The organism is Tissierella pigra, assembly GCF_009695605.1.
GTDB classification, from domain to species: domain Bacteria; phylum Bacillota; class Clostridia; order Tissierellales; family Tissierellaceae; genus Tissierella; species Tissierella pigra.
On record NZ_VUNQ01000009.1, the window covers coordinates 1 to 57671 of the forward strand.

Below are 57671 nucleotides of genomic sequence, written 5' to 3' on the forward strand. Positions count from 1 at the left end.
GTTGTATATGTTGACTAATTGCTTCTTGAAATTTTCCTCATAATATTTTCTTGACATGATTTTCTCCTCCTAATATTATTATATCATGTTCGGAGAAAACCTGTCCTAACTAGTGTAACCTATCCAAACTCTATGTTAAATGTATCCTTGCTACATATAAAACGTCATGCGTTATCTAACTAATTAACAAATCAACACAGAGCTATGGTTAGACTCTCTATAGAAACAGTCGGCTTCATAAAGACAGCTGCTGTAGGTGATTAAACTAATCCACAGCGTCTGGTTAAGATTATATAGAAAATAATCAAGAAAGGAAAATATATATGAATTCTATATGAGTTCATTATACAAGGTGATTATATGAACTCCGTAAATATCTTAATCGTAGAAGATGAAAAAACATTTCTGATGTTATAGAAGCTTATTTAATTAAAGAGTTCAATGTATTTTTAGCCCATGATGGAGAAAAGGCATTGAAATTATTTAGAACTAATGACATTCATTTAGTTATATTAGACCTTATGATTCCTAAAATATCTGGGGAAGAAGTATGTAAAAAAATAAGGACTACATCTGATGTGCCAATTATAATGCTTACTGCTAAGACCAATGAAGATGATAGAATAGAAGGTTTATCCATAGGAGCTGATGACTATGTATTAAAACCCTTTAGTCCTAGGGAATTAGTCAGCCGAGTTAAAGCACTTCTTAGAAGAGCATATCCTAACTCTAGACCAGTGGCGGAAAAACTTAGTTTCAATAATGGGGATTTAGAAATTGAAGTGGATAAAATGTTAGTTAAGAAAAATAATAAAAATATAACCTTAACAACTAATGAATTTAAAATATTATTAGCCTTTATATCTCACCAAAATCAAGTCTTATCTAGAGAACAATTAATAGAATTTACCTTTGGTGAAGGATATGATGGATTTGATAGAACAATAGATACTCATATTAAAAATATACGATACAAAATTGAGACTAATCCAAAGTCTCCAGAATATATTCACACAATTTATGGACTTGGATATAAGTTTACAGTAGAAAAATAGTAACTCCAATTTTGGGTCCCTTACACCCAAAATTGGAGTTACTTATTTTCTTTTCTTATTTTTTCTTACTTAATTGACAACAGTCCAATGGTTGATCTCCAAAAGATTCCTTATTAGCATTTGCTAATTTATTTAGCATCTTTTTTATCCATTTTAACAAATAATTCACCCTCTTCTATCTTCTGCATCCTCTACCAGTCTTTCTCATACCCATTCTAAAATTATCTTTATCGCAAATACCATGTACAAATCCATTTTCTTCATGATACTTCTCCATTTGATCTAAATGTTCTTCCCAATTGTTTGCTTCTTCTTTTGTAATCTTTCCATCTTTAAGGAGATTTTGAATTTCTTCTCTCCTATATTTCATTCTTTCCTTAAACCATTCTTCTCTGTTTTCTGTACTATAGTTGGTATTTTTATTTGAAGGGATTATATTTGGTATCTTAGGTGAATCTGCATATCCTATTAAAGAACCCATTCCTATGACTGTTACTAAAGTTCCTACTGCTAATAATTTTTTCATCGTTTATCTCTCCTCTCATTCTATAAATTGATTATAACCATAGAATGTGAAGTAAATATGAAGAAATGTATTTCTTCATATTTCTTACAATATTAACTGTTATAATATAATTATACTATAAATTTCATGAAAAAAGTAATCGTTATCTTAACATTTATTGGAGGAATATATATGAAGCTTTCTAAAAAGTTTACTTTATTTTTTATTTCATCAATTTTATTTTCTATTATAATAACCAGCTTTATATCAAATATTATGATAAACAATAAATTTGAAAATTATCTAACTGATGAACATCAAAATAGATTAGATCAAATTAGCAATAATTTAAACCAGTTGTATAACAAAAATGGTTGTGTTTTACATCAAAATGAAATCAACTCTTATGCTTCACTGGAAAACGTATATATTGAAATTAGAGATTTAAATGATAATATATTATATACCTCAACTAATAACAACAAAATGGGAATGGGACATATGCACAAAAGAATGATGATGAGTCATGGTATGTATGAGGGAAACTATGTTGAGAAAGACTTTCCCTTTATTCAGGAAAATGAAGAAGTAGGAAAACTAATTATAGGATATATTGATAATTCCTATTTAACAAAGTCTGCTATTTTATTTAAAAACACCTTATCTAAATCCTTTTTATTATCAACTATTTTTACTACCATTCTTGGATTAATAGTTAGTATTATATTATCTAAGTCTTTGACTACACCTTTAATAAATATTAGAAATACAGCTGTTGAAATCCGTAAAGGCAACTTAAATAAAAGATCTAAAGTAAATACAAATACTCTTGAGATTGTAGAGTTATCAGATTCAATTAACTTTCTAGGACAAACTTTGGCTAAACAAGATAATATTAGAAAGAAATATGCTTCTGATATTTCCCATGAACTTAGAACTCCTTTGGCTACATTAAAGTCTCATTTAGAAGCCATTATAGATGGTGTATGGCAGCCTAATGAAGAACATTTAAATATTCTTATGACTGAAATAGATAGATTGTCACATTTAGTTGATAATCTTAAAGACTCTTTCAATGCTACAGAATTAGATATTATTTTAAATAAAACTAAATTCAACCTATCTAAAGAACTTGAAAGTACTATTATAACTTTTGTTCCTCTATATACAAAACAAGGGTTCACTATTGAAAGACATATAGAAGACCATATTTATATCAATATGGATAAAGACAAGTTTAAACAAATTATCTACAATCTTCTTTCTAATTCCATTAGGTATCTAAATGAATTGGGGAAAGTTAAAATTACTCTAAAAGCAGAAAAAAATAATGCCATTATAAATATTACAGACAATGGCATAGGTATAGAAGAAAAAGATATTCCTCTTATATTCCAAAGATTCTATAGGACAGATATTTCAAGAAACAAAAACACTGGTGGAACAGGTCTTGGTTTATCTATTGTAAACACAATAATTAAAGCCCATGGTGGTACAATAAATGTAAATAGTATTTATGGAAAAGGCACTGAATTTACAATAACTCTGCCATTAGATATCTAATCCAATAATACAGACTCAATTGTTTCAAATATAGAATAGGTCCTAACCATTCTAACATAAAGTGTTGAATTCATATAATACTAGATCACTGGTATTATTAAATATTCTTTTTAATTCTTCCCTATTTTTTTGTAAATTATTTGAAATCATGATTTTCACCCTTAGTTTTACATAATTGTTCTGTACAATTATTACCAACTACAAAAAAGATATAATAGTCATTAGAAATTTCTAATGACTATTAATCTTTTATCTATTAACTAAGTCTTTTGCGTGTTTCTCTGCCATGAATTTTATTTTCTCTACATCCAGGGTTTTAATTTCTCTCTTCTCCATTATTATCTTACCATCTACTATTACTGTATCTACATCTGATGCCTGAACTCCATAAGCCAATGAAGATATTATATTATGATGTGGATAAAGATGAGGCTTATCTGTATCTATAAGAATTAAATCTGCCTTTTTCCCTAATTCAATAGACCCTATTTCCTTTTCTAAGTCTAATGCCTTTGCTCCATTTATAGTCCCCATTTTTAGAGCTTCTATTGCTGGTACTGACACTGCATCTAGGTTTACTGCTTTATTTACTATGGATGCTAGATTAATTTCTTCAAACATATTTAGATTATTATTAGATGAAGAACCATCTGTACCTAAAGCTACTGGTATTCCTTTTTTCAGCATTTTATCTATTGGTGCAAATCCTGATGCTAGTTTTAAATTACTTCCTGGATTGTTCACAGGAATTAGACCTTTCTCTTTTATAATTTCTATATCATCATCATCTACATGGACACAGTGAGCACCTATAGTATGTATATCTAATAATCCTAAATCATATACATGCCTGATTGGAGATTTACCATGTAAATTGAAACTATCTTCCACTTCCTTTCTAGTTTCAGAAAGATGTATATGAATGCCTGTGTTTAACTCCTTTGCAAGTTTAAAACTTTCCTTAAGAAAATCTGGACTACAAGTATAAGGTGCATGAGGTGCTACCATAACTTTAATTCTTCCATTTCCTTTTCCATGGTAGTTTTTGAATAACTCTCTAGTTTCATCTAGTTTCCGTTTTGCTCCTTCATCTTCAATTAGTCCACGAGTCAATACTCCTCTCATACCTGACTCTTCTAGTCCATTACCTACTTCATCCATAAAGAAGTACATATCACAAAAAGCTGTAGTTCCACCTTGAATCATTTCAACCATACTTAAAAGCGAACCCCAATATACATCTCTACTAGTAAGATTTGCTTCTGTAGGCCAAATCTTTTTAGTTAACCAATCATGTAATGGTAAATCATCAGCAAAGTTTCTAAGTAAAGACATTCCTATATGAGTATGGCTGTTTATAAGTCCTGGCATTGCTATTTTATGTTTTCCATCGATTATCCTTTCTACTTCTATATCATCTCTTATTTCACCTATATGGATTATTTCATTATCCTTAATATAGATATTAGTATTTCTTATTACCTCGTCTTTTCCATTTATAGGTACTAAATCAATGTTTTTAATTAACATATCTTCCCTCCTAATTAGTAGTCTAAATCAATTGTAGTATATCTTACTATGCCATATATTAAACTAGGTATTAAAACCAGTTGAATTCCGATACCTGGAAGTCCTGTAATAACTCCACTTATGACAAAGGTCATAGGGGATAATTCTACGGCAAAGAAAGTTGCTAATAAAAACACTACTAACCCTGCCATTAGCCTTCCTCCTATCATGGAAATAATCAATGCTATTATAGGTGGTATTTTCATCTTTCTATATAATATAGATGCTATAAGTCCATAGGCTCCCAATTCAAATACCATTATTACTGCCATAGGAAATAATGGTGGCATACCACTGATTATGGAACTAATTATAGGCATTATCATTCCCAATATCAAAGCTAAATATGGTGGTAATAAAAGTCCTCCTAAAAATACTGGAATATGCATAGGTAGAAATATGGTTCCTGGAATTCCAGTTGCATGAAATATATTGGTTATTATGATTCCCATTGCCAATAATGTACCTGCTATGACCAGTTCTTTTGTACGATTTGTCTTTTCCATTGTATCTCTCCTTTTAGGATAAATTCTATCCTACTTTTCAACTGATTTGAAAAACTCCTTTATTTTATCCAATAATATTTCTGGATTATCTATATCTAAAGAAAGTTTTTCTATTGGGCAATATCCTGTCTTATCTCTATTTTTTATATATGGACAAGATTTTTCCATGATATATGGAATTTTATATTTTTCTAAAGTATTTATACCGCCTTCTGATATTAATTCAGTGTATACTTCTTCAATTCCAATATATCTACATAATAAGGCTGCCCCTTTACCTATTACCCTATCAGCTAATGAGCCACCCTTTGATAGCTCCTTCACTTCTGTAGCCAATATATACATAGGCTTTATACCCTTATCTTTAGATTTAAAAACAATTTCACCATTTTTTACTACTACTAAGGCTAAATCTTCCTGCTTCAATACTTTTCTTGCTAGTTCTATATCGTTCAATAGCCTCTTCCTTCCTTTTTTTATTCAATAACTAATGCCTCTTGTTCAAATATATCCTTCTTTTTAAAATAAAAATAAGAATATACAAGTCTCCAGCACATATCTATTGCTATACCTATCCACAGCCAAACTATATCTGCCTTGAAAACATAAGCCATTATCATTACAAATGGCACCCTAATAAGCCAAAGACCTATTCCTGCATTTATCATAGGTACTTTTGCATATCCCGCTCCCCTTAAAGCGCCATTTAATACACCAGATATATTTTGCGGCAATTGAGTTATTCCCATTATCAATAGATACATAGCACCTATTTGAATTACTTCAGGTTCTTTTACTAAAAGCCCCATAATCTGCTTTGGAAATATAATAAGTATTCCACCTGCAAATATAGTTACAACAATAGTATATTTTATAAGTTGATTAAGATATTTCTTACCTAATTCCTTATTCTTACTTCCTAGAGCATACCCAATAAAAGTAGTAGCTGCCACGCCAAATCCTGTAGCTGGCATATAGGATATAGACTCTGCCTGTAATCCTAGTTGATAAGCAGAATAAGCTAACTCCCCATAAGTAAGAATTGCCCTTGTAAGAAATATAGATGCTGCCTGCCAAAATGATGTTTCAAAAGATGTAGGAAGTCCAAGTTTTAATATCATTTTTGCTTCATCTGACTTAAATCTAAACCCAAATTTCCCTTCCATGTTTTTTATAATCCCATTTTTACCAAATAACATAATTATACCAAATAAAGCTGAAGTAATATAAGCAATGTTATAAGCGTATCCTGCACCCTTTAACCCTAAAGATTTAATACCTGCATTTCCAGTTACCAACACAAATCCCGCAATAATATTGACTATATTTAGTATACCTACAGTTATCATAGGTGTTTTTGCGTTTCCCATGCCTTGAAGTATTCCTGCCACTAAAAGTATAATAGCTGCAAAGGGTAATGACCATGAAATTATCTTCAGATATAATACTCCATTTGCAAGTAGGTCTGGGTTTGGATTAAATACCATCAGCAACGGCTTGGCAAACCAAAATAATAATTGTTGAAATATAATTGCTACTCCTATGGAAATAATAAATGATTGCTCAGATATGGATTTTAGCTTCTCATAATTATTGGCACCATGAGACTGTGCTACTAATACAGAGGTTCCCGTTGCTAGTCCCTTAAATATTCCCCATAGTATTCTATAAAGAACTGTGGCTATACCTATTGCTCCAACAGCGTAGGCATCTATTCTGCCTATCATTGCCATAAGTACAATTCCTGCTGTCATCTGTAAAACATTCTCACCTGTTATGGGTATAATCATAGACAGTATTTTGTTTCTAATTATTCTATCTTCATTTGAATACTCCTTGGCCATTTTACATCTCCTTTTACTATGAATTTTATATATTATAACTTTATCATTATATTATATTTTGATACTCTAAACAAGATAATATAGGGTATAAAAAAACCTTATAAAAATATAAGGTTTTTTAATTTAAATATTATCTTTATTTAGTTTAGCCACAGTTAAACCCGTAAAACTTAGAAGTATTACTATAATAGGTGTTAAATAATTAAAAAATGCCCATTTCCCATATTGTAAGGCAGATACACCTAAAATTCCCTTCATAAAAACACCGCAGGTGTTCCATGGAATTAAAGCTGATGTCAATGTACCAGAAGCTTCTAGAGCATTTGATAATGTCTTTGGATGAAGTCCCCTTTCTTTATAAGCAGATGCGTACATTCTCCCTGGGATTACTATGGATATATACTGCTCTGGCATAGTAGCATTGCTAAATAAACAAGTCAATATAGTTGCAGTTATAAGACCTGTTACAGATTTTATTCTCTTTATTAAAGCTCCAACTATGACCTCTAATTGTCCTGTCTTTTCCATGATGCCACCAAACATCATGGCTATTATTGTAAGAGATATGGAAAACATCATAGCTTGTAGCCCACCAGCAGTTAGAAGTTTGTCTATCATTTCCACACCAGTTTCACTAACAAATCCACTAAAGCTAGCAGTCAAAAGATTACCTAAATTAGCTCCTTGAAATATAATGGCTTCTATAGCTCCTATTATAATTCCAATTGTAATCCCAGGAATAGCTGGAACCTTAAATGCTATAGATACAATAACTGCTATAGGTGGTATAAGTAATAGAGGAGATATTTTAAAGGATGATACAATACCTGTTCTAATGGTTTCAATGGCTGAAAAATCTGTTCCTTCTCCACTAAATTTAAAACCAATAAATAAAAATATTCCTAAGGTTATACCATAAGATATTAATGTACTTGGAAGCATAAACTTAACATGAGTAAAAACATCAGTACCTGCAACTGCTGGTGCTAAATTTGTTGTATCTGATAAGGGAGACATCTTATCTCCAAAATATGCTCCTGAAATAATGGCTCCAGCTGCTATAGGTGCTGGAATTCCTAATCCCTGTGCTATCCCCATAAGGGCAATACCTATGGTACCTGTAGTACCCCAACTAGTACCAGTAGCTAAAGATGTAATAGAACAAATTATTACTGTAGCTACTAAAAATATACTAGGTTTCAATATTCCTAAACCATAATAAATCATACTAGGTACTACTCCTGCCAAAAGCCATACCCCTATTAAAACACCTATAATTGCAAGAATAATAATTGCTTGTAAAGCCTGATAAATTCCATCAAACATTGAAGTTTGAATTTCATCCCAACTATAGCCTATTTTCACTGCTATAAGAGCCGCAAATAATGTTCCTACTAGCATTGGAATATGTGGATCAGCCTCGTATATAGAAATACTGGCTGCCATAATAGCTATAAGAAACCCAAAGGATAAAATTGCCTCATAAAGATATGGTTTTCTTCTTTCATTTTCCACTGGTATGTCACTCCTTAAAGAATCTATTTTTACATAGATATATATATTACTAAATATTTAGAACATTTTCAATCACATTTTTTTCCAATCCTTGATATAATTTTTTCTTTAAATTTCTGCTAAAGGAAATTTATGATATTGTATTATAAATATTTCTTGTTATAATGAAAGAGTATTATCTAAAACAAAGGAGGAGTACAATGGGAATTGTCAAAGTATCTAGGTTAGTTAAGTCAGAAGATTTGAATCATCATGGTACATTATTTGCAGGAAGAGGAGCTGAATGGTTTGTAGAAGCTTGTTTTATTTGCGGAGCTAAAATTACTGGGAAACCCGAAAATATAGTTTGCGTAAATATTCATGGATTGACTTTTAAAACTCCTGGAAATAAAGGAGATATAATAAATTTAGAAACTAGATTGGCAAAGGTTGGAAGAACTAGTTTTATGGTTTATGGTAAAATGACTAGAAACAATAGCCAAGACATATTGTCCGATGGATTTATTACCTTTGTATTTGTTGATGAAAATACAAAGACTATACCTCATGGAATAGTTTTAGATGAACCTATAGATGATGAAGATATTCAAATCAGAAAAAGAGCTGAAAATTTAAATTAAATGATAATTGTTATCATTTACTTCTTTTATTTCTTGTGTTATAATATTATTGGCTCAAAATTATCGCGGCAAATAATTTTGATGGAGTGATATAATTTGGCAAAAATGATGGGACCTAGATTTAAACAATCTAGAAGGTTAGGATTAAACGTATGTGGTCATCCTAAAGCAATGGATAGAGCCACAAAAGGCAGTTCTCGCGGAGATAAGAAGCTGACAGAATATGGAATCCAGCTATTGGAGAAACAAAGACTCCGAGCTTATTATGGTGTAATGGAAAAACAGTTTATGAAATATGTAATTAAGGCTAAAAAATCTGGAGAGCAAACTGGTCATGCTTTAGTTAAGATTTTAGAAACAAGATTAGATAATCTAGTATATAGACTAGGTTTTGCTTCTTCCATTAGACAGGCTAGACAAATGGTAGTTCATGGACATATTCTTGTAAATGGTAATAAAGTAGATATACCTTCCTATATAATTCAAGTAGGAGATACTATTTCATTAAGAGAAAAATCTAAGGATATTGAAATATTTAAGGAAAACTTCAATAACTTCTTCTTAAATAGTTATCCTTATTTATCAAAAGATGAAAACAATATGTCAGGATCCCTAATTAAATATCCTGAAAGAAATGAAATTCCAATAGAAATAGATGATCAACTTGTTGTTGAATATTATTCAAGACTTATATAAAATCAAAAAAATCCCTCTGATAATACAGAGGGATTTTTTTGATTTTATTCCATCACTTCAAATTGTGTTTTTATTAGCTTCTTCAATAATACAAATAATATTATACTGGTTAATCCAAATACTACTGTCAATAATCCATAAATTAAATTTACATCTACTTTATTCATTATATTTATAACTAAATATATTAAACCTCCTAAATATAAGACCCCTAATCCCATACTAATTAATACATTTAGATTTTGTTTCATTGCTTTTTGCGGATTATCCCAATCTAAAAGTGGTCTTAGTATGTCTATTATCATTCCAATTTGGGTCATTGGAATACTACCTAAAAGCCCTAAAAATACAATTAATAGAATACTTAATATATCTAGTTTTATTATAAAACTTAGACTAATAAGTAATGCCCCTACTCCTAATATCTGGACTATTAATGATGATAAAATCCTGCCTATTATTTGATCTTCTACCTTTATTGGTAAAGTTCTTTGGATCCATAAACATTTCCCTTCTCTTGAAAAACTAGTTGCTCCTATACTATTTAATATGCCTAATGCTGCAATAAAAGCTATACCAGCTAAGGTTATTAAATTATTATTACCTCCTAGCATATCTATTATCTGAACCAGTGACTCATCTCCCCCTGTCATACTTGCTACTAGTAATATTATGGGAAGCATAACTACTCCTCCTACTGTATTTAACAGATATACAGGGGTCTTAAATAACATTATAATTTCTTTTTTTGCTAAAGCTATATAAGGCTTTGTTTCCTTAGTCATATCTTTTAGGGCTATTTTTTTTCTGCTTTTTCCTTTAGATGCTGATACTTCTATATTTCCTATTAATCCGTCAAAGAATAAGGATTCAGATAAAAATAGCATAATCATAAAGGATATGATACCTACTACTATAAAAGTCAATAAATTCATTAACCCTGTTAAATTAAAATAATTTGATAGAGCCAATGCACCCCATTGAGAAGGTGGAAATATAATTCCCAACTTTTTTACTAGAAGATTAGAATCTTTCACTAGATTGACAAAAAAATCTCCTTCCATCATTGCCTTTCCAGCTATGGTTTGAATTTTAAGTTGGAAATATACCATGGCAATAATGAAAATTACTGCACCAATAACCCTAATTAAATCCTTTTTCGCTCCAATATTTGTATATTTCATAAATACCATTATTACAATAGATGACAATACTAAAGGTATAATAGGAGCTGTAATCACTAATAACAAGGAATATATCCAATAAAGTAATCCTTCTCCTCCTTTAACTCCATATATAATAATAAAAGGCAATATAATAGGTAAGGAAGTCAAATACTCACTAATCATTAAAGTTACAAATTTTGAACCTATAATATATGATGATTTAATAGGTAGCGGTACTAAAGTTGCTAAATCATTAGAAAAATAGTATTTACTCATTACATAAAGTAGCCCAAAAATAAATACCATAATCTGAGTTACTAAAAATCCTGATAATAAAAACATGGATTTCTGACCTACTTCTGCATATATATCATACATACCATTTAAACTATTTATTATTAAAAAATATGATGGTATTAAAGATAGCATTGCTATGGCTAAAATTATCATTTGCCATCTATTTTTTTTATTTTTAAAACTATAGATAATGGAGGACAAACCAAAAGTAATATTGAAATCGGTTTTAATCAATGAAATAATCTTATTCATCATTCAGTCAACTCCAAGAATATATTTTCTAAGGACTGTTTCTCCTCTGCATGAGCCTTTAACTCCTCCATTGTTCCCAAAGCCACAATTTTTCCTTTATTGATTATGGCAATTCTATCACATAGTTTTTCTGCTACTTCCAACACATGGGTGGAGAAAAACACTGTTTTTCCCTCGTCACACATTTTCCTCATAATTTCCTTTAAATTAAAAGCAGACTTTGGGTCAAGACCTACCATAGGTTCATCAAGAATAAATAAATCTGGATTGCTTAACAATGCCCCTGTTAATACAATTTTTTGTTTCATTCCATGAGAATAACTGGCTATTAAATCTCCTACTGCATCTTTTATGCTAAATAACTCTAAATAATAGTTTAACTTCTTCTCTCTCTCCTCTTTGGGAATTCCATACATATCACCCATAAAGTTTAAATATTCAATACCCTTTAACCTATCATATATTTCAGGATTATCTGGCACATAACTAATCATGGACTTTGCTTCTATAGGCTCTTGCCAAGCGTCTACTGTACCTACTGTTACTTTTCCACTATCTGGTTTTAAAAGTCCTACTATCATTTTTATAGTAGTAGTCTTTCCTGCACCATTTGGGCCTAAAAACCCAAATATTTCTCCTTTTTTAATATCTAAATTAATATTATCTACTGCTTTTATAGCACCCTTATTGTATGATTTAGAAATATTTTCAAGTCTTAACATTTTCCAACCTCCTTTTTTCTGTTATACTAATTATATAACAAACAATCTATAATATCAATATGGTTTGAAAATTTAGTTATTTCTTTATAAATTAAAAGACTAGAGAATTTATCCCTAGCCTTTATTTATTCCAATATTTTTTTCAAAAACTGTCCTGTATAAGACTTCTTAACCTTGGCAACTTCCTCTGGAGTTCCTGTAGTGACTACTGTTCCACCTTTATCTCCACCTTCTGGTCCTAAGTCTATTACATAATCTGCTGTTTTTATTACATCTAAATTATGTTCTATGACTACTACTGTATTTCCACCTTCGACTAATTGATTTAATACTTTAATCAACTTGTGAATATCAGCTACATGAAGTCCTGTAGTCGGTTCATCTAGTATATAAATAGTCTTTCCTGTGGAACGCTTAGATAGTTCTGTAGCTAATTTTACTCTTTGAGCTTCACCACCAGATAGTTCTGTAGAAGATTGACCTATTTTTATATATCCTAGTCCTACATCATATAGTGTTTCTAGTTTTCTGCTTATTTTAGGTATGTTCTTGAAGAACTCTACTCCTTCTTCCACTGTCATATCCAGTACATCAGATATGGTTTTTCCCTTATATTTAACCTGTAAAGTTTCCCTATTATATCTTTTACCTTTGCATACTTCGCAAGGTACATATACATCAGGTAAGAAGTGCATTTCTACCTTTAATATTCCATCTCCACTACAAGCCTCACATCTTCCGCCTTTTACATTGAAACTAAATCTGCCTTTTTGGTATCCTCTCATTTTAGCTTCATTAGTCATGGCAAATACATCTCTTATATGGTCAAATACTCCAGTATAAGTGGCAGGGTTTGACCTAGGAGTTCTACCTATAGGTGATTGGTCTATATCTATTACTTTATCTAAATATTCCAACCCCTTTATATCTTTAAACTTCCCTGGCTTTACTTTTGAGCCATTTAACTTTTGTGCCAAGGCCTTGTGTAATATTTGATTTACTAAGGAGGATTTACCTGAACCAGATACTCCTGTTACACAGGTAAATAAACCTATGGGAATTTTTGCATTTATATTTTTAAGATTATTTTCCTTGGCCCCTTTTATTTCTATCCAGTTTCCATTAGGCTTTCTTCGTTGTTCTGGTATTTCAATTTTTTTCTTTCCCGATAAATATAGCCCAGTAATGGAATTAGGATTGTTTTTTATTTCCTCTATGGTTCCTTCAGCTACTATTTCACCGCCGTGAATACCTGCTCCTGGACCTATATCTACAATATGATCTGCTACATACATAGTATCTTCATCATGCTCTACTACTATTAAGGTATTTCCCAAATCAGTTAAATTTCTTAAAGTTTTTAGTAACTTTTCATTATCTCTTTGATGAAGCCCTATACTTGGTTCATCTAATACATATACTACTCCCACAAGACTAGAACCTATTTGAGTGGCTAATCTAATTCTTTGTGACTCTCCTCCAGATAATGTACCTGCCATACGAGATAAAGTCAAATAATCTAATCCTACATCTTTTAGGAAATTAAGTCTTTCTTTAATTTCTTTTAATACCTGTTCTCCTATTATTTGCTCTTTTTCTGTAAGGGTTAAGTCATTAAAGAATTCTATGGCTTTAAAAATAGATAAATCTGTTAATTGTGCAATATTTAATCCATTTATCTTTACTGATAAAACTTCATCTTTTAATCTATTTCCATGACATTTAGGACAAGGATTTTCTGCCATATATTCATCTATTTTATCCCTCATATAGTCAGAGTTAGTTGCATTATATCTTCTTGTTAAATTTGGAATAATTCCTTCAAATTTTCCATTGTAATCTCTCATTCCATCTTCATCAAAGTGACTTAAAAACTTAAATTTTATTACTCTATCTGTTCCATATAATAATTCATCTATAAACTTTTCTGGTGCATCTTTTAAAGGCTTATCTGTACTAAATCCATTGTCTTCAGCTAAAGTTTTAAATATTTGATAGTAATAGGTAGATTCGTTGGAACTTGAAAAAGGTGCTATTCCTCCTCCATCTATACTTAAATCTAAATTTGGTATAATAAGTCCCTTATCTATTTCCTTATGAAATCCTAATCCATTACAAGTTTCACACATGCCAAAAGGACTATTAAAGGAAAACATTCTAGGAGATAGTTCTTCCATGGCAATATTACAATCAGGACAAGCAAGTTTTTCACTGAACATTATTTTTTCTTTATCTATTATATCTACTACTACAATTCCCTCTGCTAATTTCAATGCAGTCTCTAAAGAGTCCGATAGTCTTCCTTCAATTCCTTCTTTAATTACTATTCTATCTACTACTACTTCTATAGTATGTTTTTTGTTCTTCTCTAGCTTGATTTCATCTCCAATATCATACATTTCATTATCTACTATAACTCTTACATATCCTTCTTTTTTGATACCCTCTAGCACCTTTATATGTTCACCTTTTTTACCTCTTATAATTGGGGCTAAAATCTGAATCTTTGTTCTTTCTTCTATTTCCATTATTTTATCTACCATTTGTTCCACTGTTTGGCTGGTTATTTCCTTTCCACAACTTGGACAATATGGTGTACCTATTCTTGCATACAATAGTCTTAAATAATCATAGATTTCTGTTATTGTACCTACAGTGGAACGAGGGTTTTTTGATGTGGTTTTTTGGTCTATGGATATGGAAGGAGAAAGTCCTTCTATATATTCCACATCTGGCTTATCCATTTGACCTAAAAACTGTCTAGCATAACTAGATAAGCTTTCAACATATCTTCTTTGTCCTTCTGCATATATGGTATCAAAGGCTAAAGATGATTTTCCCGAACCTGAAAGACCTGTAAATACTACAAATTTATTTCTAGGAAGTTCTAATGATACATTTTTTAAATTATTCTCCTTAGCCCCTCTTATTATTATTTCGTCTTTTACCAATTATTTCACCTCATTATAACTTCTTCTTTAGTTCTATCATTTTATCCCTTAACTCTGCTGCTTTTTCAAAGTCTAATTCTTCTGCAGCTTTTAACATGGCAGATTCTAATCCCTCTATAATTCCTTGAACTTCATCTTTTGAGAAAGTCTCTTCATATTTGACTTCATCCTCTGCTACTATTGTAGCTTCTATGATTTGTCGTATATCCTTTTTAATACTTCTAGGTGTTATATTATGCTCTTCATTATGTTGGCTTTGAATTTCTCTTCTTCTATTGGTTTCAGATATGGTCTTTTCCATGGACCTAGTTATGGTATCTCCATACATAATTACTTTTCCATCTATATTTCTTGCAGCTCTTCCTGTAGTTTGGATTAAAGATGTTTCCGACCTTAGAAAACCTTCTTTATCTGCATCTAATATGGCAACTAAGGAAACCTCTGGCAAATCCAAACCTTCTCTTAATAGATTTATACCTATTAGCACATCATATTTTCCTAATCTTAAGTCCCTAATGATTTCCATTCTTTCTATGGTTTCCACATCTGAATGAAGATAAGTAACTTTTATCCCAATATCTTTAAAATAGCTAGTTAAATCTTCTGCCATCTTCTTAGTCAAAGTTGTGACTAATACTCTTTCTTCCCTATCTACTACTTTTCTAATTTCATTTACTAAATCATCTATTTGATGTTCTGTAGGTCTTACTTCTATAACTGGATCCAATAATCCTGTAGGACGTATTATCTGCTCTACTGTGTTTTCAGTATGAAGAAGTTCATATGGACCTGGTGTTGCCGATACATATAAAATCTGATTTACCATAGATTCAAATTCGTTAAATTTAAGTGGTCTATTGTCTAGCGCTGATGGAAGTCTAAAACCATACTCAACTAAATTTGTTTTCCTAGATTTATCCCCTTCGTACATACCCCTTATTTGTGGTACTGTAACATGGGACTCATCTATTATTATTAAAAAGTCCTCTGGAAAATAATCTATTAAAGTAAAGGGTCTGGAACCTGCTGGTCTATTACTTAAATGTCTGGAATAGTTTTCTATTCCTTGGCAAAACCCCATTTCTTCTAACATTTCCAAATCATATCTAGTTCTCTGCTCTAATCTTTGAGCTTCTAATAACTTCTCCTTATCTCTTAATTCTTTTAATCTATGGTCTAATTCTTCTTCTATGGTCTTTATTGCTCCTTTAACTTTCTCTTCAGTTGTAGCATAGTGAGATGCTGGAAATATGGAAATATGAGAACGATACCCAATAACCTCTCCAGTTAAATGATTTACTTCTACGATTCTATCTATTTCATCTCCAAAGAATTCAACTCTAATAGTATTTTCACTAGAGGATGCTGGAAATATTTCTAGTATATCTCCTCTGACTCTAAAAGTTCCCCTTATGAAGTTAATATCATTTCTTATATATTGAATATCTATTAACTTCCTCATTATATCATCTCGGTCTCTAACCATTCCTGGTCTTAAAGATACTACAAGATTTTCATAATCTATAGGGTCCCCTAAACCATATATACATGATACAGATGCCACTATGATTACATCTTTTCTCTCAAATAATGCTGCTGTTGCTGAGTGTCGTAATTTATCTATTTCATCATTTATAGATGCGTCTTTTTCTATATAGGTATCTGATTGTGGAACATAAGCTTCTGGTTGGTAATAATCATAATAACTAACAAAGTATTCTACTGCGTTGTTTGGGAAAAACTCTTTAAATTCTGAAGCTAATTGATAGGCTAATGTTTTATTGTGAGCTATTACTAAAGTTGGTTTTTGAACCTTCTCAATTATATTTGCCATGGTAAAGGTTTTCCCCGAACCTGTAACACCTAATAGAACCTGATGAGTAAGACTATTGTTTATTCCTGCTACTAGCTTATCTATGGCCTTAGGCTGGTCGCCAGTAGGTCTATAATTTGATTCAATTTTAAATTTATTCATATCCACACCTCTTTATTTGAACATTTGTTCAAGATATATAATATTATATAATATTATATAAAATTGTCAAAGCCTAATATAAAAATATAATGTCTTAATATTCCTATAGTCCTAAATATTTGGCAATACTCTAAATAATCTTATCACAAAAAAGTATATTGAAGAAAGAAGATTAATATAGTAAACTATGGATAAGGAGGTAGTTATATGAAGCGAAAGGTATTAATACTATTTATAGTACTTATTGCATTATTCATCTTTGGATGCAGCTCCAAAAAAAAGAGTTTGAGTACCTTAGATAGTAGTGTGATTTTAGAGGAAGAACAAATTCCATATGAAATAAAACAAATTACATTCTCAAAGAGCTTCCAGTCTATGGAACCTGTAGTTGAAATCATAACCAATAATAATAAGTTAAGATTATTAGCTTCTTTGGGATTAGCTGAATATTCAGGTGTCAATGTAAATAAAGTCATTAGGAAAGGTGGAGAAATCAACATTCATGTTAGTGGTATTTCTAATAAAGAAAGTTCGTCTCTGTCAGTTCCTCAAATCAGTTTGGAACTTAAAAAATCTAAACTAAAAGATATTAAGGATTTAAAGTTTAATATAGTATATGATGACTTTGATCCCATAAATGTAAAAATAAGCAGCAATGATGTCTTAAATAAAATTCATTCTTATCTAAAGGTATCAACAAAAGGATCTCCTGATATTAACTTAATTAAATCCAACGATGATATTATATGGGATATATCCTATAATAGTGTATTTGATAAAGAAGATTCTAAAAGTTCTTTAGTAAATCTGTTTGCTCAAGTCGACGCTAATACTGGTGAAATTATAAAATCAGAAAAATCTTTTATAGCATCACCTTTAGATGAAGGACATATTATAGAATTTAAAGAAAATAATTATCTCTTATATAAAAAATCTGTAGTAAACCAAGAAACTGATAATACTAGTGAACAGCTATGGATATACAATGTTGCAAAAGACGAATCTAATATGATATATTCCTCAAACTCTAAAATATTAGCTGCAGAATTTAGCCCTAACTTAGACTTTATCTCACTTATAGAGTTAAACGATACTACTTCAGAACTATATATAATTGCGAAAGATGATAAAAAAGCGTATAAAGTAAGTTTTGAAGAAGACTTTAATCCATCCTTTATGGCTTGGAAGAGCAATAATAATCTATTTATAATTGAGAGTAACAAAGGAAAATCTATAATAAATAATTATAATGTAGCAAATAATGAAATAGAATTAGTAGGTCAATTAAATAAATCTATTAATGGATTTAATATTATAAATAATAAATTTCTAGTACTTGAAAAAAATAAAGATGAATTTAACAATCAAATATCCATCACTACAGATTGGAAAAAGTTTGAGTTTATAGATAATGGTTTTAATGCAAAGTTTATAAATGATAATACCATTGCCTATCTACAAAAGGATGAGAAAAAAGATAAAAATTTATTATCAATTTATGATATAGAAAAAGAGAAAGTCAGTAATAGACTCAATAAAAATATTTTAAGCTATGAAGTATTTCCAAATGAAAAAATAGTATATGTAATAAAAAATCCAAATACCAATTATACTTTAGGATCATATTCCATAGAAAATAACTCTACTAAGGATATTGCTAATGTAATTAATGACACAATCTATTACAATGAAAGTGGTAATATTATCTACTTAAATGCTATATTACCCTTTGAAAATAATAAATCTGAAGTAATTTATTCCATAAATTTATCTAAACTAAACTAAAAATCCCTAGGGACTATTATTAGTCCCAAGGGTTTTATTTTTCCATAGTATTTTTTTGTAGATAATCCAGATTTCATATTAAAAATTTCAATTTTCAGCCTTTTAGATTTTATCTTTGTAAAATCCTCCATATCCTTATTGCTATTTATTTCAACTCCATTTATTTTAAGTAATATATCACCAGTGTTTATACCTAATTTAGTACCTATACTATCTGGAAGAACATCAAGCACTCTTACTCCTTTATCTAAATGGGTAAAGACAGGTGTTTTCTTTTCTTCTATTATTTTATTTTGTAATATTATATATTCATGACCTAATAATGCAAATAAAGGAGGTAAGAAAAGATTTAAAGTGTTTCTCGACATATATAATAATATCGTACTATATAAAAACAATACCATAGAGGTTTTCATTACTTTCTTTTTTGGATATGAGGATATAGAATAATCACCATAACTTAAAATCGCCATAAGGGTAATAGGTTGAATCAAACCATCTCCTATAAATATTACAAATGGTATAGGCCAAAATCTATTCATATTAAACCCACCAACTATTTCTTCTCCTGTCTCAAGGAAAATTGGAAGTCTATTTCTTCCACCATCTAAAAGTATTAATATACTTTCCACTATATGTAGTACTGCCACTACTGACATTACTTGAGGAATTTCGATTTTAGGATACCCTATAATTAAACTACATAAAGATACTACAGCTCCTCCATAGGAAAAACACATATATCTAGGGTTTATAAGAGATAAAAGTATTGAAACCACTAGTATATACATATAATCTGTTGGAATCGCAACTACTCCCAAGTAAAGAAATATTACTGTAGTAATTATTCCACCTAAAACACCAAATACAGTTGATGTAATTAGCTTTAACATAGCTGATCTTTTATAGCCTATATTCTCCTTTTCTATTTTTCCTATTTTTATATATTGAATATATATAATACCTAGGACTATAATAAAAAAAGGAGATTTAAAAGTATTTAAAATGTCTATTATTGTAAAATATACAATCTGATATAATCCATACATACTTTAATTCTCCTTCTTAAAAGACTATTTAATTTTAGTTTTTATTTCTTCTATGGCTTTTTTAAGCTGAGTATCCTCCTTTAAGTTTTCTACTCCTATGTCTTCTACTCCTTCAGGTAATTCCACTATTATATCCGGTTCAATACCTATACCGTGAATATTTACTCCATTTGGTGTGAAATACTCTGAAATTGTTAGTTTTAATCCTGACCCATCATCTAAGTCCTTTATTCTTTGAACAACTCCTTTACCAAAGGTAGTAGTTCCTATTAATGTGCCTCTCTTATGGTCTTTAATTGCACCTGCAAGAATCTCTGATGCCGATGCTGAGCCACCATTTACAAGTAATACTAAAGGATAATCAACCATTGATTTTCCTGAATTTTCATAAGTCTTTTTGCCATCTTTAGTTTGAGTATATACTACAACTCCTTCTCCCAGTAACTCATCTGCAATTTGAACACATCTGTCTAATAACCCTCCAGGATTATTTCTTAAATCAATGATTAAACCTTCAATATTTTTTCTGCCTAGTTTATCTAATTCAGCTTTAAAGTCTTTATATGTTAAATCATCAAAAGATGTAATATTTATGTATCCTATATTATCATCAATTATATTGGATTTCACAGTAACTAATCTTATAATTTCCCTAGTAATTTCTAAATCAAATATTTGGTTTTTACTTTCCTTATCAGTTCTAAGAAGTGTTAAAACCACATTTGTATTTGGATCACCTTTCATTACCTTAACTGCTTCATCCATTTTATCTGCTGGAAATTCTATACCATCTACCTTTAGTATTTTATCTCCACTTTTAATTCCTGCTTTTTCTCCGGGAGTACCTTCTATGGGAGATACTACAGTAATTATATTGTCTTCTCCTGGTGTAACTACTACTCCAATTCCTGCATAGGTTCCACTTGTCTGTTGCAAAAAAGATGCGAATTCATCTTTGGTCATATAATTAGAATATGGATCTTCTAAAGATTGGAGCATTCCCTTTAATTGTCCATCTATCATTTTCTTTGTATCTACATCTCTTAAATAATTTTGTTTTACATAGTTTTCTACTGCTATTACTTTGGAAAATTCATTATAAACAGATTTAAGCTGTTTGTATTCTGCCAAAGGAATATATGCCTTGTTATTGAAACTTACACTCATTAAGTTTGTTAAGCCAAAGGTCATTATGTTTGTAATAAGTAAAAGAACTACAATTAAAGTTATGACTTTCTTCTTAGACATTTTCTCACTCCCATATTTTTAGGTTATACAATTATTGTATTTATTTTATATTAAGATTATACCATTCAATTTAATCTATTACAAAGATTAAAAAATACAGCTAAGATTATAATATAAAATCCTAGCTGTATTTCCATAGACCCATTCTCTAATCTTTTTTTAACTCCAATAATATTACTAAAGTATTTTACCACACTATTCCTTTTCAAAAATATATTATATTTATATTCTCCAGTTTTTTATTCTATCATTATATCTACTAACGATCAAAGTCATGTATCATATTGTATCTGAAATATCTATGTACTAACATCCTTTATATTATTTTTTTAATACTTTAATTAAAATTACAATTATTATTATCTGTAAAATCAGTGATATATAACTTGCTAAAATCGTTCCAAATGGAACATTAGCTACAATTTTAGCCTCTAATCCACTCATAATCAACCCCACCTTTAAGATTGCTACAATTTTAATATGTATTACATTTTATCGATTCCTTATCTAGAAAAATGATATCTAAATAAGGAATCGATATATTTATTATAAATTATTCCCAAATTATTCTAGGACTTGTTACTTTTCCCAAACTATTCTAGGATCTGTTACTTTCAAATTAGGCTCTACTCTAAAACTCGTTCTAAAAGGATCCTTCTTTACTGTTAATAGGCCTCCTACTAGAAGGTTAGTATCTAAAGTTCCTCTACCAGTTACAAAAAGTGTTCCATTTCGTACGGATCCATCTGAACTTGGTCTGCTCAATGTAGTAGCAGGAGCGAATCCAGATAAGTATAGTTCCCCATCATTATATCTCTCACATGCATAAAAAGAACCACTACTATAATGATCAAACCATACTCTATGTATAAGATTTGGTTGTGGGAAAGGCAGTTCAATTGTAACACTAGCAGTTTGTTCACGAACATTATATAATGTATAATTCAATTCTTGGTTATAAGATTCTGTTAAAATATTATTATCTTCAATTGTTATCTTTACTTCTTCCTTTAGCTTGTTGAAATTTTCAATAAACTCTTCAAATTCTTCTACAGTATCGAAAACTATAGTATCTTCTGGTATATTATGGGCATCTTCAACAATCTCCATGTTATTATCCTCGATAATTTTTAATATCCTTTGAGTATTGTGACTTTCTATTTTTTCACTACTTGCATGTGAGATAAATGAATTACTAAGTAAGATAATACACACTAAAATAAAGCTAGTACTTCTTTTAAAATTATACATTGAATAACTCCCCCCTATAAACGAAAATTTAATTGCTTTTTTAAATAACGTTTTCATAACATACCTCCTCATAATTAAGTTAGTATACTCTTACTAATTACATCAATACTGAAGATTACTCCAAAAATATTTTGCCCTTATCCTCCTCTCTAGCTTTATTATTAATACTCGATGCTACTATAGTAACATTAGCAAATAAGTAATTAACTCAAACTTCGCACTTGATTTATCTTGTAATTTCAGTAACTGACTAAACTTAACTTCAAGTTTATAGATAAACAAGCTTATTTTAACCTATACAAGATTTATATATCTTAAGCAATGAAATTTGGAATTACTTAGTAAACCTATAAGTTTATTTAGTATAAACTTTAACATATGGTAATAGTAAAATCTACTTATTTCGTTCGACAAATACTGTGAAAACGTAGATTTTGTCGAACTGCTTGTTTTTGTTATCCTTAAATCTAATCCAGTCATATGGCACTTAATAAATTAGTAGATGCTATATCATTAGCTACTCCTACCTTTACCCTCGATACTTATGATACAAATGTAAGAAATTTTTAGATATAGATTTACATATATAAGAAATAAACTTCTAATTACCAAAACTCAACTCTCTCAAAGATAAAATAAATGGTAGTGTATCTACAAAAGATTTCTGCAACTTACACAACTTAGTTGTTAACTTTCACATAGAAAAGAGGTGTTTAATAACTGATAAATCAGTTATTAAACACCTCTTTTCTTATATTAATTATTTTTACTTTAGCCAAGGCATAGGATCTACATATGCACCATTTTTTCTTACTTCAAAGTGACAATGTGGTCCAGTAGACACTCCTGTACTTCCAATCTTTGCTATAGTATCCCCTCGTTTTACTTGCTGACCTTCAGAAACTACTAAAGATGAATTATGTCCATAAAGTGTAACTATACCTCCACCATGGTCTATCATTATGGTTTTACCGTAACCTCCTAAATTGCCTGAATAAATTACAGTTCCTTTTTCTGCCGCAACAACTCTCTCTCCAGTATTGGCTGCTATATCTACTCCTGTATGTAGTTTCTTAGTCTTATAAACTGGATGTATTCTATATCCATAAGTAGAACTTATTCTTTTATATACTGGTACAGGCCACTGCATCTTACCCTCTCCACTATATGGTCCTGTGTTTCTCTGCAACTTTAATATCTTTGATTCAATCTCCTTTGCAAATTCAATTAGCTTATCTTCTTCTTTTTCTAAATCCTTTATATTCTTTTGTAAATCTCTCATTAAATTTTCTTTTTCCCTACTGGCATTTGCTAAATTTCTTCTTCTATCTTCTAGTTTTGTTTTCGATAACTCAATGGATTTCTTCTGCATTTCCAATTCCGTTTTCTTCGTATCTATTATATCCCTTTGATCTCTCATATATTGAATTAATTCTGTATCATATTTTGCTATGGATTTTATCATATTTCTTCTAGATAAAAAGTCCTTTATACTTGATGATGATAGTAGGACCTCTAAATAACCTACATTTCCATTTCTATACATTACTCTCATTCTTTTATTAAATACTTCTTGTTTTTCATTAATATTTTCTTCTGCTGTTTCCAGTTCAACAGTTGTCTTTTCTATGTTTGTTTTTAAAGTTCCAAGTTCTTTTTCTACTTTATCAAGTTCAGTACTGGCAACATCCATTTTCTTATCTAAATCCTCGATTTGCTTGGATACGTCCTTTGATTGGTTTTCTGCTGTCTTTATTTGATTTTTATTTTGCTGAATCTGCTTAAGTAAATCTTTTTGTTGCTTTTCCAAATCCTTAATGTTATCTGCCGCTGAAACTTGAATGAAATTAAATGTAAATATTAAGGCTAGAATCAAATATATTTTTCTCCTGTTTTTCTTCATACTCTTTCTCCCCCTATACATTTAAAAAACGTTTTAAAGATACTATACTTCCCAATGCACCGATTCCAACACCTATGGCTGAAAACATAATTGTTATATCCTTCATTAGTAAAGTAGGTGGCACTAGCCATACTGTAAATAAAACATATAGTTTATCACTTACTGACTTAAAGAAGTAATCATATCCATAGTTTATTATGAATATAGATAATACTGATCCAATGAGTCCAAATAATATTCCTTCTATAATAAATGGTCCTCTTATGTATCCATTAGTAGCACCTACATATTTCATTATATTTACTTCTCTTTTCCTTGAAGTTACTGTAATTTTTATTGTATTGGAAATAATAAACACTGATACTAATACTAATATTCCTATTACAACTATACCTCCAAATCTTATATAGTTAGCAAATACTAAAAGCTTGTCTATTATATCTTTATAGTAATTTATATACTCTATTCCTTCTATGGTATCTAGTTTTTTAACTACATCGTCTGCATCTTTTATATCCTTTAACTGAATTATATATGAATCTTGAAGTGGATTATCTTCTTCAAGACCTTCTAATAAATAACTATCTTCTTCCCAATCTTTTTTCATGATTTCTAAACCTTGACCCTTTGATTGAAAAACCACTGATAAAACTCTATCATCTTCCTCTATGGTTTCCTGTATCTTATCTATATCTTCAGCTGTTAAATCATCCTTCAAAAATACTTGTATCTCATCAAACTTAGTCTTTATCTCCATTGCTACATTGTTTATACTAAGAACCAATATTATAACTACTCCTAATATCATAAGTACAGCCGATATGGACCCAATAGATGCCAAACCCATACTACGATTTCTCCACATACCTTGGAATCCTTGTTTTAGTATATTTTTAAATACTCGAAATCCCATCGCCGTATCCACCTTTCTGCTCATCTCTTACTATCTTTCCTTCATTGATTTCAATTACTCTCTTTTTCATATGATTTACTATATCTTTGGCATGAGTCGCCATAAGAACTGTAGTTCCTCTTCCATTGATTTCAGATAAAGCTCTCATTATCTCCCATGCAGTTTCTGGGTCTAAATTTCCTGTAGGCTCGTCTGCAATCAGTACAGGAGGACTGTTTACTATGGCTCTAGCAATAGAGACTCTCTGTCTTTCTCCACCAGATAATTGGTCTGGAAAACTAGAGGCCTTTCTGCTTAAATCTACCATACTAAGAACCATAGGTACATTTCTTCTTATTTCTTTAGGATGAACTCCTATTATTTCCATGGCAAATGCTACATTTTCATATACTGTCTTATTTGGCAGAAGTCTAAAATCTTGAAATACTACTCCTATATTTCTTCTTATATATGGTATTCTTCTATTTCGTACCTTTGTAATATCCATATCATTCAAAATTATCTTTCCCTCTGTAGGCTCTTCTTCTTTTAAAAGAAGTTTAATTATAGTGGACTTACCTGCCCCTGATGAACCTACTAAGAATACAAACTCTCCCTTGCGTATATCTAAACTAACATTTGTAAGTGCTCTAACATTATTATTATATTCTTTGCTTACATTTTCAAACTTTATCAACCATTTCACCTCATCTGTTGTCATATACTATATGTAACTTTAAGTAGAATTCTGTTAATTTTCATTATTTTTGCAATCCATTTTTACTTTCCCTTAATTGTATATTATAATATACTTTGTGAGATAAATAAACCTTAAGAGGTGATTTTTTTGGATAAAAAAACTTTAAGAAAAGAAATGTTGAAAAAAAGGTCAGAATTATCAAGGGAAGATATAGTAGAATACAGCAATATTATTGCAAATAAAATTTATGAGATGGATAATTATAAAAATGCTAAAAGAATTATGTGTTTTGTCAGTAATGGAGACGAAGTTGAAACTCATCCATTAATAGAACAAATTATAAAAGATGGCAAAAGTATTGTTGTACCAATTACTATTCCTAAAACAAGAGAACTTTTAGTATCAGATGTCTATAGTCTTTCTGAATTAGAAGTGGGAGATTATAATATAGAAGTTCCTAAAAAAGAATTTACAAGAGTTGTGGACCCTAATACTATAGACTTAATCTTAGTACCTGGCGTGGCTTTTGCCAAAGATGGTTATAGAGTTGGTTATGGTGGTGGATATTATGATAGATTCCTATCAAAATTATTAAATCCTACACCTAAAATTGCCATAGGGTTTGATTTGCAAGTTGTTGATAAAGTGCCAACAGATCAATACGATCTTCCTGTAGATATGATTGTGACAGAAAAGAGAATTATTCATTGTTCCAAAAATTAATTCAATCTAACCTTTTAATTTGATTTATTGGTGGTATAATATATAGGGTGTTTAATTTGTTATTTTAGGAGGAATTATAATGGTAAGAACCGTAGGAACTACATCAAGGGGGATTAGAACTCCTATTGTAAAGGAAGGTGACGACCTAGTTAACATAGTTGTTGATTCTTTATTAGAAGCTTCTGAGGCTGAGAACTTTAATATCTGTGATAGGGATGTTTTAGGAATTACTGAATCTTTATTAGCTAGAGCTCAAGGTAATTATGCTACTGCTGAAGCCATAGGCATAGATGTAAAAAATAAATTTCCTGCCACTATTGGGCTAATCTTTCCTATTTTGAGCAGGAACAGATTTTCAATTGTGTTAAAGGGAATAATTGAAAGTGGAAGAAAAGTTGTATTACTTCTATCCTATCCAGCAGATGAAGTTGGAAATCATTTAATGGATATAGATAAAATGGATGAATTAAAAATCAATCCTTATACAGATGTATTAACTGAAGAAGATTATAGAAGATTATTTGGTGAAAAGGTAGTTCATCCTTTTACTGGAGTAGACTATGTAAATATGTATAAAGAAATCGGTAAAGAAAATATAGAAATAATATTTTCCAATAATCCAGTGACTATTTTAGATTATACTAAAGATATATTAGTAGCAAATATTCATGATAGACATAGAACTAAGAGAATTCTTAAAGAAGCTGGGGCAAATATGGTATATGGTCTAGATGATATTCTTAGTTCACCTATTGATAATTCTGGTTACAATGATGAATATGGTATTCTCGGTTCAAACCTTGCATCTGAAAATGAATTAAAGCTGTTTCCAAGAGATTCACAAAACTTTGTAGAAAAAGTTCAAAAGAAAATTAAGGAAAAGACAGGGAAAACTGTAGAAGTTATGATTTATGGTGATGGAGCATTTAAAGACCCTGTAGGAAAGATTTGGGAATTAGCTGACCCTGTGGTTTCACCTGGATATACTAAAGGTCTAGAGGGTACTCCAAATGAATTAAAGCTAAAATATTTAGTTGATACTGAGTTAGATGATTTACGTGGTAATGATGTAATAGCAGCAGTAAAAAATAAAATCAATAGTAAAGATAATAATATGACCACACAGGCAGAAGCTTTAGGTACAACTCCAAGAAGATTAACAGATTTACTAGGCAGTCTTTGTGACTTAACTAGTGGCAGTGGAGATAAAGGCACACCTATAGTCTTAATCCAAGGTTATTTCGATAATTATGCAACAGAGTAGGGATTCCCTACTCTGTTATATTTTTTAAAGCATCTCTTTTTAAGATTAAGTCAGAAATATATAGATGATTCTGAAGTTCTTTTATTTTTTCTTCATATAAATCAATATCCATTTCTTCTCCATTCTCTTTATTATATACTTTATTCTCTGCACTTATATATATGAACTCATTAGTTATTACATTGCTATTTCTTAAAACTGCATATCCCTCACTTGTATTTATTAAATCTTTCCCTAAAGCATGAGGCACATCAAAATCCATAAGATTTGCAATTGTAGGAAGAATATCTATTTGTCCTCCTATTTTACTAATTGTCTGATGTTCTGTTATACTGCTGTCATGAATCAGTAACGGAACTTTTTGAAGTTCTGTCCATTGAGCCTCAGAATAGTCATGACCTGTAAATTCCATAAGTTCCTCTGCCTTATCCTTTGGAACTGCTTGATGGTCTCCATATATGACTATTAAAGTATTATCATAAATCCCTTGCTCCTTTAGATAGTCCATTAAATCCCCTATGGCATCATCTGCATAGTTAGCAGCCTTCAAATAATATCCTAAAAATGTCCCTTCATATTTTCCCACATCAAATTTATATTCCTCAAAGTACTTAAAATTAAATGGATAATGGCTGGACAAAGAAATCATAAAGCTATAAAAAGGCTCTTTTTTATTTATTTTATCTAAGGTCTGCTTATAAAAGGATTTATCTCCTAATCCCCATCCAATGTATTCGTTTATTTCAAATTTTTGATTGCTAAAAAACTCATCAAACCCCAGTGCATTATACATTATAGCTCTATTCCAAAATGTTGGATTGTTTGCATGGGAAGCATAAGTTCCATATCCCTTTTCCTTTAAAATATTTCCTATGGAATCATAGGTATTAGTTGGATATAGAAAATAAGCACTTCCTTCTTTAGCAGGATAAACAGAGGCATTAGACAATAATTCTGCATCAGAAGTATTCCCCCCTCCTGTTTGATAATATATATTATCAAAATATATGCTTTCGTTTATTAGACGATTCAAATTAGGTGTTATTTCTTCTCCAGATGGGGTCTTTGCATTTATTACAAACTCTTGTAATGCCTCTACTTGAAGTATTATAAGATTTTTTCCTTGAGATATACCTTTATAATTTGTACCCTGTATTTTTTTGTTATTAAAATGGCTGGTAAGCTCCTCTATCTCTTTATGGTTCATTTTTCGATTTCTAAAAATAGTATTTTTAGTAAATTCCTTTATATCATAATAATGATAATATGCTATACCACCATGTTTTATAATATGATTATTATCATAAGAGAACGTTGAAGTATCTGCATTTTTTAATGATATAAATATTAATAGTACTCCTACCATTGATATAACCAAAGTTTTAAATACTCTTTTTAAAAATGATTCTCTATTATTCCTATGAAAAATACTTTCTTTAAATATTCTATTCAATAAAAATAATATAAATACGATTACTGGAAAATCTAATATATATACTAAGTCTTTAATTTTTACTAAACTCCATATACTATCTCCTAAAGAACCTACAAATCCTATTTGATATATAGATGTTACACTAAGGGCACTATAATAATATCTATAATATACTGTATCTGAAAATAATATAAAGCTAAAAATCAAATTGAAAATCAATAGTCCTAAAGACTTTTTCTTATTGGAAATTAACATCACAATAGATAAAAGAATTATACACATTCCTAAATTAGCAATCAACATCATGGTATTTTCAAATTTAAAATATGGTATGCGATTTAATTTAGTAGTGAATTGAAAATAGAATGTCTTTACAAATATTGCACCTAGAAACATTAAGAAAATCAGAACATTTTTTAACCTATTGTTTCCAAAACTTACGTTTATTTTAAATAGTTTTTTCAATCTGTATATCATTTTACCCTCCTTCTTTTTATTTTCTTTAATCCCATACAATTTAAAGTTTATCATAAAACTATTAAATTTTACAGTTCTTTTCAATATCTGCATTTTAAAAAGTCATATCCAATGCTATAATATTATAAGAATAATTATTTATCTTTTATGGAAGGATTGAGAACATGATAAATGTACTGCATTTAATTAATGTTACAGGAGGTGGTGGTACAGAAAGCTATATCTATTCCCTAGCCCAAAAATTACATAACAATAGATGTAAATTCTTTTTAGTCTATTCAGAAGAAGGTCCTAGTCTAAATCTATTTAAAAATTTAGGTATAGAAACCATTAAATTATCTATGAATAGCCCTTATGATTTTAAAGCTGCTAAACAGTTAAAAAAAATATGTGCTGATAAATCAATTGATGTAATCCATACTCATTTTTTAAGAGAAAACTATATAAGTATTATTTCTAAAGTCTTAGGAAATAATGTAAAACTTATTAATACTCGCCATATGCTTATAAAAAACAGTAAATCAGTTGTATATTCCAATAGATTTATGACAAAATTTAACTATAAAGTTATAGCTGTAAGTAAAGCTGTAGAAGAACTTCTTATGGATGAAGGTATTTTGCCTAATAAAATTCAATTGATTTATACTGGAATAGATTTAGATAGTTGGTCTAGTGAAAAAAACTTGGAATTTAGAAATGAATTTAATATAGATAAAGATGACATTCTAATAGCCTCTGTTGCAAGATTTTCGGAGGAAAAAGGTCATGAATTTCTACTAAATTCTATTGCTGCTATGAAAAATATTATTGAATCTAAAGAAATTTCTGATTTGAAATTTAAGTTTGTTCTTGTAGGTGATGGAAATTTATTAAATAAAACTATGGAATTGGCTCAGAATTTAGATATTAATAACGATATAATATTTACTGGACATAGAAATGATATAAATCATATTTTAAGAGCCTGTGACTTATTTATATCCCATTCTAAATCTGAAGCTTTTGGTATCTCCATATTGGAAGCTTTGGCTTCTGGACTGCCTGTTATATCTACAGATAGTGGAGGTTCAAGGGAAATCATAACTCCAAGTTGTGATTTTGGCACATTGATTCCTTATGGCGATAAAGATAAATTAGCAGAATCTATATTGAAGTTTTTATCTAATAAAAATTTAATAAAAATCTATAGTAAAAATGGATTGAATTTTTTAAGTAATAACTTTAATCTTGATAATACTATGGAAGAAACTTATAATCTATATAGTTAAGTTTAAATACAAATAACAAATGAAAGGAGACAAGATATGATAATTGACAATAAGGGAAGAATCTTTGGAAAAATTAGCATTATAGATGTTTTGTTTATATTAATAGGGTTATTTCTTGGAGCTTTAGTATTATTTAAACTTGGATTTATATCTAATAATCAAGGATCTATTATAAGTAAAAATAAAGTTGAAGTTGTATTTTATCAAGAGGAAGTAAATAATTTCTCCTCAGATAATGTTCATATAGGAGACCCTGCTTCTGAAGCTTTACAAAATGTTAGTTTTGGTACTGTTACAGATATTAAGATAGGCAAATCTGTATCTTGGGATTCAACTGTGGAAGGCAAGCAATTTTCCTCTCCCAGAGAAGGTTATTCATCTATATATATAAGTATGGAAGCTGATGGTACTTTAGGACCTAATGGAATAAACCTTGGTGGTTCTACTTATTATATTGGACAAACCATCACCCTAAGAGCTGGTAACTCAATATTCTATGGGAAAATTCATAGTGCAGATAAAATATAGGAGGTAGTTTTCATGAGTAAAAATAATTTAAAACCAAAAAGAAAATTCACCATTATAGATGGGATTATTATATTTGTTCTTGTAGTTGGAATTGCTGCAGTGGGCAATAAATTTAAAAAAGCACAGGTAAATACTCCATTTGTGGCTAAATCAGATAAGATTGAAATTTCTTATTTTGTTGAAGAAATACCTGAATCTGCTGCAACTTCAATAGAAATTGGTGATTCTGTGAGAGAATCAATTCAAAATGCTAATTTCGGCAAAGTTTCAGATAAAGTTGTAGACCAGTCCATATCTTGGTCTAGAGATGTAGATGGAAATTATGTACCTTCTACTAAAGAAGGATATGCTTCATTGTATATAACTATGGAAGCTGATGGAATTATAGGTAAAAATGGTGTAACTATTGATAAATCTATTTATTATATAGGTCAAACCCTTACTATATATGCAGGTAACTCAATGTTACAAAATGGAAGAATAGCTGAAATTAAAAAAGTTGAATAGCCATTGGAAGGTGATGAAAATGGAATACCTTATAAATAACAGCTTAATTATTGGATATATATATAAGTTGTTAATGTTTGTAAAAAATAAGTTTAAAGATTCTTTAATATATGGACTGTCCATCTCCTTTGTTAAAAAGATACAATATTACCTATCTTATAGCAAGATTTGGAACTACTTAAAAAGACCTGATTATTTAGATACTATTTGGCGAAATAGTTTTATCTATAGAGTTCTAGACAAATGCTTAAATGGACCAATTATCTTCTTTAGGAAATTTTATTTAAAATATGAAGAAGCTTTTTCCTATAGTTATATATTTAAGTTTATTAAATTTTTAATAAGTAGGTTTGAAATAGTCATAGGACTAACTTTAATCTTTACTTTTATAATACCAGACCATAGATGGTACAATATTTATGGAGTTTTATTTACTTTAATTCTTCTTATATTATTTATTATAAAGATTATAATTGAACCTGCTAAATCCATAGATATTTTTCATTTAGATTTTAGCTTAGTGCTGTTTTTTGCTACAATAACTTTAGCAACTGTAACATCTTTATTTCCTAGGGAAAGTATAAATTACTTTATTTATTATTTAATCTCATTTATTACAGTGATTATAATTATTAGTTCTATTGATTCAACAGATGAATTAAATAGGCTTATTGAATTGCTTCTTATGGGAACCTTTCTTACAGTACTATATGGTATATGGCAATGGAAAGTAGTTGGTATAGAGGTTAATCCTTCTTTAACTGATTTGACAGTTAATCAAAGTATGTCTGGTAGAGTATTTTCAACTATGGGAAATCCTAATATATATGGAGAATTGTTGGTTCTTACTATGCCGTTTTTAGGGACTGTATTTTTCAACTCAAAATCTTGGTGGAAAAAAGCATTTATCCTATGTATATCTTTACCTATTGTTGTAATACTTTTGAAAACAGGTTCTAGATCTGCTTGGGTATCCTTTGCATTTGCAATGTTTATATTTGTATTCTTTAAAAATAAAAAGCTTCTACCTTTTATGATTTTAATTGGAATACTATGTATCCCAATATTACCTCAATCTATTTATAGAAGAATACTAACAATATTTAACCCAAACGATTCATCTATAAAGTATAGAAAACAAATTTTAGAACCTGCTATACCTATGTTGAAAAATTATTGGCTTGGTGGTGTAGGTCTAGGAAATCAAGTATTTAATACTATATATAAAAGATATAAATCCTTTGCATTAAAGACTGTAGCTCATACTCATAATCTTTATTTACAACTTTGGTTAGAAGCTGGAATATTGGCTTTAGGATCATTTATATTATTAATATTTAGATTATTTAAGAAATCTATGGTGTTGATATTTAATAAAAAAGATGATTCCATTAATAATATATTAATAGCTTGTATATCTGGTATAGGTGGACTAATGGTTATGGGATTTGCTGATCATGTGTGGTTTTATAATAGAATTCTATTCTTGTTTTTTATAGTAGTTGGAATATGCCTTTGTGGATTGAAACTATTAAATAAACAATAGGAAAAGAAATAGACTGATTTCCTATTATACTCATAAATCTTGACAACAATTCAACTTTTTAGTAGAATTGAGTCGACAATTAAATAAAAAAAATAGGTTCTAATTTTAGATTAAAAGGGAAGTTGGGTGAAAGTCCCACACGGTCCCGCCGCTGTAAAAGAGAAGTTTTTTCAAATATGCCACTAGGAAACTGGGAAGGCTGAAAAAATGTAGATCCTTGAGTCAGAATACCTGCCTATTTTTTATTACTATACTTTACGGAAGATGAAGGAGGTAGATTAGAATAGGAAAAATGTATTTTCTATAAGCAATCCTTTATTAATTTAAATAGGATTGTTTTTTTATTTTTAAAATTAGGAGGAATTATGAAAATAGCAATAGGTGTATGTGAAAAAATCAATGGTATTTGTACAACAATGGGATGTTTTAAAGCTTATAATAATAAGGAAAAGCATTTTGAAGAGTATAAAAATATAAGTACAGAATTAGTTTCTTTTTTTACCTGTGATATATGTTCTAAAAATACTAAAGAAAATATAGAAAATATCAGTAAAAAACTAAAAGAATTTGAAGTAGAAAGACTACATTTAGGTGTATGTGTAGTAAAATGCAAAGCAAATATATTAGAAGAAATAAAGGAAGTTTTTACAAAGAATAATATAGAAGTAATAGAAGGAACTCATTAATATATAGGGGGAAACAGAATGAAAAAGTTTTTAAGTATATTTTTAGCAACAGCAATAATGTTTAGTATTACAGGTTGTGATAAGAAATCTGAAGAAGTTAAAGATGAAAATGTAATTGTGGAAGATACCGTGGAAAGTACAGAAGTTAAAAATGAACACTATCCAGTAATCATAACCACATATAATTATGAAAAAGAACCTATAGAAATTACTTTTGAAAAAACACCAGAAAAAGTAGTAGCTGTATATCAAAACTCCATTGAAACATTGTTAGCATTAGGTCTTGAGGATAAAATAGTGGCGGCAGCAGGACTTGACCATGATGTAAAAGATGAATATAAAGAAGCCTTTAGTAAAGTAAAATATTACGATAATGTTCCTACAAAAGAAGAAGTTATAGGACTTGAAGCAAATTTTATATTAAGCTGGTATTCTTTTTTTGGGGAAAAGAGACTTGGAGATGTTGGATTTTGGCATGAAAGAAATATAAATACTTATATGGCACAAAATAGCGGAGTTTCTAAACCAGATTCTATTGAAAATGAATATAATGATATATTAAATATGGGAAAAATCTTTAATGTAGAGGATAAAGCAAAGGCCATAGTTGATAATATGAAGGCTGAAATCGAAAAAGCCAAAGAATTTGGAAAAGATAGAGAACCAGTAAAAACAGTTATTTTAGAAATAGGAAAAGAAAATACTTTTAGAATTTATGGAGAAGACAGTATTGGAGGAAATATTGCCACTTTAGTTGGAGCAGATTTAGTAGCAAAAGAAAATGGTAGAATTGGTGCAGAGGATCTAGTAAATCTTAATCCTGAAGTTATATTTACTGTTTATTATGGAGATGCCATAGATAGAGATACGGCTTTACAATCTATAATGGAAAATCCAGCATTATCAAGTATATCAGCTATACAAAATAATAGGGTACACTCTATTATGTTAAGTGAAGTTTTTGCAAGTGGTATAAGAACCTTAGATGGTATAATATCCATAAGCAAAGGCTTATATCCAGAGCTTAACTAGGAGTCACTATGAAAGAAAAACTTGTTAAAAAAAATAATAATCAAGGATTATTTAAGGGAACGTCTATTTATGTAGGCGTTACTCTTCTTTTAATACTTACACTAATTTTTTCCATATTAACATCTGTAACTATGGGTTCTGTAGATATATCAGCTAAAGATATATATCAAATAATTTTCTATAAATTATTTGATATAGGAACTGAAGAAAGCTTACCAAGTAGTTCAGCTATTGATATTGTATGGTTTATTAGACTTCCTAGAATAATCCTTGCCACCTGTGTTGGAATGGGACTTTCCATATCAGGTCTAATCATGCAGGCAGTAGTAAAAAATCCATTGGCAGATCCGTATATATTGGGAGTATCTTCAGGAGCATATTTAGGGGCTACCATTGCCATTATGTTAGGAGTCGGGTCCTTCTTAGGCTCTAATTACGTTGGAATCTGTGCTTTTATAGGTGCCTTTATAATTTCAATTTTAGTAATGGTAATGTCAAATATAAACAGTAAAGCAAATTCTACAAAATTATTGTTATCAGGTATGGCACTTAGTTCCCTTTGTTCTGCCTTTTCAAGCTTTATAATATATTATACTGATGATAAAGAAAGGCTTAGAAGTATTACTGACTGGATAATGGGTAGTTTAGCAGGAGCAAATTGGGATACTATAAAATTTATATTTCCAATAATTTTAATTGCTGTAGTATTTTTCATAACACAATATAGAACTTTAAATTTAATGTTACTTGGAGATGAAGTTTCTATTACTTTGGGAAAAGATCTCCATATATATCGTCAAATATATCTATTAGTAACTTCTTTAATAATAGGGCTCATAGTTTATTCATCTGGAATAATAGGATTTGTTGGATTAATAATTCCACATATAGTAAGGATATTATTTGGAACAGACCATAAGAAAATAATATTTATAAATGCTTTATCTGGATCAATATTTCTAATATGGGCAGATGTGCTTTCCAGAATCATTATTCCTGGAAGTGAACTTCCCATAGGAATTTTAATATCTATGATAGGAACTCCAATTTTCATATATTTAATGATTAGTAAATCCTATGGATTTGGAGGTGGCAGATAATGGAAATGTCATCTAAAAATTTAGTGGTATATTTAGGTGGAAAGAAAATTTTAAATGATTTAAGTCTACATATTAAAAATAAGGAATTCGTAGGGATAATAGGTCCAAATGGAAGTGGCAAAAGTACTTTACTTAAAGCTTTATATAGAACTTTAAGGCCAAACTCAGGAACTATTTATATAGATGATAAAAATATAGATGATATTTCATTAAAAGAAACAGCTAAAAAAATAGCAGTAGTAGCACAACATAATGATTCAGATTTTGACTTTTCTGTAATAGATATGGTTCTAATAGGAAGAACTCCCCATAAAAAGTTTATGGAAAGGGATAATCCAAATGACTATAAAATAGCTTTAGAATCCTTGGAAAAAGTTGGAATGACCAATTTTTCTGATAGAAGTTTTAATAGTCTATCGGGAGGAGAAAAACAAAGGGTTATTTTAGCAAGAGCATTAGCTCAAGAAACAAAATGTTTGATTTTAGATGAACCAACAAATCATTTAGATATAAAATACCAGCTTCAATTTATGTCTATTGCTAAAAGTTTAGAAATTACAGTAATATCTGCAATTCATGATTTAAATATAGCTGCTCTATATTGTGATAAGATTTATGCAATGAAATCAGGTGAAATAATAGACTATGGCACTCCAAAAGAAGTATTAACAAAAAAACTAATTAAAGTTTTATATGAAGTAGATTCAGAAGTCAATATAAATAAGGATACGAATACTATGAATATAGTTTTTAAACCTTTTGAAATTCAATAGTCTGGTGATTTTCACCAGACTATTTCATATATCTACTTTATCTATTCTTCCCCAAAATCTTGACTTAACATAGAATAGTATATTAACTTTTCCTGTACATAGTGATTTATAGTATTTTCTTCGTATTCTCCATCTTCATTTAGCTGTCCTGCTTTTATACCTGTTAATATTTCTATTCCTTCATCAATAGTATTCACAGCATATATAGTAAACATTCCTGACTTTACAGCATTTATTACTTCATCATTTAGCATTAAATTTTCCACATTTATTCTTGGAATTATTACTCCTTTATCACCTTTCAATCCTTTTAATTTACACACATTATAAAATCCTTCTATTTTCTCATTTACTCCACCTATAGGCTGAATTATTCCCTTTTGATTTACAGAACCTGTTACTGCTATTCCTTGTTTTATGGGAACATCACCTAAGCTAGACAGTATAGCATATAGTTCTGTACTTGAAGCACTGTCTCCATCTATACCATCATAGGATTGTTCAAAGGTAATACTTGCAGTCATGGATAATTGAATGTTTTTGGCATATTTTTCACCTAAATATCCACTCATAATTAATACGCCTTTATCATGTATATTTCCACTTTGTTCTGCCTCTTTTTCAATATTTATTATTCCATCTTTACCATAGTAAGTATTTGCTGTTATTTTAGTCGGTCTTCCAAAGGAATACTGACCTAAGTCAATTACCGACAATCCATTGATTTCCCCTACCTTTTCTCCTTCTATGTCTATTAAAATAGTACCATTATTAATTAATTCTAAAACTCTTTCTTCATAAGAGTTGTTTCTATATTGTTTTTTTAGAATTGCTTTTTTTACATCTTCTTTACCTACTATTTTTTTAAATTCACTTCTAGCCCATCCATCTGCTTCATATATTATTTCTACTAATTCATTAAATCCGGATGTTAATTTATTTTTTTCATCTGCGATTCTACTGCTTATATCTATAATAGCTCCTAGAGCATCCCTATGAAATGGAAGTAAGTTCTCTTTCTTACATTGATAAGCTACAAAAGAGCCTATTTTTATAATATTTTCATATGTTCTTTCCATTTCAGTATCAAAATCTGCTCTTATTCTAAACAATTTCTTAAATTCTTCATCATAAGAATATAATATATGATATGTTAAATAATCTCCTACTATTATTACCTTTATATCTAAAGGTATTGGCTCTGGATTTAAAGTTTCTGAAGCTATATCCAATCCAAGTACATTTTCTATTTTTAACTTTTCTGTAGTTAAGGTTCTTTTTAATCCATCCCATGAAAATTTATTTTGTAAAATATCTTTCGCTTGGATTATTATATATCCACCATTTGCTTCGTGCATGGAACCTGATTTGATTCTAGTATGGTCTGTTTTTGCAACACCCATTTCATTTGCATATTCTATTTTACCAAATAAATTATAATAGTTTGGGTTCATCTCTCTAATTACAGGAGAGCCTTTAGTTTGACTATTATCTATAAATAAATTTATAAAATATCTTTTCAGAAAATCCTCCTTCTTATTTCCCTGAAAAAATATTTTTTCCATATAATCTTCTTCTTCATCAACTAAGAACATTTCATAATTCTTTACTATATCCTCTTTAATTTCTAAAAGAAATTTAAATATATCAATATTCTCTCTATATCTTACTTGTATTGGTCCTATAAAAGTAGTCACTACTAATGTGACCTGTTCTTCTTTTAATTTTTTTATTTCATTTTTAAGTTTTGATTCAACAGCCTTTATTCCTTTAATATAATCATAAGATTTTTGAGTTAACTCTATGGATATATTACCTAATACTTCTATTTCTTCATCTGTTAATTCATCAAGTTCTTCATCTGACATAGGTCTATTTCCAACTAAGGGTATACTGAGAAGTCCTTGGTCTGTTTGTTTAAATACAAAATTATATTTTTTAGCAAATTGATTTAATTCTTGAAGTATGGATTCGGCTAATTTTTTATTCTCATTGAATACTGCATTTTTACTATCTTCATAAAGTTTTGAATTCAAAGCTTTTGGTATTTCAATATCTATATTTTTAATTGCAGATTCTATTTCTTGTTTAAAATTTATTCCTTCTCCTGGCTCTAAACTTATAGCTTTGGGACAATTAGCTTTTTTAAAATTATATACATAACACCAGTCTTTAGGTATTGGTTTTTCCTTTGCGAATTCCTTTGCAATTAAATAAGAATAGGAGTTTCTTCCTGTACCTGTAAATCCTGATACATAAATATTATATCCTTTTCTTTTCATAGAAATCCCATATTTTATAGCTTCCATGGCTCTATCTTGCCCAATAAGATCTCTAGATTCTACGCATTCTTCTGTAGTTTCATATGGAAATATATTTGGATCACATTGGTTTCTCAATTTCTCAATTGGAACTATATATTTTTCTAACATTATGATTCACCTCCGTAGATAACTATTCTAATTATACATTATTTCCTAATTTAATGTATTCTAATTTCTAAAATTGTTTACAAAAACTTTGCAATGAAAAAAGGATAGATTTCTCTATCCTTTTTATTTTATAATATTAGACTTTATTTTCTATCTATACTATACCTAAAGTATAAACTAATCCATAAGATTTATAATTTTAGTTATAGGTTTTATTCATTGTATTCTATATCTAAATGAACTTCTTCTGGCATATTTTTCAAATTAGTTTTGACTACTATATATGGATAATCATATTCTTGCTCCACTATTTCATTAGGATCTGGATCAGTAAACTTTGCATAAACTACTATATCAAATACTTCTTTTGAATATTTTTCTTTCATTATTTGGTCTATCTCTACTAAATATCCTTTAGAATTCTTTTCTCCCCTAGTTACCACTACATAAATTTCATCTCTATATTTACAGGTTAAGGCTCTTTCCTCAATTAAATACTTTGGCAGCATTTCAGAAATCTTCTCTGGAATTTCCTCCTCTTTTACTACTTTAAACTTTATTTGTTCATCATTTCCTTTTATCATCTTAGGTATAAATAAAGCTCCAATAATCAAAATAATTGCCAAGGCTATAATATAATTTCTTTTCACTCCAATCCCTCCAAGTAATTAATCTTATATCATTAATATTCCTAAATGGACTGGATTATGTATAATTATTTAATCATTTATATTAACTAAGGTTGTATTTCTCCTTAATTTAATATTAAATTTCGGTATTCTACCTAGTAAAAGCCATCTGTTTTTCAATGTTGCAATTAACAGTACCAAGAGGAAGGTAAAAATTATTCCTAAAAATACTAATATTAATAAAGAACTAAGTCTGCTATATCCTAAGGCAGCAGGAAATTTACTAAATATCTTATATTTTATTTCCTCTAAAACTATAGGATGTGCAAAGTATATTCCTAAGGAATAAGTTCCAAAGGTTTTTATTATATTAAACTTTCCTACCATTCTCTTTGTAACCCACATTAATATTGGCATAGTAGCTAAGGTATAGATCATGGTTTCAGGTCTTATGGATCCAAAGTTATCATAATAATCCCTACCTCCATTTAGAAATATATTATAATATACTTGTCCTACATAAACACACATAACTCCAATATAAACAATAAATAATAGTTTAATATTTCTTTCAATGTAATTTTCTATTTTTTCGTAGTTTAACCCTAAAATACCTCCAGCTATAAAATAGAAAAACCATCCAAATATGCTCTTCCAATAATAAAGATTAAAGTATCCTACTATTCCTGCTGTATTATAATTTTTAAAATATCTTCCATATATAAGTATCATGGCTTGAAGTATAAAAGTTATAAAAAATAATTTAATTGGATTTTCTTGCATTGGTTTAGTTAAATATCTTATTAATAGCGGTAATATTATATAGAACTGAAATATTAAAACTATAAAATATAGATGTGGAAATGCTGTTCCAAATATTATTTCCTTAAATAATATTGGTATCTGATTAATACTAAAAGAAATACCTGAAATATAACATCTATAAAGAAAATATATTGATGACCATATTATATATGGTATCAGAATATATAAAACCTTTTTAGTATAAAACTTTTTTACATTAAATTCTTCTCTACTTCTATAGTTATAAAATAATACTAACCCTGAAATCATCATAAATACGGGGGAACCAAATCTAAAAAATTGATTAAAAAATATTCCTAAATACATTGCCTTAGAATTAAATGTAGAATTTACAGCAAATACACCTGTTCCATGAATAATTAGTATACCCAGTGCAGCTATAGCCCTTATATAGTATAATTCTTCTATCTGCTTTCTCTTTACCATTAATCTTCACCTCATATTTTATAATATAAAGACCTCTAATAATTAGAGGCCTTTATATTATATCATCTTCTTTACATTTTGAACTATATTATCTACACTAAGACCATATTTATCAAGTAATTCAAAACCGTCTCCTGATTCACCAAAGGTATCCATAGTACCAATTCTAACCATAGGAACTAACTGATTCTCAACTACTACTTCTGCTACTGCACTACCTAATCCACCTATTATACTATGTTCTTCAACTGTTACTATAGCTTTAGTTTCTTTAGCAGCTTTTATTATAATATCTTTATCTATAGGTTTTATGGTAGACATATTTATAACTCTCGCTTTAATCCCTTCTTCCAAAAGCTTTTCTGAAGCAGTTAAGGCTCTTTCTACCATGACTCCTGTAGCTATAATCGTTACATCTGTTCCTTCTTTTAGTTCTACACCTTTACCTATTTCAAATTTATAATTTTCATCAAATATTACTGGAGTCTTTGCTCTCCCAAGTCTTATATATACTGGTCCATAATGTTTAGCTGCCTCATATATACATTGTTTCGCTTCTATACCATCTGCTGGGCTTAAAACCACCATATTAGGTAAAGACCTCATTAAACTAATATCTTCTAATGCCTGATGAGTTGCCCCATCTTCTCCTACTGTTAACCCTGCATGGGTTGCAGCTATTTTTACATTTAAGTTTGGATAACATACGGAGTTCCTTATGATTTCAAAGGCACGTCCTGTTGCAAACATAGCAAAAGTACTTGCAAAAGGAATCTTTCCAGCTGTAGCAAGTCCTGCTGCTGTACCTATTAAATTTTGCTCTGCTATACCTACATTAAAAAATCTTTCAGGGAAAGACTTTGCAAATACGGATGTTTTTGTAGAACCAGAAAGATCTGCATCTAATACTACAATATCCTCATTTATTCCACCTAATTCTTTCAAAGCTTCTCCATAGGCATCTCTAGTTGCAATCATTATTTAGCACCTCCTAATTCTTCTAAGGCTTTTTGAGCTTCTTCTTTTGATGGAGCTTTTCCATGCCAACCTACTTGATTTTCCATAAATGATACTCCTTTTCCCTTAGAAGTTTTAGCTATTATTATTGTTGGTTTATCTTTAGTTGCTTTTGCCTTCTCTATTGATTCAAGTATTTCATCTATAGAGTGACCATCTATGGTCAATACATTCCATCCAAATGATTTAAACTTTTCATCTATTGGTTCAATATTCATTATATCTTTATTAGATCCATCTATTTGAAGTCCGTTATGGTCTAAAAACACTGTAATATTGTCTAGTTTATAGTGAGCTGAAAGCATTGCAGCCTCCCATATTAGACCCTCTTGACATTCTCCATCTCCTATTACTCCATATACTCTATAATCCTTATTATTCAGTTTACCTGCTAAAGCCATGCCATTTGCAGCAGCCAAACCTTGTCCTAAAGAACCTGTGGTCATATCAACCCCTGGTATTTCCTTCATATCAGGATGTCCCTGTAGTATAGAACCCATTTTTCTAAAGTTCTTCAGTTCTTCCTTAGGAAAAAATCCTCTTTCTGCTAAAGTACCATATAATACTGGTGTACCATGACCCTTTGAAAGTACAAATCTATCTCTATCCTCCCATTTTGGATTAGAAGTATCTATATTCATTTCCTTGAAGTATAATGCTGTTAATATTTCAACTGCTGACAATGAACCTCCAGGGTGTCCTGATTGTGATTCTTCTAACATTTCAATAATATCAACTCTTATTTTTCGAGCTATTTCTTTTAATTCCATTTTCCTATCTACCTCCTATTTTTTCTTTTCATCTGTAAATCCTTCACCTACTACTTCAGACATTTCAGATACCATAATAAATGCAAATGGATCTACTTCTTTTACTATTTCTTTTACCTTACTAAACTGAGATCTGCTAACTACACATAGCAAAACATCTTTATCCGCCTTTGTATACATACCTTTTCCTTTAAGAGCAGTAACCCCTCTATCAATTTCTACCATAAGTCTTTGACTTACTTCTTCAGGCATATCTGTAACAATATAAAATCCCTTTAAATATCCAATTCCTTCTAAAATCATATCTATTACTTTCATTATAACAAACATGGCTATAACTGAATATAGGGATATTTCAATATTTTTCTCAACGATACCTGCAAATATAACTACACAAAAATCAATCATAGTCATAAATGTGGCTACGCTTAAATTTGGAAATTTTTTATTTAAAATAGAACCTGCTAAGTCTGTTCCACCCGTAGTTCCTCCAAATTTAAAGACTATACCTAGTCCTATACCCATTAATACTCCCCCAAATATGGAGGACAGTAAGAAGTCATGAGTTAAAACTGTTGGTTTTAAAAATTTTAAAAATAAGGATAATAAAAATGTTGCATATAATGTTTTTATAGCTGTATCTTTTCCTAATGTTTTTGCACCTAAGAGAAACAATGGAATGTTTATAGCCAAGTTTGTTAAATATATAGGGACTTTAGATACCTTCTCTAAAACTACAGCAAAACCTGTAACTCCCCCTGGAGCTATGGTATTTGGTGCAAGAAAATATAGTAAGGATACTGACATCAAAAATACCCCTATAGTTATTAAAATATAAGAAAATAAAGTTTTATACCATTTGTGGCCGTTGTTCATAAAATTCCCCTTCCTACTTTATAATGTCTTTAGAAAATAATACTTTTAGCATGAACTTTGGTAAAACTATTTGTCGTTTTATTCTTGAAGGTTCTTTAACTAATCTATACAACCACTCAAGTCCTAATTTCTGATATATTTCAGGGGCTCTTTTAGAGTTTCCAGCTAATATATCCATTACTCCGCCATTTCCTATGATTACCTTTGCCTTAATCTTGTCTTTATTGGCATCTATCCAAATTTCCTGTTTAGGAAATCCTAATCCTACAAATATTATATCTGGATTTAAAGAATTAATATTATCTATAACTTTTACTTCTTCTTCATGGTTCTCATATCCCACATGGATACCTTTAAAATACCCATGATGGTGTCCTGCTATTCTAATATTTGGATAATCCTTTTTTACATTTTCCGCTGCCATTTTAGCAACTCCATCTTTTCCACCAAAAAAATAAATACTATAGGAGTTTTCATTGGCTATTTTAAGTAAATTTATAGATAAATCAAATCCTGTTACTCTTTCTTGTAATGGCTTTTTTTTAATTCTAGAAGCATATATTAACCCTATTCCATCTGGTACTATTAGATCACCCCTATTAATTAAATCTTTAAGACTTTCATCATCCTTTGCAACCATTACAATTTCTGTATTAGGGGTGTAAATAGCTTTTGATTTTTCTCCTTTAAGATATTCTTCTAATTGTAATGTTGCCTCTTGTAAAGTTGTATTATATATTTTTACTCCAAATATTTCTAAAGTTTTAATTACAATCACCTACTTTTTTATTAAATCTAACGCCATTTCCACATTAGATAATGCTTTTTCTTCTAGCTCCTTATGCTGTTCTTTTAAATGTTTATTGAGATTGGTTCGATTATTCCATATATAATCTATTTTTTCTAATAAATCATCATATGATAAAGTCTCAATACTACATATATAATCCATATCTAGAGAACGTAAGATTCCATCAACTTTTGGATCATAAGATAAACCTACCATAGGTATCTCTTGAGTTGCTGCATAAATTAAGGAATGAAGTCTCATGGCAACAATTATTTCTAATTCTCTTATTATCCCCATTATCTCCTCTACACCATATTTCTCCTTTATTACATAAGAACCATTTTTCCTAACCATACTATTTATATCAAGACTTATTTCTAAATCCTCTGGATAGTGCATAGGTATCAAAATCACATTTACATCATACTTCTCTACTATATAATCTATGGCTTCCGCCATAACCTTAATTAAATTCTCATTATCTTTCCACTTTCTCACTGAAATTCCAATAAACTTTTTATGTCTAGGTATTTCTTCTTTCTCAAATATTTCTTGTATCCTAGGTTCTGGAGCTGGTTCTAAAGTAAATACTGGGTCTGCTGTTACTACTATATTTTTATTCTTTACTCCTAAGACCTTAATAAAATCTTCAGAATCCTTATCTCTAAGAGTAATTAAATCAACTTTATTCAATGTACTTCTAGTTAAAATTCTATTTAGCTTCTTTTTAATAGGTCCTATTCCATTGGCATATACCATTACAGGCTTATTATATAATTTTGCCAACCTTATTGTTGATAGATAATATAGTAAGGACCTTGTGCTGGTTATGTCCTGTAATAAAGACCCACCACCTGAAATAAATAGAGTGGAGTTCTTCATAGCCTTATATACTTTTTTAAATTCAAATCTATTTACTGCATTTACATTATATATCTCTTCAGTTTTTGCAGGATTATTAGAGAGTACATTTATACTTATATCTTTATTATAGGCTTTAATATCTTTTACTATTGCCTTTAGTATAGCATCATCACCACTATTATCAAATCCATAATATCCAGATAAAAGAATTGAATCTCTTAATCCACTATTATTTAATATCTTCTCATAGATTTTTAGATGCTCTCTCGCCATAGCTTCTGATGAATACATTTCTTTTACTTTATTAAATAGATTTTCACCCATATTTTGAATTTTTTCTTTATTCTCTACTAAATCTATTATTCTATTGCTTAAAGCTTCTATATCTCCTACATCAACTAAATATCCATTTTTACCATCTTCTATTAGTTTACTTATTCCTCCTACATTGGTGGATATTATTGTCTTTTTAAGCCTTGCCCCTTCTAATATTGCATAGGGAAAGGATTCACTAACTGAAGTTAAGGCATTTATATCTATGGCATTAAAAAATGAATTTGGGTCTTTTATGTAACCTAAAAAATGTAGATTTTCTTCTACCTTTAACTCCTTAGCCAATGACATTAGTCTTTGTCTCTCATTTCCATCTCCTGCAATTAGAAATATAACATCTTTTCTTTTCTGCAACACATTTGAAGCTGCTCTAATAAAGGTTTCATGGTCTTTTACTAAATCCAATCTTGCTGCAATTCCTACTACGGTCTCTCCTTTGTAATCAATTTCATGTCTTTGAAAAAATTCTTCTTTGGAGAGATATTCCATACTGCTGTCTAAATCTATACCATTATATGCAGTAAATATTCTGTCCTTCTTAAATCCTCTTTGAACCAACATATCTTTAAAGGTATCAGAAATTGCAATAAAATATTTGAATCTTTGAAGAGCAAATTTATTTAATGTGGTGAAAATGATTTTCTTATAAAAATTATCTTTAAAATCCAATTCGTAATCACTATGGATTGTTGTAATAAAGGGTTTCTTTACCTTTAACTTTAAAAACATACCAATGAAATTAGCCCTAGCCCCATGACAGTGAATAATATCATATCCTTGTTTTTCTACTTCTTCTGCCAACCTACCTACTACTGACATATCAAATCTACTCTTTTGTTTAAATACTTCTATGGGAATACCAGTAGCTTTAGCATCATGATAGAAGGTATCTTCAATAAAACATATGATTTTGGCATCTATTAACTTGTCTATTGCTTTTATTAGAGAGATTATATGGGTCTTAGCACCACCTGTATCTCCCCCACTGATTAGATGAAGTACTTTCATTTTAATATGCTCCGTGGGAGCTACCTCCTATCTTTATTTTCTAATATTTCTTTTACTGACTTGTTATAAATTTTCTTTTCTTCTTTTGATTTCATAATTGCATAAATTAAAGTAAATTCACTACTTATTTGCTTGAATATCTGTGGATTAAACTTTTCTTTTTCTAGCTTATCTATTATTTCTTTTAATATCATATAATTTACACTTACAAAGTTTTCAACAGCGTAGCTTTTTTTATACATCAATGCTCTTCTTCTATCTAATAAGTTAAAAGCACTAAATCCCATTGCCCACTGTGATTGAAAAATATCAAACTTACTTAGTTTCTCCTTATATATTTTTTCATCTAAGAAACTGGTTCTGTTAATGATTTTAGGGTCTATTAAACTATTTACTCCATATAGATATATGTTTTCAAATTGTTCATTCCATATTTTTAAAGCTTTTTCTAAAGTTTTTGTAGTTTCTACATGGTCTATATTTCCATCAATTAAAAAAGGACTGAAAATAATATCTGGTTTTTCCTTATTTAAAATTTCTAAGATTTCTTCAATCAGGTTTTTATCCTTAGAATCCAAAGTTCCATCTACTTTTTCTAAAAAGTAGATACTGTGAAATCCATAGCTTTCTTTAATCTTATATCCTTCTTCCATTCTTTCCTTGGCTGTCTCTTCTTTAGATTTATAACTAGTGCTTCCACTTCCATCAGTTAAATATACTAAGGACATTTTGCTTCCTGAGTTATGATATTTAATAATAGTCCCACCTAAACCAATGGTTTCATCATCTACATGGGGAGACAATACAAGGATTTTTTCATTCCCTTTAGGAATTATTTCTATATAATCATCATTAATTTTACTTCCCTTAAAATAAAACCATAGATATATACGATTTATAAACATAATAGGGTATTTAAGCAACATCTTAATTAATTTTCTTATCATACAATCACTTCCTAATAAAAATCTGACTCTATAGGCATTATATACCAATTCTTTTCATCTAAAATAAATTTTTCTAAATCCTGATTTTCAGTAAGGTTTTTCACAACAAAAGGTATAGTGCTTCTAGTCTTAACAAATCCTAATTTCACTAGTAATCCTCTATACTGCATGGATTCTGATGCCCATGTTGCTACTAAATCTGTATTTTGACTTTTAAAATATTCCTTTGCTTTAAAATATAAAGCAGCTACTGTATCTTCGTTGATTCCCACAATATCTACCATACTGCCAAGTCTTATATTAGGGTTATTTCTTATTTCTCTTTTTTCAATTTTAGTAATTATATATCCTACTAATTCATTATCTAAATAAGCACCAAAGGTTTTATAATCTATATTTGGATGATTCTTTATTCTCCAATTTAAAAATTTGCTATCTCTTTTAGTCATTATAGGACTATCTGATTTAATCTTGTTCCATAGATTATCAAAATCTTCATCAAATTCATCTATTTCTTTAATTATATAGTTTTCTTTTATCTTTATTTTTTGTTCCTTATATACAAATTTAATTAGACCATGTAAAGGTATGGATAATATTTTTGCTAGAAATTTTATTTTTACAATATTTAATAGAATATTATCTAACCTATAATAATTTGTGAAAAGAGGGATATCTGCTACAAAGGATCCACCAATACCACCTAGTAAACCTCTTAGGGCCATTTTTGAAGGAAATCCGAACCTAAACTCTATGTTGTTATTTACACCTATTTCGTAAGATTTATTGGCAAGTTCTTTATGTATACCTTTGCCTCTATAATCCTCATTTATCATGGTGTCTATTGATTGTCCTGCTAATACTTCTTCTCCTCTAACTAACATTACAGTAGGTAACAGAGTACACTGTCCTACTATCTTAGAATCATCTTCTGCCAGCACTATTACAGATTTTCCAGCAGGGTTCTCCATAAATTGCCAGTTCCAATATTCTTCTTTCCTATTAGTATTAAAGACTTTATTAAATAACTCTATTATTTCTTTTTCATCATTATTTTTATATTCTCTTATATTAGCCATAAGTTCACTTCCTATCTAATTTCATAATTTCCTTTCACTAGGAAAAAACTATTTTTTGTAGCTCTTGCTCCTCTTCCATCATCTCTAGGCACTATCAGTAAGTGATTTGCTTGAATGTTTTCATCCATTCTTAAATCCTTACCTATGGTTACATTTGTAAGTCCATTTTCTATACCATTGCTTATTATGGCAATTGCTTTGGCTTCACCAGACCTTAGAATTATTTCTGTACCATCTTTACATATTAATGATTGTCCTTTCAGCACTTCAACTGCTTCCCATGAATTTACCGTCATATTTTCATTATTTTTATTTCCTATTTTTTCGTCTACATAGTATTTTAGTTGTTCTATTTTCTTTTCCACATAACTAAGACTTACTAATGGATCACTTTCAGAACCTGGCTCTGAAAATACTACTGTAGCCCCTAGAAGAATAATAACTGAGCTAACTCCAACACAAGCTTTCTTAAATTTACTCACTTTATGTACCTCCCTTTTCTTAGTGAATAGTGGATAACTAATAGTGAATAGTTCAGTAATCAAAAGTACACCATTGTTTTTCATTGGTTTTAAACTATTCACTTTTCACTATTAACTATTAACTGTCTTCATTATACTACAAAAACAACAAAAAAATAAGCATATTCAATGCTTATTTTAAATATGTATGTATTTTTATAGTTCTACTAACCCTAAGCTTATTTTTAGGCACTCATCTACATTTGCCATCATTTCTTCATTGAATCTTCCAATTCTTTCTCGTAACCGTTTTTTATCTATTGTTCTTATTTGCTCCAGAAGGACTACTGAGTCCTTCGGTAACCCATATTCTGGAGCATTAATTTCTACATGAGTAGGCAGCTTTGCCTTGTTTATCTGTGATGTAATGGCGGCAATAATAATTGTAGGACTATATTTATTACCAATATCATTTTGAATAACAAGAACTGGCCTTACTCCCCCCTGTTCAGACCCAATAACAGGGCTTAAATCTGCATAGTATATATCCCCTCTTTTAACTATCATAATATCTCACGCCCCGTTAGTCTTGCTTCATATATTACTAAATCAAGAATGTCTTGCTCTAGCCCTATTTCTGCAAGAGTTAAATTTATTTGACTCATCTCTTTATACCCTTCTTTCATCTTTTCCGCAACTTCTATTCTCTTTTTTTCGTTGATAAATAGTCTCATAGCTTCTATTACAAAATCAGACCTATTTTTGTACTCCATCGGTACCATAACATCAACTTCCTCAAGGAGGCTATTAGGTAAACTAATCATAATCCTTCTAGTCTCAGCCATATAGATCCACCCCCATATTACAGATTCTTATAATTGCAGTATAAATATAACTTTTGTTGAAACCTATTGATAGAAAAGTTCATTATTTATAAAATATCCAAATGTAGAACCTTCCTATTCCTTATAAAAATTTAAAATAGCCTAAGATAATTATATATTCATTATATTGTATATGTCAACCTATTCATTGTTTATTCCTTTTAAACCTTATTCCAGTAAATAATCCTTTATTTTCACAATTTTGCCATCTGATATATAAACTCTAGGTACTCTTCTACTTACCATACAAATAATCTCATAATTTATTGTACCAAGCTTTGCTCCAAGTTCATCAACATGAGGATGCCCCTTCTCATATCCAAATATAACTACTTCATCTCCTAATTCTATGTTTTCTATATGACTTACATCTATCATACATTGATCCATACATATATTTCCTACTATTTTTGCCCTTTTTCCTCTTATATAAACCTCTGCCTTATTACTCAATAGTCTTGTAAATCCATCTGCATATCCAATAGGTATAGTTGCAATTTTAGATTCCCTTTCTGTTATAAAAGTATGCCCATAACTTATACCAGTTCCCCTGGATACAGTTTTCAAATGCACTATTTTAGTTTTTAACGCCATTGCTGGTTTTAGCACTATGTATTCCTTATTTACTTCATCTGAAGGATAAAGACCATAAATCATTATTCCAGCCCTTACCATATCCAAATCATAATCTCTCAAATCTATAATTCCTGCACTGTTTGACATATGTTTAATTTTTATATTTAATCCCCTGTTTTCTAGTTTATTTATAATTTCCATATATCTTTTAAACTGTATTGTGGAATAGGATTTGTCTAATTCATCAGCTTTAGCAAAGTGAGAAAATATTCCTTCAACATATATATTTTGAAGTTTGGATATTTTCAATATATCTTCTACAGTTTCTTCATTGGCTTCAAACCCTATTCGACCCATTCCAGTATCAATTTTAATATGAATAGTAGCCTTTTTCCCTAATTCTATTGCCTTACTAGATAGTTTTTTAGCATCACTATAATTATATATGGTTTGTATCAAATCATATTTTAATATGGCTTCATAATTATTAGGTGATGTATAGCCTAATATTAAAATACTGTCATTTATATTTGCACGTCTCAGCTCTATAGCTTCTCCTACAGTGGCAACAGCCAGTCTATCAGCACCATTATTAAGTAATGTTCTTGCTATATCTATAGAGCCATGCCCGTAACCATTTGCCTTCACTACAGCAGTAACTAATGTATTTTCCTTTATGTGTTTTCGTACTTCCATTATATTATGAGCTAAATTGTCTAAGTTAATTTCTGCCCATACTGGTCTTATTTCATCTAAGGTATACATTTGACAGTCCTCCTTATAATACTCATTAGTCTTTAAGAAACTTAAAATCTTCATAAGTAATTTCCATCTGTAGCAAACCATTCTGATCTAATACATTTAATTTATAAGGGACAAAATCCTTTTTCCTTACCCAAATCTTAGTTAAATCTCTATATTTATTTTTTTCATCTAATTTAAGCTCAAAAACTATATGCTCCTTTCCATTTATTTCATCTATAGAGATATTTTCTACATTTTGTAAGTTGTTTAGAAAATCTCCCACAATCATCTGATTATTTAAAGATTTTATTGCCACCAATGATATGGATTGATTTATAGATGGATGCTCTACAAAAATTTTATCATCGGTATTTAGTATTACTATGCCTTTACTTTCTTTAGGGCTTAGGATTTCTAATCTATAATCATTTGATTTATTATAGCTTTCTTCAATTGTATATTCTGAAACCGTATCACCTGAAGTTATTCTTATATTGGCCTTGCATTTATATCCACCATAGTTTTCATAAGCTTTTTCTATCTTTGATAGCAGCTTTTTATTTTTATCTAATGTATTTTCATTATTCTTGGGACTACATCCTGTAAGTAAAATAGTAATAGCTATCATAAATATAAAAAACCTTTTCAATATTACACCAGCCTTTACTCTAGGATTTTTTTAATACTATAAGGAATGTTTTCTAAAATATCTGTAGCTATAATTCCATATTCGCCTTTTTCATAACTTGCCAAGTCTCCAGCCAACCCATGGCAAAATACTCCTAGTTTTGCCGCATCTTCTGGTTTTATTCCTTGACCGATGAAAGAAGCTATGATTCCTGTAAGTATATCTCCAGATCCTGCTGTAGCCATTCCTGGATTTCCAGTACCATTGATATATATTTCACCTGTAGGCAAGGCCACAATAGTATTAAATCCTTTAAGGACTACTATTATATTATATTTCTTAGATATATATTTAGAATAATAAATTCTATTTTCTTGAATATCTCTAGTACTCTTATTTAATAGTTTGGCTAACTCCTTGGGGTGCGGTGTAATAATAATTGAACTTGTGTGATTATTGAGAATATTTAAGTTAAATGAAAGGGAATTTATTCCATCTGCATCTATTACTATTGGCTTAGTATAATTTTTTAAAACCTCTTGGATTATATATAATCTATCTTTATCTGCTCCTATACCTGGTCCAATGGCTATTACATCCAATCCCTTTATTTCATTTAATATACCATTTAAGGATTCCTTAGAAAAGAATCCTTCATTGTCTTTGACTGGTTTTATTATGGCCTCTGTTAATTTTATACTCATTATAGTCTCAATAGCTTGTGGTACAATTGTATAAACAAGACCAGAACCAGTCCTAAGAGCCGCCTGTGATGCTAAGTACACTGAGCCCGTCATACCTTTGCTTCCAGCTATTATACCTACTTTTCCATAAGTTCCCTTATGGCTTTCCTTTTCTCTTTTGGGTAATAACATTTTAATAGAATCATCTATATTTCCAATGGGAGAAATATTAGAGTATCCTGCTACAAAAGCTATGGCATAATCTTCCTCATGGGAAATTGATAAATCCATACTTTCTATTCCTAGGTCAGTCATTCTTAACTTTCCATTTCCAATTAAATTTATATAAGGCTTACCCCTTCCATCGTGTAAAACCTCAATATTTTTCCATTCCACAGTGGATATACCTGTTCCTAGAGCCTTGCTTACAGCTTCCTTAGCTGCAAATATACCGCCTACAGTTGTAGCTTTATGTCCACCTTTTGATATATATTTTATTTCATTTTCTGTAAATATTCTACTATAAAAAGAATCTTTCTTTGTCAATAAAATTTTTTTTATTCTATTTATATTTACAATATCTATTCCTGTAAATAGTTTGTTTTTATCGTTCATATTATTTTAATCTCTCTTTATCAATTTTTTCTATCTCCTCAGAGCCCAAAACTCCATGTAAAAAAGTGTAAGTTTCATTTATCCACTCTTCATAGTTATGTTTTGTGTCTATTAAAATCTTTAATCTTGCTCTCAAAGTCTCTATTTCGCTATTGGCTTCCTTTACAAACTTTTCCCTAATCTTCAACTCACTGTAGCTGTACTCAATTGTTGCTTTAAGTAACTGTAGATTGCTTTCTCTTATTTCTTTAGGAATAGTTTCAAGTTGAAATGTCAATTCATCTAAAGCCTGATTTATTTGTAGTATTTGTTCTTTATATTCATCTAAAAGTCCTATATTTTCAACTTTACTTTCATTGTTGACAGAATCAGATATTCCAAGAATCATTTTCATAGACCTTAGCTTTTGTTTTTGTAATTCTTTATTTTGTATCTCCAGTTCCTTTTCTCTAGATACTAGTTCCATAAGTTCTTCTTTAGCATTTTCAATTTTCTTGTTATCTACATTTCCAAATAGTTTAGTCCAGCTAGGTTCACTATATAATAATGGTATTTTATTTTTAAGTAATATATCTTTATCTAAATTATCTAAGTTCATATTTCTATTAAACAATTTTATCACTCCCATATATCATTTTACTCATTTTTATAATCTTTTTCAAACAATATAATCTTTATTTCTAGAAATATATAAAAAAGGCTTCTTTAGACCTATTTGAGAAGCCTTTTCTATCTGTTATATTCCACAGTCTCGAAACTCAAATCTATTTGCTCGTTACCTTTGACCTACCTACAGTTCACTCACTACGTTCGTTCACTGGGTTAGGTCATAAAAATAAGCTAGAGTCCTCTACTCTAGCCTATTTATATAACAGCCTTATTCTTTACTGTAAAAACTTTATTATATCTATTCTTAGTCTCTTCAAATATTACATGACTTACATTTACTATGGTCACTCCTTCTAAATCAAGTAATGTATTTTCTATTTCCCTTGCTACATTACTATCTAAACTTGCAAATGCCTCATCAAGAAATATTATATCTGACTTATTTAGAAGTCCTCTTGCTATGGCTATTCTAGACCGTTCTCCTCCAGAAATATTTTTTCCATTATCATAAATCATAGTATCTAATCCATTTGGTAAAGCCTTTAAAAAGTCTTTTAGACCAGCTTTATCTATTGCAAGATTAATCTCATCATCATTATAGTCTTTGTATAAAGCAATATTGTTACGGAGGGTATCTTCAAATAAAAATACTTGTTGTTCTACATTGGAAATATTTTTAAAATAGCTCTCCTTCTTAAGATCCTTTAAGTCATTTCCATCTACTAATATTTTACCTTTGGTAGGGTTAAAGTATTTCCTTAAAAGTTTAAGCAAAGTAGATTTACCACCGCCACTAGGTCCTATTACCAAATATTTTTCACCTTTAGTAATATTTAAGCTAATATCATTTAAAATCTCCTTATTATCATAGCTAAAGAATACATTTTGAAATTCTATTGTATTTTTAAAATTATTTAACTCCGTTGTTTCCTCGTAATCCTCATGATTTTCAAGACTATGATCTAGTTTTGTAAATAATGATTTTACTGAAAATATTTTTGGAAACCACTCTCCTAAATTCATCAGTGGAAATATTACTCTGCCCATATTATTTATTATTAAAATAACTGCTCCTGTAGTAATGGAACCCTTTATTGCCATAAACGCTGATATAAGTAAAATAGAAAAGGTAGAAGCATATACTATAAACTGTTGTATAGACAGAGTATAAGTATGAATTTTATCTATTGTATATCCCTTATATTGAATATCTTTACTTTTATTATAAAAATCATCTTTTACTTTTTCATTTAAATTATTAGCTTTAATTATTTGAAAGGCTCCAAGAACTTCTTTTATATATGATGTATATCCTTCAAATAATTCTGCCCTATGTTTTTCATGTTTTTGTAATGGTTTTCCTACTATCATTGATAAAACAACAGATGCTACAGATATACCGATTCCAATAAACAAAGCCCATGGACTTACAGAAGCTATAACTATAAATGATATTAAAAAACCAATAAAACTATTTCCAACTTCATATATTCCTTCTAAATATTTTTTCTCTATATTGTTCATATCATTAGTCATAGATGATAAGTATACTCCATTATTCTCAGCTTGAAACTCATTTATATTTTTAGCAAATAATCTTTCCATATAAGTTATCTTTGTTTTTACTAAGGATTTATATATGTATAATCCTCTTGTATATGAAATCAAAATACTAAATGGAAGTGATAATCCAATAAGTATAAATATTTTCACAGCTTCACTTTTAAACAACGTCATATTGCCTTCTAAGGCTGAGTCTATTATTTTCATCATGCTGATACTCACATATCCATCTATGGAGATTCCAATAGTCAATACTAAAAATGCTAAAATCAAATATATCATAGATTTCCTTATGGTTTTCTTCATATTGCCACCTCCATAAAATATTCTTTTGAATCATATTTGTAGATATGCTGATTTTTAATTTCCAATACATAGTCATATTTCTCTGTTATTCCTTCATAATATCTATGGGATATGGCAATAACTGTACAATCCAAGGAAAGAATAGTTTCTTCTACCTTTCTGCCTAATTCTTCATCAAGGCTTGATGTCCCCTCATCTACAAATAGTATCTCTGAATCTTTTACTATGGCTCTTGCAATAGAAATTCTTTGTCTTTCTCCACCAGATAGATTCTTTCCATTCTCCATCAGCATTTCATTTATTCCATTTTCTTTTTTTCCAATAAGTCCATCTAACCCCGCTTGATTTGCGGCTCTTAAAATTCTTTCTTCCTCATAAGATTTATATAAAGCTATATTATTGTAGATAGTATCTTCAAATAAGAACACATCTTGATATATAAAGGAAACCTTGTCATTTAAGCTGGATTCTTTTATATCTTTATAGGACACATTATCTACTATTATTTCACCTTTATAATCATCATAAGTCATGGATAAAAGTTTAATTAAAGTAGATTTACCTGCACCACTGGCTCCTTTAAGCAAATACTTTTTCCCCTTCTCTATGGTAAAAGAGGCATCTTTAAGTATTTCTTTTCCATCATATTCAAAATATAAATCTTTTACTTTGATTTTATCTGTAAATACAAAATCTTTTTCTTTATCTACTGCTGTTGAATTTTCCTCATCTACTTTTGTGATTTTATCAAATATTTTAGCTGATGATTTCAATTGATTAAATAAAGGTAAAATAGATGTAATATTCCATATACAGCCGTTGGACAATTGAAACATATAAGTAATTTTAGTTAAAGATATTCCTTTACTCATTAAAGTGGATAAATATACTAGAGCAATCATTACAAATCCAAATCCTAAGAACTCCATAACTCTTCTTTGACTATCTGTATAAACATTGTAACTAAATTTCTTTTTCTCAAGTCCTATAATGGATTTCAATGATTTTGAAAGAAATTGATCTTCAATATTGTTTAATTTCAATATTTCTAATCCATTAAATGTATTGGATATATTTACAGCAAAATCTTCATTATATTCTGATACTTCTTCCTGAAGAGATATTGTCTTTTTTTCAAAGGTCTTACTAATTAAGAATAAAAATATTGAAATTGCAAATGCACCTATGGCGAACTTTAAATCT

Annotated in this window: 53 protein-coding genes and 1 riboswitch (1 of these 54 running past the window's edge); of the genes, 15 read left to right on the plus strand and 38 right to left on the minus strand. The window is 29.4% G+C overall.

Annotated elements, in window-relative coordinates:
* Positions 1 to 473: 473 nt before the first annotated feature.
* Positions 474 to 1055, plus strand: a complete 582-nt coding sequence (locus FYJ83_RS05545; RefSeq protein WP_326828306.1) for a response regulator transcription factor — start codon at positions 474 to 476, stop codon at positions 1053 to 1055.
* A 55-nt stretch (positions 1056 to 1110) separates the two neighbouring features.
* Here FYJ83_RS05545 and FYJ83_RS20220 read toward each other — a convergent pair whose 3' ends face one another.
* Positions 1111 to 1215, minus strand: a complete 105-nt coding sequence (locus FYJ83_RS20220; RefSeq protein ID WP_268233508.1) for an LDCC motif putative metal-binding protein — start codon at positions 1213 to 1215, stop codon at positions 1111 to 1113.
* Between the two features lie 15 nt (positions 1216 to 1230).
* A complete protein-coding gene (locus FYJ83_RS05550; RefSeq protein WP_154439343.1) occupies positions 1231 to 1581 on the minus strand; it encodes a DUF2680 domain-containing protein in 351 nt (116 codons plus the stop codon).
* Positions 1582 to 1752: 171 nt separating this feature from the next.
* On the opposite strand from FYJ83_RS05550, the gene FYJ83_RS05555 reads away from it, so the two are divergent.
* Positions 1753 to 3123, plus strand: a complete 1371-nt coding sequence (locus tag FYJ83_RS05555) for a sensor histidine kinase (protein ID WP_154439344.1) — start codon at positions 1753 to 1755, stop codon at positions 3121 to 3123.
* Between the two features lie 249 nt (positions 3124 to 3372).
* On the opposite strand, the gene FYJ83_RS05560 is transcribed toward FYJ83_RS05555, so the two are convergent.
* The 5 genes from FYJ83_RS05560 to nhaC all read right to left on the minus strand — a co-directional run bounded on the left by FYJ83_RS05560 (position 3373) and on the right by nhaC (position 8557).
* Positions 3373 to 4653 (minus strand): amidohydrolase, encoded by a 1281-nt coding sequence (locus FYJ83_RS05560; RefSeq protein ID WP_154439345.1) that lies wholly within the window; start codon positions 4651 to 4653, stop codon positions 3373 to 3375.
* A 14-nt stretch (positions 4654 to 4667) separates the two neighbouring features.
* Entirely contained in the window at positions 4668 to 5198 is a 531-nt protein-coding gene (locus tag FYJ83_RS05565; protein WP_154439346.1) for an ECF transporter S component, read from the minus strand.
* A 30-nt stretch (positions 5199 to 5228) separates the two neighbouring features.
* A complete protein-coding gene (locus FYJ83_RS05570; RefSeq protein WP_154439347.1) occupies positions 5229 to 5654 on the minus strand; it encodes a DUF1893 domain-containing protein in 426 nt (141 codons plus the stop codon).
* A gap of 20 nt (positions 5655 to 5674) precedes the next feature.
* On the minus strand, positions 5675 to 7042 hold the full coding sequence (locus FYJ83_RS05575) for an MATE family efflux transporter (protein ID WP_154439348.1): 1368 nt from the start codon (positions 7040 to 7042) through the stop codon (positions 5675 to 5677).
* 123 nt (positions 7043 to 7165) lie between these two features.
* Entirely contained in the window at positions 7166 to 8557 is a 1392-nt protein-coding gene (gene nhaC / locus FYJ83_RS05580) for a Na+/H+ antiporter NhaC (RefSeq protein WP_216585470.1), read from the minus strand.
* Positions 8558 to 8757: 200 nt separating this feature from the next.
* Here nhaC and FYJ83_RS05585 point away from each other — a divergent pair, with 200 nt between their 5' ends.
* On the plus strand, positions 8758 to 9177 hold the full coding sequence (locus FYJ83_RS05585) for an acyl-CoA thioesterase (protein WP_154439349.1): 420 nt from the start codon (positions 8758 to 8760) through the stop codon (positions 9175 to 9177).
* Between the two features lie 96 nt (positions 9178 to 9273).
* Complete coding sequence (rpsD, locus tag FYJ83_RS05590) at positions 9274 to 9873, plus strand: 30S ribosomal protein S4 (RefSeq protein ID WP_154439350.1); 600 nt, start codon at positions 9274 to 9276, stop codon at positions 9871 to 9873.
* A gap of 44 nt (positions 9874 to 9917) precedes the next feature.
* On the opposite strand, the gene FYJ83_RS05595 is transcribed toward rpsD, so the two are convergent.
* From FYJ83_RS05595 to uvrB, 4 genes are all read right to left on the minus strand, one after another.
* On the minus strand, positions 9918 to 11591 hold the full coding sequence (locus tag FYJ83_RS05595) for a putative ABC transporter permease subunit (RefSeq protein WP_154439351.1): 1674 nt from the start codon (positions 11589 to 11591) through the stop codon (positions 9918 to 9920).
* On the minus strand, positions 11588 to 12310 hold the full coding sequence (locus FYJ83_RS05600; RefSeq protein ID WP_154439352.1) for an ABC transporter ATP-binding protein: 723 nt from the start codon (positions 12308 to 12310) through the stop codon (positions 11588 to 11590). The genes FYJ83_RS05595 and FYJ83_RS05600 overlap by 4 nt, the downstream gene beginning before the upstream one ends.
* 125 nt (positions 12311 to 12435) lie before the next feature.
* On the minus strand, positions 12436 to 15261 hold the full coding sequence (gene uvrA / locus FYJ83_RS05605) for an excinuclease ABC subunit UvrA (RefSeq protein ID WP_154439353.1): 2826 nt from the start codon (positions 15259 to 15261) through the stop codon (positions 12436 to 12438).
* A gap of 13 nt (positions 15262 to 15274) precedes the next feature.
* Positions 15275 to 17236 (minus strand): excinuclease ABC subunit UvrB, encoded by a 1962-nt coding sequence (uvrB, locus tag FYJ83_RS05610; RefSeq protein WP_154439354.1) that lies wholly within the window; start codon positions 17234 to 17236, stop codon positions 15275 to 15277.
* Between the two features lie 207 nt (positions 17237 to 17443).
* Between uvrB and FYJ83_RS05615 the strand changes: the two genes are divergently transcribed.
* A complete protein-coding gene (locus FYJ83_RS05615) occupies positions 17444 to 19021 on the plus strand; it encodes a beta-propeller domain-containing protein (RefSeq protein WP_154439355.1) in 1578 nt (525 codons plus the stop codon).
* Here the strand turns inward: FYJ83_RS05615 and FYJ83_RS05620 are convergent.
* The 7 genes from FYJ83_RS05620 to ftsE form a co-directional block, all read right to left on the minus strand.
* Positions 19018 to 20070, minus strand: coding sequence for a PDZ domain-containing protein (locus tag FYJ83_RS05620; protein WP_154439356.1), 1053 nt, complete (start codon positions 20068 to 20070; stop codon positions 19018 to 19020). The genes FYJ83_RS05615 and FYJ83_RS05620 overlap by 4 nt on opposite strands.
* Before the next feature lie 24 nt (positions 20071 to 20094).
* Positions 20095 to 21318: a S41 family peptidase gene (locus FYJ83_RS05625; protein ID WP_154439357.1), complete on the minus strand. Its 1224-nt coding sequence runs from the start codon at positions 21316 to 21318 to the stop codon at positions 20095 to 20097.
* A 321-nt stretch (positions 21319 to 21639) separates the two neighbouring features.
* Positions 21640 to 21762, minus strand: coding sequence for a hypothetical protein (locus FYJ83_RS20225; RefSeq protein WP_268233509.1), 123 nt, complete (start codon positions 21760 to 21762; stop codon positions 21640 to 21642).
* 135 nt (positions 21763 to 21897) lie between these two features.
* Entirely contained in the window at positions 21898 to 22569 is a 672-nt protein-coding gene (locus FYJ83_RS05630; RefSeq protein WP_154439358.1) for a hypothetical protein, read from the minus strand.
* A 766-nt stretch (positions 22570 to 23335) separates the two neighbouring features.
* Positions 23336 to 24472, minus strand: a complete 1137-nt coding sequence (locus tag FYJ83_RS05635; protein WP_229768499.1) for a murein hydrolase activator EnvC family protein — start codon at positions 24470 to 24472, stop codon at positions 23336 to 23338.
* Between the two features lie 13 nt (positions 24473 to 24485).
* Positions 24486 to 25385 carry a permease-like cell division protein FtsX gene (gene ftsX / locus FYJ83_RS05640; protein ID WP_154439360.1) on the minus strand — a complete coding sequence of 300 codons (900 nt, stop codon included), beginning with the start codon at positions 25383 to 25385 and terminating at the stop codon, positions 24486 to 24488.
* On the minus strand, positions 25366 to 26061 hold the full coding sequence (gene ftsE, locus FYJ83_RS05645; RefSeq protein WP_154439361.1) for a cell division ATP-binding protein FtsE: 696 nt from the start codon (positions 26059 to 26061) through the stop codon (positions 25366 to 25368). Before ftsE ends, ftsX begins: the two co-directional genes overlap by 20 nt.
* A 150-nt stretch (positions 26062 to 26211) precedes the next feature.
* Here ftsE and FYJ83_RS05650 point away from each other — a divergent pair, with 150 nt between their 5' ends.
* Both FYJ83_RS05650 and FYJ83_RS05655 read left to right on the plus strand, forming a co-directional pair.
* On the plus strand, positions 26212 to 26787 hold the full coding sequence (locus FYJ83_RS05650) for a 5-formyltetrahydrofolate cyclo-ligase (RefSeq protein WP_154439362.1): 576 nt from the start codon (positions 26212 to 26214) through the stop codon (positions 26785 to 26787).
* A 79-nt stretch (positions 26788 to 26866) separates the two neighbouring features.
* Positions 26867 to 28051, plus strand: a complete 1185-nt coding sequence (locus tag FYJ83_RS05655; RefSeq protein ID WP_154439363.1) for a coenzyme F420-0:L-glutamate ligase — start codon at positions 26867 to 26869, stop codon at positions 28049 to 28051.
* Positions 28052 to 28058: 7 nt separating this feature from the next.
* Here FYJ83_RS05655 and FYJ83_RS05660 read toward each other — a convergent pair whose 3' ends face one another.
* Positions 28059 to 29963, minus strand: a complete 1905-nt coding sequence (locus tag FYJ83_RS05660; protein ID WP_195837925.1) for an LTA synthase family protein — start codon at positions 29961 to 29963, stop codon at positions 28059 to 28061.
* Positions 29964 to 30127: 164 nt separating this feature from the next.
* On the opposite strand from FYJ83_RS05660, the gene FYJ83_RS05665 reads away from it, so the two are divergent.
* The 8 genes from FYJ83_RS05665 to FYJ83_RS05700 all read left to right on the plus strand — a co-directional run bounded on the left by FYJ83_RS05665 (position 30128) and on the right by FYJ83_RS05700 (position 37403).
* Positions 30128 to 31231, plus strand: coding sequence for a glycosyltransferase (locus FYJ83_RS05665; RefSeq protein WP_154439365.1), 1104 nt, complete (start codon positions 30128 to 30130; stop codon positions 31229 to 31231).
* Between the two features lie 36 nt (positions 31232 to 31267).
* A complete protein-coding gene (locus tag FYJ83_RS05670; RefSeq protein WP_154439366.1) occupies positions 31268 to 31759 on the plus strand; it encodes a DUF4330 domain-containing protein in 492 nt (163 codons plus the stop codon).
* 12 nt (positions 31760 to 31771) lie between these two features.
* Complete coding sequence (locus tag FYJ83_RS05675; RefSeq protein ID WP_154439367.1) at positions 31772 to 32266, plus strand: DUF4330 domain-containing protein; 495 nt, start codon at positions 31772 to 31774, stop codon at positions 32264 to 32266.
* 19 nt (positions 32267 to 32285) lie between these two features.
* Positions 32286 to 33812, plus strand: coding sequence for an O-antigen ligase family protein (locus tag FYJ83_RS05680; protein WP_195837926.1), 1527 nt, complete (start codon positions 32286 to 32288; stop codon positions 33810 to 33812).
* A 77-nt stretch (positions 33813 to 33889) separates the two neighbouring features.
* A riboswitch (cobalamin riboswitch) is annotated at positions 33890 to 34065 on the plus strand.
* 112 nt (positions 34066 to 34177) lie between these two features.
* On the plus strand, positions 34178 to 34498 hold the full coding sequence (locus FYJ83_RS05685) for a CGGC domain-containing protein (protein ID WP_154439369.1): 321 nt from the start codon (positions 34178 to 34180) through the stop codon (positions 34496 to 34498).
* Between the two features lie 18 nt (positions 34499 to 34516).
* Positions 34517 to 35530, plus strand: a complete 1014-nt coding sequence (locus tag FYJ83_RS05690) for an ABC transporter substrate-binding protein (protein ID WP_229768500.1) — start codon at positions 34517 to 34519, stop codon at positions 35528 to 35530.
* A gap of 8 nt (positions 35531 to 35538) precedes the next feature.
* On the plus strand, positions 35539 to 36630 hold the full coding sequence (locus tag FYJ83_RS05695) for a FecCD family ABC transporter permease (protein WP_154439370.1): 1092 nt from the start codon (positions 35539 to 35541) through the stop codon (positions 36628 to 36630).
* Positions 36630 to 37403: an ABC transporter ATP-binding protein gene (locus FYJ83_RS05700; RefSeq protein ID WP_154439371.1), complete on the plus strand. Its 774-nt coding sequence runs from the start codon at positions 36630 to 36632 to the stop codon at positions 37401 to 37403. The genes FYJ83_RS05695 and FYJ83_RS05700 overlap by 1 nt, the downstream gene beginning before the upstream one ends.
* A gap of 41 nt (positions 37404 to 37444) precedes the next feature.
* On the opposite strand, the gene FYJ83_RS05705 is transcribed toward FYJ83_RS05700, so the two are convergent.
* The 19 genes from FYJ83_RS05705 to FYJ83_RS05790 form a co-directional block, all read right to left on the minus strand.
* Positions 37445 to 39835, minus strand: coding sequence for a Lon protease family protein (locus FYJ83_RS05705; RefSeq protein ID WP_154439372.1), 2391 nt, complete (start codon positions 39833 to 39835; stop codon positions 37445 to 37447).
* Between the two features lie 212 nt (positions 39836 to 40047).
* Positions 40048 to 40485, minus strand: coding sequence for a protease complex subunit PrcB family protein (locus FYJ83_RS05710; protein WP_216585482.1), 438 nt, complete (start codon positions 40483 to 40485; stop codon positions 40048 to 40050).
* A gap of 69 nt (positions 40486 to 40554) precedes the next feature.
* On the minus strand, positions 40555 to 41715 hold the full coding sequence (locus tag FYJ83_RS05715) for an acyltransferase (RefSeq protein WP_154439373.1): 1161 nt from the start codon (positions 41713 to 41715) through the stop codon (positions 40555 to 40557).
* Between the two features lie 57 nt (positions 41716 to 41772).
* Positions 41773 to 42693, minus strand: coding sequence for a transketolase family protein (locus FYJ83_RS05720; RefSeq protein ID WP_154439374.1), 921 nt, complete (start codon positions 42691 to 42693; stop codon positions 41773 to 41775).
* Positions 42693 to 43502 carry a transketolase gene (locus tag FYJ83_RS05725; RefSeq protein WP_154439375.1) on the minus strand — a complete coding sequence of 270 codons (810 nt, stop codon included), beginning with the start codon at positions 43500 to 43502 and terminating at the stop codon, positions 42693 to 42695. The genes FYJ83_RS05720 and FYJ83_RS05725 overlap by 1 nt, the downstream gene beginning before the upstream one ends.
* Before the next feature lie 15 nt (positions 43503 to 43517).
* On the minus strand, positions 43518 to 44378 hold the full coding sequence (locus tag FYJ83_RS05730; protein ID WP_154439376.1) for a YitT family protein: 861 nt from the start codon (positions 44376 to 44378) through the stop codon (positions 43518 to 43520).
* 13 nt (positions 44379 to 44391) lie between these two features.
* Positions 44392 to 45147 carry a WecB/TagA/CpsF family glycosyltransferase gene (locus FYJ83_RS19625; protein ID WP_412034777.1) on the minus strand — a complete coding sequence of 252 codons (756 nt, stop codon included), beginning with the start codon at positions 45145 to 45147 and terminating at the stop codon, positions 44392 to 44394.
* A 9-nt stretch (positions 45148 to 45156) separates the two neighbouring features.
* Complete coding sequence (csaB, locus tag FYJ83_RS19905; protein WP_229768503.1) at positions 45157 to 47373, minus strand: polysaccharide pyruvyl transferase CsaB; 2217 nt, start codon at positions 47371 to 47373, stop codon at positions 45157 to 45159.
* 20 nt (positions 47374 to 47393) lie between these two features.
* Positions 47394 to 48320 (minus strand): PIG-L deacetylase family protein, encoded by a 927-nt coding sequence (locus FYJ83_RS05740; RefSeq protein WP_154439377.1) that lies wholly within the window; start codon positions 48318 to 48320, stop codon positions 47394 to 47396.
* Between the two features lie 11 nt (positions 48321 to 48331).
* The gene (locus FYJ83_RS05745) at positions 48332 to 49399 is read right to left on the minus strand and encodes a GNAT family N-acetyltransferase (RefSeq protein ID WP_154439378.1); all 1068 of its coding nucleotides are present in this window, start codon (positions 49397 to 49399) and stop codon (positions 48332 to 48334) included.
* An 11-nt stretch (positions 49400 to 49410) separates the two neighbouring features.
* A complete protein-coding gene (locus FYJ83_RS05750; protein WP_154439379.1) occupies positions 49411 to 49881 on the minus strand; it encodes a hypothetical protein in 471 nt (156 codons plus the stop codon).
* A 195-nt stretch (positions 49882 to 50076) separates the two neighbouring features.
* On the minus strand, positions 50077 to 50427 hold the full coding sequence (locus FYJ83_RS05755) for a type II toxin-antitoxin system PemK/MazF family toxin (protein ID WP_154439380.1): 351 nt from the start codon (positions 50425 to 50427) through the stop codon (positions 50077 to 50079).
* Positions 50424 to 50705 (minus strand): CopG family ribbon-helix-helix protein, encoded by a 282-nt coding sequence (locus tag FYJ83_RS05760; protein WP_154439381.1) that lies wholly within the window; start codon positions 50703 to 50705, stop codon positions 50424 to 50426. Before FYJ83_RS05760 ends, FYJ83_RS05755 begins: the two co-directional genes overlap by 4 nt.
* A 207-nt stretch (positions 50706 to 50912) precedes the next feature.
* Positions 50913 to 52085 carry an alanine racemase gene (alr, locus tag FYJ83_RS05765; protein ID WP_154439382.1) on the minus strand — a complete coding sequence of 391 codons (1173 nt, stop codon included), beginning with the start codon at positions 52083 to 52085 and terminating at the stop codon, positions 50913 to 50915.
* A gap of 25 nt (positions 52086 to 52110) precedes the next feature.
* Complete coding sequence (locus FYJ83_RS05770; RefSeq protein WP_154439383.1) at positions 52111 to 52713, minus strand: LolA family protein; 603 nt, start codon at positions 52711 to 52713, stop codon at positions 52111 to 52113.
* 14 nt (positions 52714 to 52727) lie between these two features.
* The gene (locus FYJ83_RS05775; RefSeq protein WP_154439384.1) at positions 52728 to 53990 is read right to left on the minus strand and encodes an NAD(P)H-hydrate dehydratase; all 1263 of its coding nucleotides are present in this window, start codon (positions 53988 to 53990) and stop codon (positions 52728 to 52730) included.
* A gap of 1 nt (position 53991) precedes the next feature.
* Positions 53992 to 54603, minus strand: a complete 612-nt coding sequence (locus FYJ83_RS05780; protein ID WP_154439385.1) for a coiled-coil domain-containing protein — start codon at positions 54601 to 54603, stop codon at positions 53992 to 53994.
* Between the two features lie 251 nt (positions 54604 to 54854).
* Positions 54855 to 56468 (minus strand): ABC transporter ATP-binding protein, encoded by a 1614-nt coding sequence (locus FYJ83_RS05785; RefSeq protein WP_154439386.1) that lies wholly within the window; start codon positions 56466 to 56468, stop codon positions 54855 to 54857.
* Positions 56465 to 57671 carry the 3' portion of an ABC transporter ATP-binding protein gene (locus tag FYJ83_RS05790; protein WP_154439387.1) on the minus strand. It continues 440 nt past the right edge of the window, so only the last 1207 of its 1647 coding nucleotides appear in the window; its start codon lies off the right edge, out of view; the stop codon is at positions 56465 to 56467. Before FYJ83_RS05790 ends, FYJ83_RS05785 begins: the two co-directional genes overlap by 4 nt.

Coding starts and splice junctions, on each gene's coding strand:
- FYJ83_RS05550 (WP_154439343.1), bottom strand. CDS start 1,581: ATGAAAAAATTATTAGCAGTAGGAACTTTAGTAACAGTCATAGGAATG.
- FYJ83_RS05555 (WP_154439344.1), top strand. CDS start 1,753: ATGAAGCTTTCTAAAAAGTTTACTTTATTTTTTATTTCATCAATTTTA.
- FYJ83_RS05560 (WP_154439345.1), bottom strand. CDS start 4,653: ATGTTAATTAAAAACATTGATTTAGTACCTATAAATGGAAAAGACGAG.
- FYJ83_RS05565 (WP_154439346.1), bottom strand. CDS start 5,198: ATGGAAAAGACAAATCGTACAAAAGAACTGGTCATAGCAGGTACATTA.
- FYJ83_RS05575 (WP_154439348.1), bottom strand. CDS start 7,042: ATGGCCAAGGAGTATTCAAATGAAGATAGAATAATTAGAAACAAAATA.
- FYJ83_RS05585 (WP_154439349.1), top strand. CDS start 8,758: ATGGGAATTGTCAAAGTATCTAGGTTAGTTAAGTCAGAAGATTTGAAT.
- FYJ83_RS05595 (WP_154439351.1), bottom strand. CDS start 11,591: ATGATGAATAAGATTATTTCATTGATTAAAACCGATTTCAATATTACT.
- FYJ83_RS05600 (WP_154439352.1), bottom strand. CDS start 12,310: ATGTTAAGACTTGAAAATATTTCTAAATCATACAATAAGGGTGCTATA.
- uvrB (WP_154439354.1), bottom strand. CDS start 17,236: ATGAATAAATTTAAAATTGAATCAAATTATAGACCTACTGGCGACCAG.
- FYJ83_RS05615 (WP_154439355.1), top strand. CDS start 17,444: ATGAAGCGAAAGGTATTAATACTATTTATAGTACTTATTGCATTATTC.
- FYJ83_RS05620 (WP_154439356.1), bottom strand. CDS start 20,070: ATGTATGGATTATATCAGATTGTATATTTTACAATAATAGACATTTTA.
- FYJ83_RS05625 (WP_154439357.1), bottom strand. CDS start 21,318: ATGTCTAAGAAGAAAGTCATAACTTTAATTGTAGTTCTTTTACTTATT.
- FYJ83_RS20225 (WP_268233509.1), bottom strand. CDS start 21,762: ATGAGTGGATTAGAGGCTAAAATTGTAGCTAATGTTCCATTTGGAACG.
- FYJ83_RS05630 (WP_154439358.1), bottom strand. CDS start 22,569: ATGTATAATTTTAAAAGAAGTACTAGCTTTATTTTAGTGTGTATTATC.
- FYJ83_RS05635 (WP_229768499.1), bottom strand. CDS start 24,472: ATGAAGAAAAACAGGAGAAAAATATATTTGATTCTAGCCTTAATATTT.
- ftsX (WP_154439360.1), bottom strand. CDS start 25,385: ATGGGATTTCGAGTATTTAAAAATATACTAAAACAAGGATTCCAAGGT.
- FYJ83_RS05655 (WP_154439363.1), top strand. CDS start 26,867: ATGGTAAGAACCGTAGGAACTACATCAAGGGGGATTAGAACTCCTATT.
- FYJ83_RS05660 (WP_195837925.1), bottom strand. CDS start 29,963: ATGATATACAGATTGAAAAAACTATTTAAAATAAACGTAAGTTTTGGA.
- FYJ83_RS05665 (WP_154439365.1), top strand. CDS start 30,128: ATGATAAATGTACTGCATTTAATTAATGTTACAGGAGGTGGTGGTACA.
- FYJ83_RS05670 (WP_154439366.1), top strand. CDS start 31,268: ATGATAATTGACAATAAGGGAAGAATCTTTGGAAAAATTAGCATTATA.
- FYJ83_RS05675 (WP_154439367.1), top strand. CDS start 31,772: ATGAGTAAAAATAATTTAAAACCAAAAAGAAAATTCACCATTATAGAT.
- FYJ83_RS05680 (WP_195837926.1), top strand. CDS start 32,286: ATGGAATACCTTATAAATAACAGCTTAATTATTGGATATATATATAAG.
- FYJ83_RS05685 (WP_154439369.1), top strand. CDS start 34,178: ATGAAAATAGCAATAGGTGTATGTGAAAAAATCAATGGTATTTGTACA.
- FYJ83_RS05690 (WP_229768500.1), top strand. CDS start 34,517: ATGAAAAAGTTTTTAAGTATATTTTTAGCAACAGCAATAATGTTTAGT.
- FYJ83_RS05695 (WP_154439370.1), top strand. CDS start 35,539: ATGAAAGAAAAACTTGTTAAAAAAAATAATAATCAAGGATTATTTAAG.
- FYJ83_RS05700 (WP_154439371.1), top strand. CDS start 36,630: ATGGAAATGTCATCTAAAAATTTAGTGGTATATTTAGGTGGAAAGAAA.
- FYJ83_RS05705 (WP_154439372.1), bottom strand. CDS start 39,835: ATGTTAGAAAAATATATAGTTCCAATTGAGAAATTGAGAAACCAATGT.
- FYJ83_RS05715 (WP_154439373.1), bottom strand. CDS start 41,715: ATGGTAAAGAGAAAGCAGATAGAAGAATTATACTATATAAGGGCTATA.
- FYJ83_RS05720 (WP_154439374.1), bottom strand. CDS start 42,693: ATGATTGCAACTAGAGATGCCTATGGAGAAGCTTTGAAAGAATTAGGT.
- FYJ83_RS05725 (WP_154439375.1), bottom strand. CDS start 43,502: ATGGAATTAAAAGAAATAGCTCGAAAAATAAGAGTTGATATTATTGAA.
- FYJ83_RS05730 (WP_154439376.1), bottom strand. CDS start 44,378: ATGAACAACGGCCACAAATGGTATAAAACTTTATTTTCTTATATTTTA.
- csaB (WP_229768503.1), bottom strand. CDS start 47,373: ATGAAAGTACTTCATCTAATCAGTGGGGGAGATACAGGTGGTGCTAAG.
- FYJ83_RS05740 (WP_154439377.1), bottom strand. CDS start 48,320: ATGATAAGAAAATTAATTAAGATGTTGCTTAAATACCCTATTATGTTT.
- FYJ83_RS05745 (WP_154439378.1), bottom strand. CDS start 49,399: ATGGCTAATATAAGAGAATATAAAAATAATGATGAAAAAGAAATAATA.
- FYJ83_RS05755 (WP_154439380.1), bottom strand. CDS start 50,427: ATGATAGTTAAAAGAGGGGATATATACTATGCAGATTTAAGCCCTGTT.
- FYJ83_RS05760 (WP_154439381.1), bottom strand. CDS start 50,705: ATGGCTGAGACTAGAAGGATTATGATTAGTTTACCTAATAGCCTCCTT.
- alr (WP_154439382.1), bottom strand. CDS start 52,085: ATGTATACCTTAGATGAAATAAGACCAGTATGGGCAGAAATTAACTTA.
- FYJ83_RS05775 (WP_154439384.1), bottom strand. CDS start 53,990: ATGAACGATAAAAACAAACTATTTACAGGAATAGATATTGTAAATATA.
- FYJ83_RS05785 (WP_154439386.1), bottom strand. CDS start 56,468: ATGAAGAAAACCATAAGGAAATCTATGATATATTTGATTTTAGCATTT.